Origin of the sequence: Bacillus sp. AF62 (genome assembly GCF_050312695.1) — a bacterium.
Taxonomy (GTDB): Bacteria; Bacillota; Bacilli; order Bacillales; family Bacillaceae_G; genus Bacillus_A; species Bacillus_A cereus.
The window spans coordinates 114,611-169,197 of the sequence record NZ_JBNPJZ010000093.1; the positions used below are offsets into that span (position 1 = coordinate 114,611).

The window sequence follows — 54,587 nt, forward strand, 5'->3', positions numbered from 1 at the left end:
TTATTTTTATCGTTAAAGAAGCCGGTATTTTTTATTGGTTTGCAAGATAGACCGTATTTAATTTTTACTAACAAGGATTTAGATTATGATAATACCCCAAAGGATAAAACGATGACGTATACGCAAGGGTTTGTAAATATGGGGAACCCTGAAGGTCAATATTGGGGTATGGGATTATATAATGATACTGTTTCCGATCGAAATATTCATAATATGTATATAGTAGTATTTCAAACCATTTCGGATTACTTAAGTCGATGATGAAGGAGCCTGTAAAAAAGGCTTCTTATTTTTTAAAAATAAACGTTTGTTTAAGCTGTATGTTCGGTAGAAAGAAACTCATGTAGTTCAAAGGTTAAGAAAGAAAAATAAGAAATTAATCAAACGTTTGTTTAAGCTGTATGTTCGGTAGGAAGAAACCGATGCAGCTCAAAGGTTAAGAAAGAAAAATAGAGAATTAATCAAACGTTTGTTTAAGCTGTATGTTCGGTAGAAAGAAACTCATGTAGTTCAAAGGCTAACAAAGGAAAATAAGAAATTAATCAAACGCTTGTTTAAGATATATGTTTGGTGCAGAATCTAAAAAAATTTATATATTTATTTTTTTCTTAACAAATGGCGGAAAAATAAGAAAAATTCGCAGGATTATTAAAAATTATCACGAAATAAGTAAAAGTTTAGCGAATAATGGTTTGAAATAATAAAACGTTTTCTATATGATAAAGGTAAAGGTTAGTAAAAAAGTAGGTGAATTTATGACAGTAACATTTTATTCATATCCAAAGTGTGGCACATGTCAAAAGGCAAAGAAATGGTTTGAGGCAAACGATGTAGCATATGAGATGATTCATATTGTTGAAAATCCACCATCAAAAGAAGATTTACGTAATTTACATGAAAAAAGTGAATTACCATTAAAAAAATTCTTTAATACAAGTGGAATGCGTTACCGTGAACTTGGTCTGAAAGATAAGTTGAAAGATGCAAGCGAAGACGAAATGTATGAGCTTTTAGCATCTGATGGCATGTTGATCAAACGTCCAATTGTAACAGATGGAACGAATGTAACACTTGGTTTTAACGAAGAGCAGTTTGAAAGTGTGTGGAAAAAGTACCAATAAGGTATTTTTACATAATTAATACATTCACTGGAGGTACAGTCATGAGCATTCCAAATAATTTACGTTACTCTGAAGAACACGAATGGGTAAAAACTGAAGGTAATGAAGTTGTTATCGGTATCACTCACTTTGCACAAGGTGAGCTAGGTGATATCGTATTCGTTGAACTTCCTGAAGTAGGTGCAACAATCGAAGCTGACGAGCCATTCGGAAGCGTAGAATCTGTTAAAACAGTTTCTGAGTTATACGCACCTGTAAGCGGTAAAGTTGTAGCAGTAAACGAAGAATTAAGTGACCAACCAGAACTTGTTAACGAATCTCCATACGAGGGTGCATGGATGGTTAAAGTTGAACTTTCTGATGCAAGCCAAGTTGAGAAGTTATTAACTGCAGAAAAATATGCAGAAATGACAAACCAAGACTAATTATAGTCGACTAAAGGACAGCCTTTGTGCTGTCCTTTTTTATTTTGTGTAAAATAATGAATGTAGAATCATATACTAATTATCGTCTAGGAGAACGTTTTTTGAAAAAACTTTTTCGTTTAATCTTTATGCAGGTCTAGCCGTTTTTGTTTTTCGTTGTCTAGCTCCAGCGACTAGATTGTTCGGTGGCTTCGCTTCTTCCTACAAGTCAAAAAGCGCCTCTACGTCAGAAGCTCCATCCCCCTCACAATCTAAATGAGCCGCTTGTGCTTTTCATTGTCTAGCTCCAACTCCTAGCCCTTCATGTCTAAGAACCTTCCGCACGAGAAGACAAAAAGCGTCTTCTGTACGGAAGAACCTTAGCCAACAGGGCTAAACAGTCGGTTTCGCTTTTCTTTTGCAAAAATAAACAGGAAACAACATGAAAATAACGAATATACTATATACTAAGTTCAAGGTTGTATAGTATATGGTGATCGGGTGATGACATATGATTTATGTGGAAAAAGTCATTATTGTAGAAGGTACATCAGATAGAAGAAAGATTGAATCTATTATTCGTGAACCAGTGGAAATTGTTTGTACAAATGGTACAATTGGTTTGTCGAAAATGGATGAGCTCGTTGATCAGTTTTTTGATAAGGAAGTGTATGTGCTAGTGGATGCTGATGATGCTGGAGAAAAGTTAAGGAAACAATTTCGAAAAGAATTTCCGCAAGCCGAGCATATCTATATTGATCGCTCGTACCGAGAAGTGGCAACTGCGCCATCTACACACTTAGCAAATGTATTATGGGGAGCCGACATTGACGTTTATACAGAATATTTACGGTAAGGAATGATAGAAGTGATCGATTGGACAGGAGCCGAAGCTACAGCCCTAATAGAGAATGAAGAAAAAACAGTGTTATATGTATATACTCCAATGTGTGGAACATGCCAATTAGCAAAAAAGATGTTAACAGTCGTTGAGATGACAATTGAAGGCCTCAAAATTGGGATGTTAGATTTAAATTATGCTCCGCATTTAGCGAAAGAGTATGGGATTGAAAGTGTACCTTGTTTACTTGTTTTTGAAAATGGGACACTGATGAAGAAGATATATGCATTTCATTCGGTTGAATATTTATATACGGAATTAAAGTAGGCGGCAAAATTTTTGCCGCCTCGACATATTTCTTGGGAAATATGTCGAGATGCAGGATGGATACAGTATTTGTCGAGCGAAAATAACAGGATTGCTCTTTATTGAGAGGGAATGGTATGTAATAGAAAGTGATATGAAGGATGTGATTTAGGGTGAAATTATATTCTTTGCTTCAATCATTTGTAAATTACGCTAATGGTCAATATCATTTAGAGCCGCTTTTAAGACGAGAGGAGAAAACTGTTAATTTCCGCTTTAGAGATGAAAGTTGTTCGTTACAAATTTCAAGAGATTATATAGAGCTGCTACAAGAGGAAAGAGGAACGGAACAAATCATTTGCTTAGATGAAAAAGATATAGAGCAATTGGTGAATGGAAATGTACGATTGCAAATGTTAATGAACGATGGGCGTGTACAATATTCGGGAACGTACCAAACGATGTTATTAGTTGAATCAATGTTTCATATATGTAAACCGATGTCAGTAGGTGCTTAAAATTCTGAAGTTTCATTTTTTGCGAAAATTTCTGTTGACATGGTAAGTGTATATTGATACAATTCAAGTCATAAAATATAGACAATTTCATAAATTTCAAATCAGACGAAAATTGAATCTGATTTCTCTTATCAAGAGAGGTGGAGGGACTGTGCCCTGTGAAGCCCGGCAACCGTCAACTTATGTTGAAATGGTGCCAATTCCTGCAAAGCGAATGCTTTGAGAGATGAGAGAGAGGGATAATGTTGTTATATACGCATATAAACCTTTCTGCTTCTCTAAAGCAGAAAGGTTTTTTTATTGTTTGAATGTGGAGGACATTCAAATAATAAAAGTAATGATAACAGTGGACTACACGCATTAAAAATAAAAAATTGCGGAGTCGACCTAAACAAAAAAGGGGTGAACATCATGATTCTATTAGAGAATGTAAGGAAAATATATAAGGCGAAAAGCGGTGATGTCACTGCTGTAGATAACGCCAATTTAAAAATAGAAAAAGGCGAAATATTTGGTGTTATCGGATATAGCGGCGCTGGGAAAAGTTCTTTAATCAGATTGTTTAATCAGTTAGAGAAACCGACTTCTGGCCAAATTACAATTGCGAATCGTGTTATATCAGCAATTACAGGAAGTGAACTTCGTAAGGCAAGGCAAGAAATCGGAATGATTTTTCAGCACTTCAACTTACTTTGGTCACGAACTGTACGTGAAAATATAGAGTTTCCACTTGAAATTGCAGGTGTTGATAAAACGAAGAGAAGAAAACGTGTTGATGAATTAATTCATCTTGTTGGATTAGAAGGAAGAGGAGACGCGTACCCATCTCAGCTGAGCGGGGGACAAAAACAACGCGTTGGGATTGCAAGAGCATTAGCTAACAACCCACAAGTACTTTTATGTGATGAAGCAACGTCAGCTCTTGATCCAGAAACGACAGATCAAATTTTGGATTTACTATTAGACATTAATAAGCGCCTTGGTTTAACAATTGTACTCATTACACATGAGATGCACGTAATTCGAAAGATTTGTAATCGAGTGGCGGTAATGGAGAGAGGAAAGATTGTAGAAACGGGTCCAGTACTTGATTTATTCCGTAATCCGAAGCAAGATATTACGAAACGATTTGTACAGCAGTTAACAGATTCTGAAGATACAAATGAAACGATTGAAAGTTTAATTGAAAAATATCCAGATGGAAAAGTGATTCGTTTGCAGTTTATCGGTGAGGCTGTAGAAAGACCAGTGCTTCAACGATTGATGCAACGCAGTGATATAGAAGTTAGCATTTTGCAAGGAAATATCGCACAAACGAATAACGGTTCTTACGGTAGTTTAGTTGTTCATTTAAATGGTGAGGAAACAGCGATCCAGCAAGCAATAGAAGGAATTCATCAAGATCAAGTAGAGCTGGAGGTGATTGCACATGGATAAGTTACTCGCAAATGTTGATTGGAATCAAATGTTAGAAGCAACTGGTGAAACGTTATATATGACGGCAATCGCAGCTCTTGCGACATTTGTTTTAGGACTAATTTTAGGATTGTTACTCTTCATGACAGCGAAAGATAATTTATGGGAAAATAAATCAATTAATACGGTGATTGGAGCATTCGTAAATATATTCCGTTCTATACCGTTCATCATTTTAATTATTTTATTAATCCCATTCACAAAGATTCTTCTTGGAACAATTCTTGGAGCAAGTGCAGCACTACCGGCTTTAATTATTGGAGCGGCACCATTCTACGCGAGAATGGTTGAAATCGCACTTCGCGAAATTGATAAAGGTGTAATTGAAGCTTCAAAAGCAATGGGAGCAAAAACAAGCACAATTATTTTAAAAGTATTGATTCCAGAATCGTTACCAGCATTAGTATCTGGTATTACGGTTACGACAATTGCTTTAGTAGGCTATACAGCAATGGCGGGAGTTGTTGGTGCTGGTGGTCTTGGAACACTTGCTTACTTAGAAGGATTCCAGAGAGGGAATAACGATGTAACAATCGTTGCGACAATTTGTGTATTACTAGTTGTATTTTTAATTCAGTGGATTGGTGATAGTTTAACGACTCGAATAGATAAACGATAATAAAAAACGGGAGGATGTTTCAAATGAAAAAATTATTACTTACGGCACTTATTTCAACTTCAATTTTTGGTTTAGCTGCTTGTGGCGGGAAAGATAAAGATGAAAAGAAACTTGTTGTTGGTGCTTCTAACGTACCGCACGCTGAAATTTTAGAAAAGGCAAAACCGTTACTTGAGAAAAAAGGAATCGAGTTAGAAATTAAAAAATTCCAAGACTACGTATTACCAAATAAATCGTTAGCGGATAAGGATTTAGATGCAAACTACTTCCAGCACATTCCGTATTTAGAAAAAGAAATTAAAGATAAAAAGTATGACTTTGAAGTAGCAGGAAAAATTCATTTAGAGCCAATTGGTGTATATTCTCAAAAATATAAGAGCTTAAAAGAACTTCCGGACGGAGCAACAATCATTATGAGTAATTCTGTGGCTGACCATGGACGTGGTTTAGCAATTTTACAAAAAGAAGGCATTTTAAAAATTAAAGATGGGGTAGATCCAGTTAAAGCAACTCCAAAAGATATTGCAGATAATCCGAAAAATCTAAAATTCAAAACGGATATCGAGCCTGGTTTATTGCCACAAGTGTATAACAATAAAGAAGGCGATGCTGTTTTAATTAACTCTAACTATGCAATTGATGCAAAGTTAAATCCAGAAAAAGATGCCATTGCAATTGAAGGAAATGATTCACCGTACGCAAACATAGTAGCTGTTCGTAAAGGCGATAAAGATAAGAAAGAGATTAAAGCTCTTGTAGAAGTATTACATTCTAAAGAAATTGAAGACTTCATTAATAAAGAATATAAAGGGGCAGTTGTTCCTGTAAAAGAATAATTGCTGAAAAGGGCTGGTCTGATGCCAGCTCTTTTTCATAACTACATAACTATTGGGGAGAAGGGGACATCATATGAAAAAGATTCTATTGTCAGTTGTTACAGCGCTGTCTGTATTTACATTAGCTGCTTGCGGAGGGAAAGATGAGAATAAGCTTGTTGTTGGAGCTTCTAACGTGCCACACGCTGTTATTTTAGAAAAGGCACAGCCGATATTAGAGAAAAAGGGTATTAAATTAGAAATTAAAAAATTCCAAGATTATGTGTTGCCGAATAAAGCGTTAGCGGATAAGGAAATTGATGCGAACTACTTCCAACACATTCCTTACTTAGATAAAGAAATCCAAGAAAAAGGATATAAAATTGTAAACGCAGGAAAAATCCATTTAGAGCCAATGGGCATTTATTCTAAGAAATATAAAAGCTTAAAAGACTTACCAGATGGCGGGACAGTGATTATGAGTAATAACGTAGCGGAGCGTGGCCGTATGTTAGCATTGTTACAAAAAGGCGGCGTGATTAAACTTAAAGATGGTGTAGATGTGGTTAAGGCGACAGTAAAAGATGTAGTCGAAAATCCGAAAAACTTAAAATTTAAAACAGATGTTGAACCTGGACTTTCACCGAAGTTGTATGAAAATAATGAGGGAGATGCTTTATTCATTAATTCGAACTATGCAATTGATGCAAAATTAAATCCAACGAAGGATGCAATTGCGATTGAAGGAGCAGACTCTCCGTATGCAAACATCATTGCAGTTCGTAAAGGTGATGAGAAGAAAAAAGAAATTAAAGAGCTAGTAGAAGTGTTACATTCAAAAGAAATTCAAGATTTTATTAATAAAGAATATAAAGGTGCTGTACTTCCGGTAAGTGAATAAATATAAGGAAAGGACTGGGAAATTACCAGTCCTTTTTTCTTTATATAAATAAGAAGAAAGGTGTATCATAGAAAGATGTAAAGGAAATACTTATATACATTTGTGAAAAAACGGTTACTTTTTTTCGTCGTTTGCGATATCATTTTATTTGATATAAAATTAGAATGAGAATAAAATGAGAATATGAACGTTTTAGGAATTTTTAAAATGTATATATAGGATTAATGGAGGTATTGAGATGGCTGGTTCTACATTAACGGTTAAAGACTTACACGTATCAATTGACGGCAAAGAAATTTTAAAGGGTGTAAACCTTGAAGTAAAAGGTGGAGAAATCCACGCAATTATGGGACCTAACGGAACAGGTAAATCAACTTTATCTTCTGCAATTATGGGTCACCCAAAGTATGAAGTAACAGAAGGTAGCATCATCATTGACGGTGAAGATGTATTAGAAATGGAAGTAGACGAGCGCGCACAAGCGGGTCTATTCCTAGCAATGCAATATCCAAGTGAAATTAGCGGAGTAACAAACGCTGACTTCTTACGTTCTGCAATTAACGCACGTCGTGAAGAAGGCGATGAAATTTCTCTTATGAAATTTATCCGTACATTAGATAAAAACATGGAATTCCTAGAAATGGATCCAGAAATGGCACAACGTTACTTAAACGAAGGTTTCTCTGGTGGAGAGAAAAAGCGTAACGAAATTCTTCAATTAATGATGATTGAGCCAAAAATCGCAATCTTAGATGAAATCGACTCAGGTCTTGATATCGATGCATTAAAAGTTGTATCTAAAGGTATTAACCAAATGCGCGGCGAAGAGTTCGGTTGCCTAATGATTACGCATTACCAACGCTTATTAAACTACATCACTCCAGACTTCGTTCACGTTATGATGAACGGTCGTATCGTTAAATCTGGTGGCCCTGAGCTTGCACAACGTCTAGAAGCTGAAGGTTACGACTGGATTAAAAAAGAATTAGGTATTGAAGACGAAACAACAGAGCAAGAAGCGTAAGAGAGGAGCATAAACATGACAATCGGTACATTACCTTTCGATCAAGAAACAATCCGTCAACGCGCAAGCGAAGTAAACGAAGCTGCTTGGTTGACTGAGTTCCGCTTACAAGCTCTTGCACAAGCAACAGAACTTCCAATGCCAACGCCTGATAAAACGAAAATTGAAAAATGGGACTTTATCGGAAAAGGCGACGCTGCTAAGCAAGAGCCTGTAAGTTCTTTAACAGAGCTTCCAGAAGCAGTGAAAAACTTAATCGATGAAAATAACAGCGTATTAGTGCAACGTACTGGTACAACTGCGTTCGTTTCTTTAGCAGACGAAGCAAAAGACAAAGGTGTTATTTTCACAGATATCGTAACAGCTGCAACAGAGCATGCTGAATTACTACAAAAGTATTTAATGAAAGACGGAGTGAAAGTAGACGAGCATCGTCTAACTGCACTTCATGCTGCATTAATCAACGGCGGTGCATTCGTATATGTTCCGAAAAACGTTGTTCTTGAAACTCCACTTCAAGCTGTATTCTTAGTAGACGGCGAAGAAGCTAACGTATATAACCACGTATTATTCGTAGCTGATGCGAACAGTACTGCAACTTATGTAGAAAACTATGTTGCAAATGAAAATGCTAAAGGTATTGCAAATATCGTAGCAGAAGTAATTGTGGAACAAGGTGCACAAGTGAAATTCGGTGCGGTTGATCTATTAGCAAAAGACGTAACAACTTACGTTAACCGCCGCGGTGTTGTTGGACGCGACGGCCGCATTGATTGGGCTCTAGGCCTTATGAATGATGGAAACACAATTTCAGAGAACGTTACGAACTTAATGGGCGACGGTTCATATGCTGATACGAAAACAGTAACAATTGGCCGTGGTAACCAAACACAAAACTTTACAACTAAAGTTGTTCACTTCGGTAAACACTCTGAAGGTTGGATTTTAAAACACGGTGTACAAAAAGATAGTGCAACATCTATCTTTAATGGAATTGGTAAGATTGAACACGGTGCATCTAAATCAAATGCACAACAATCTTCTCGCGTTCTTATGCTAGACGAAAAAGCTCGCGGTGATGCGAACCCAATTCTTTTAATTGATGAAGATGATGTTATGGCAGGTCACGCAGCTTCAGTAGGCCGCGTAGATCCGTACCAATTATACTACTTGATGAGCCGTGGTATTCCAAAACGCGAAGCAGAACGTTTAGTCATCCATGGATTCTTAGCACCTGTAGTAAATGAGCTTCCAATTGAAGGAGTAAAAGCACAGCTTGTTGAGGTAATTGAAAGGAAAGTTCGCTAATGAATATTCATGAAATACGCAAACAGTTTCCAATTCTTGATCAAAAAGTGAACGGCAAACAACTTGTTTATTTCGATAGTGCAGCAACTTCTCAAAAACCAATTCAAGTCATTGAAACGTTAGAACGTTACTATAAAGAATATAATTCTAACGTGCATCGCGGTGTTCATACGCTCGGTACGAAAGCTACCGACGCGTATGAAGGTGCACGTGAGAAAGTTCGCAAGTTTATTAACGCGAAATCAATGGAAGAGATTATTTTCACGCGCGGAACGACAACTGCATTAAATACAGTAGCGGCTAGCTATGGCCTTGAAAATGTAAAAGAAGGCGATGAAATCGTTATTTCTTACATGGAACACCATAGTAACATCATTCCGTGGCAACAAGTTGCGAAGAAAACTGGCGCAACTTTGAAATACCTTCCGCTTCAACCAGACGGTACAATTTCTTTAGAAGATGTTCGTCAAACTGTTACACCGAATACAAAAATCGTTTCTATTATGCAAGTATCAAACGTACTTGGAACGATTAACCCTGTAAAAGAAATCGGAGCAATCGCACACGAAAACGGAGCAATTATGGTCGTTGATGGTGCACAAAGTACACCTCACATGAAAGTGGATGTACAAGATTTAAACTGTGATTTCTACGCATTATCTGCTCATAAGATGTGCGGACCTACAGGTATCGGCGTATTATATGGTAAGAAAGAATTGCTAAACAATATGGAGCCAATTGAATTTGGTGGTGAAATGATTGATTTCGTAGATTTACAAGAATCTACTTGGAAAGAGCTTCCGTGGAAGTTTGAAGCGGGTACACCGATTATCGGTAATGCAATCGGACTTGGTGCGGCAATTGATTTCCTAGAAGAAATCGGTCTTGATAATATTGAAAAGCATGAGCATGAATTAGCGCAATACGCTTTAGAAAGACTATCAGAAGTAGATGGCGTTACAATTTATGGTCCAAAGCATCGCGCTGGTCTTGTTACATTTAATATTGAAGACGTACATCCTCACGATGTAGCGACTGTATTAGATGTAGAAGGCATTGCAGTTCGCGCAGGACATCACTGTGCACAACCGCTTATGAAGTGGCTAAAAGCTTCTTCAACAGCACGTGCGAGCTTCTATTTATATAATACAAAAGAAGAAATTGATACATTTGTTGAATCGCTAATCAAGACAAAGGAGTATTTCACAAATGTCATTTAATAATTTAGATACGTTATATCGTCAAGTTATTATGGATCATTACAAAAATCCTCGTAACCATGGCGTGTTAGAAGATAGTGTTACCGTTAACTTGAACAATCCAACTTGCGGCGATCGTATTCAACTTACGATGAAAGTAGAAGAAGGTATTGTGCAAGAGGCGAAGTTTGAAGGCGAAGGATGTTCAATCTCAATGTCTTCAGCTTCAATGATGACACAAGCAGTAAAAGGTAAGAAAATTGAAGAGGCACTTCAGCTTTCTAAAATTTTCTCTGACATGATGCTAGGAAAAGAGTACGATGACAGCATCGATTTAGGAGATATTGAAGCATTACAAGGCGTATGCAAGTTCCCTGCACGTATTAAATGTGCAACATTAGCGTGGAAAGCGTTAGAAAAGGGCTTAAACGAAGATAAGTAATGTTAAAGGTTCCTAAAAATGAGGTTATCTAAGGAGGGACACACCAACATGGCGAAGCAACTGCCAGATATCGGCGATTACAAATATGGTTTCAAAGACAAAGACGTTTCGATTTTCCGTGCTGGACGCGGTTTAACAAAAGAGATCGTTGAAGAGATTTCACGTATGAAAGAAGAACCACAGTGGATGTTAGACTTCCGTTTAAAATCACTGGATAAGTTCTATGAAATGCCAATGCCACAATGGGGCGGCGACTTAAACGACTTAGATTTCGATGAAATTACGTACTACGTAAAACCATCTGAGAAATCTGAGAAGTCTTGGGATGAAGTACCTGATGAAATTAAAGCAACATTTGATAAATTAGGTATTCCAGAAGCTGAGCAAAAATATTTAGCTGGTGTATCTGCACAGTACGAATCTGAAGTTGTATACCACAACATGAAAGAAGACCTAGAAGCTCTAGGAATCGTCTTCAAAGATACAGATAGCGCATTAAAAGAGAACGAAGATATTTTCCGTGAGCATTTCGGAAAAGTAATTCCACCAACAGACAACAAATTCTCTGCATTAAACTCTGCAGTTTGGTCTGGTGGATCATTCATCTACGTTCCAAAAGGTATTAAAGTTGATACACCACTTCAAGCGTATTTCCGTATTAACTCTGAAAATATGGGACAATTCGAGCGTACGCTTATCATCGTAGACGAAGGCGCACACGTACACTACGTAGAAGGTTGTACAGCACCTGTTTACACTACTAACTCACTTCACAGTGCGGTAGTAGAAATCATCATTAAAAAAGATGCGTATTGCCGTTATACAACAATCCAAAACTGGGCGAACAACGTATACAACCTAGTTACAAAACGTGCGGTTTGTGAAGAAAACGCAACGATGGAATGGATTGATGGTAACATCGGTTCTAAATTAACGATGAAATACCCAGCAGTTATCTTAAAAGGCGAAGGCGCTCGTGGTTTAACATTATCAATCGCGATTGCTGGTAAAGGCCAACACCAAGATGCTGGTGCGAAAATGATTCACTTAGCACCAAACACGTCTTCAACAATCGTTTCTAAATCGATTGCGAAGCATGGTGGTAAAGTAACTTACCGTGGTATCGTACACTTCGGACCAAAAGCGAAAAACTCTCGCTCTAACATCGAGTGTGACACGTTAATCATGGATAACCAATCTACATCTGATACAATTCCTTACAACGAAATCAAAAACGATTACGTTTCACTTGAGCACGAAGCGAAAGTATCGAAAGTATCAGAAGAACAATTATTCTACCTAATGAGCCGCGGTATTTCTGAGCAAGAAGCTACAGAAATGATCGTAATGGGCTTCATCGAGCCATTCACTCGCGAACTTCCAATGGAATACGCAGTTGAAATGAACCGTCTAATCAAGTTTGAGATGGAAGGTTCTATTGGTTAATAGATAAAGTAGAAGCGCCCTGCTGTGCAGGGCGCTTTTTTGTTTTGCGGATTTGTCTTGGCTTGGGAGAGGATACCCGGGTGGGTGTTCAGCTAAATATATCAACGATTTTTCAAATATATCGATCATAAATGGGAATATATCAACGTTTCGACAAGGAATATCGATTTGTCGACAAGATAAGACAAAAGAAAATCCTCACATACCCCAAACATTTTATAAGAACAGAGAACGACTAGGTTTAAGACAAAGATACTGACAAATCCACTTGAACAACCACTCACTGAATTCTCTATTAAACTTTTTGACAAATCCACCCCTCCCTCCACTATCTGGAATTCTTTCCTGCATTAGCAAAAGTTTCTCATATGAAAAGGACAATCTTTTGCTTTTTCTCACAATGCGAGTACAATGTAAAATAGCAAGAAAAGACGAAAAGTATTTACAGGATTATTGTGTGCGCATAGCGTAAATGGCAGTAAGGAACTGAGAGGAGGTTTTTTCTCTGAATACAAATAAAGAAACAATCATCCACCTTTATCATACAAACGATATACATAGTCATTTTGAAAATTGGCCGCAAATTTCTCGGTTTGTTCTAGGGGAGAAAAAGCGAAGACAGGAAGCGGGAGAGACTGTTTTGACGGTTGATATCGGTGATCATGTGGATCGTTTTCATAGTATTTCGGAAGCGACAAATGGCCTTGGGAATACGAAGCTTTTAAATGAGGCGTTATATGATTATGTAACGATCGGAAATAATGAAGGCATTACGTTAGCGAAGGAGCATTTGAATCGTCTATATGATGATGCTGGATTTGAGGTGCTCGTTGCGAATTTATTTGAAAAAGAAGGGGTACGTCCAGCGTGGGCGAAGCCTTATAAATTACATACGACGACAGATGGGATTATCATTGCTTTTATCGGATTAACGGTAGCTTATCCAGAGTTTTATCATATGCTCGATTGGCATATTGAAGATCCGCTTATCCATTTAGAGTCTATTTTAGAAGAAGTGAAAGATGAGGCGCATATTACCGTTGTCCTATCTCACCTTGGAAAAAGTATGGATGAGTATATGGCAGAGCATTATGATATAGATGTTATTTTAGGTGCACATACGCATCATTTATTTGAGCGTGGTGTTCTACTGAACAATACTTTACTTTGCTGTTGTGAAAAGTGGGGACGTTACGTTGGCCACGTTCAGCTTACTGTGGATAAAGAGACGAAGAAGCTGTTGAAAAAAGACGGTAGAGCGATTAAGACGGAACGGTTAGGTGCTTATAGCGAGCCGTTATCCACAATTGAAATACTGCAGGAAGAAAGTAAGCATATAATGGCAGAGCCTGTCGTTCATTTAAAAGAGTCATTACCGGTTGATTGGTTTCAGGAGACGCCGTTTTCTCATATGTTAGCAAGTGCGCTGAAAACATGGTGCGATGCAGAGATTGGCATGGTGAACGCCGGTGTACTTCTTGAAGGACTAGAAGAGGGTGTTGTAACGCGCGGAGATATTCACAGAATTTGTCCACATCCAATTAATCCGTGTGCTTTGAAAGTTCCAGGAAAGATATTAAGAGAAGTTATTTTGAAAGCACGTAAACCGAACATGGAGAATCTTGAGGTGAAAGGATTCGGATTTCGGGGGAAAGTGATGGGGAAAATGATTTATGCTGGTGTAGAAGTCATTCCAGATACGATTCCTGGCAATAAAATTTTATTAGAAGATGTATTGATTAACGGCGAATCGCTGGAGTTAGACCGTATATATACGGTAGGAACAATCGATATGTTTACGTTTGGATACTTATACCCAGAGCTATCCACACTTTCTAGCAAACAATATTATATGCCAGAACTACTTAGAGATGTGTTAACGGATATGTTAATAACTCATACAACTTCCGTTAAACTATAGGCTAGTTAACTTGTAACACTCATTTTTCTCTTGTCATACAGATAAGAAAGAGAGGAGTGTGAACTATGGTTAATGTGGAGCCAATTATAATTGATAATTATACGTTTATTGCGGTTAGCGTGAAACTTCCAAAGACGAATTTGCTAGCTGTAATGAGCGATAAAGGATATATTATGTGTGGTGCATTAGATGTAGGTCTTTTAAATGAGAAATTAGGTGATCGAGGAATTATTGCTGGCCGTGCGGTTGGTGTAAGAACGATTGAACAACTTCTTGAAGCGCCACTAGAATCGGTAACGACTGGAGCTGAAGCGTTAGGCATTCCAGTAGGAACGATTGGAAAAGAAGCATTATTAAAAATGAGATAAGCATATATCGTCCCTCCTTCTTGCATAGAAATGATATAAGAAGGAGGTTTTTTTATGAGTATATTTCGCTCGAAAAACTCGCGGTTTCGAAGGGGACCTATTGCCTTTCGGTATATACTGCTTATGTCGTTTATTCTTTTTATTATATTACTTACGCAAGGGTTGTGGATTGTGAATAATAGTATTCAGCCGACCTTAATTAAATATGGGGAAGTAGAGACACATAAAATGGCGACAGCAATTATGACGAAGGCGGTAAAGGATAGAATTAATGAAGGATTCGATGTCGATTCATTAATGAAAGTACAGAATGATAAAAACGGAAAAGTATCCACAATTAATTTAAATACGAAGCAAGTAAATGAAATCGTAACGTCAACGACCACGTACATAGAAAAATATTTGCAACAAGTAGAACAAGGGAAGTTGAAGGAGCTAGGTATTTCTGAAAAAAATGGGGCGACTATGGCAGTTCCTTTTGGACGTGTAACTGATAATGCACTTCTTGGTAATATAGGACCAGATATTCCGATTCATTTCACGCCAATTGGGCATGTGAATACAGATATTAAACAAAAAATTGAGCCGCATGGAATTAATACTACAGCGATTCAAATTGTTATGGAAATGGAAGTAACATTGCAAGTAATTATTCCATTTCATACGAAAGAGATAACTGTGAAACAAAATGTTCCGATTGCGACGCGTATCGTTCAAGGGGAAGTGCCTACGTATTATGGAAGCGGAAGTGTTGCTGTACCTGATAAAAAGAAAACAGATAGTTAGTTGCATATAAAGTGAAACTCGGCTGAGCCGGGCTGTTACTGGATAAAAAATAACCGTAGCAATGCAGCTACGGTTATCTTTTTGTATTTGCTCGTTCTTTGCGTTCCCAAAGGCTTAAATGCATGTATGGATCGAAGGCCCATTCTGTATAGCCATTGTCTTTATATATGCCAAAATGTAAGTGGGGTGGGAATTTTCCGGCTGTACCAGGAGGTCCATAACCAGTGCTACCAACAAATCCAATTACTTTTCCTGGCTCAACAATTTGTCCAAGCTGTATTTCTTTTGAGAACCCGCCTAAATGAGCGTAATAATGGTAATTGTTATGAAGGTCACGAATACCAATGCGCCATCCACCAAGGCGGTTCCAGCCTTTTGTTTCAATAATGCCATAGCAAGTCGATCTTACTGGCACGCCATATCCGGCGAAAATATCGGTTCCTTCATGAATTCGTCTTCCGCCAAAACTTCTTCCAGCGCCGAAAGTACTACGGTAGCTATGGTCACTACGAATCGGAAGAGGAAAAGCATTTCCTTCTAAATTAATACGTCCATAATGTTTATAAATTTGGGCGTACTCGCTAATTAAATCAACTGTTTTTGCACGTCTATAATATTCCCAAAGCATAATTTTAATACGGTCTTCTGACGTTCCTTGTTTCCTTAAAATAGTCGCTGCGGTATGCAGAAGATCACGGTCGCTATTTGCATTTGCAAATCCATCTTTGTCACCATCTAAACCTATTCCGCCAAATAGAGAAATTGTATGGGGGAGAGTATCGTTACTATTAACAGGTCCAGCCCATATTTCTGGTTTGAAATAAAGGGAAATGATGGCATCTGGTTTTTTTGGAATATCTTTTCTTACGCTCCGTATATTTCTTTCATATTGATCCATTGCAGCTAAGTAATACCATGGAATGCCTGAAGATTGCTCGGTTTCTTTATATAGTGCCATGCGCTTTTCGTATATGCTTTGCTGATTATCTTCACCGTAAGCGATGTTTTGGTGGAGAAGAAAACAAATAGAAAGCAAAAGAGAAATTTTTCGAAGCATGAAATAGACTCCTTTCACAACATCACTCTTTTTAGTGTGGGATATACGGAGTATTTCATTATAGGGAACGATTGGAAAAAATCTTAGAATCTTCATTTGAGCAAATCGCTTTCATACGTTAGAATAGATATGTTACATTGAAAGAAGCGAACACGGTAAACTATTTCATATTGTGCGGAGTTGATAACCATGACAAAACAAACAGAATATAAGCGCAAGCCCGAATGGTTGAAAATTAAGTTAAACACGAATGAAAACTATACAGGCTTAAAGAAAATGATGCGTTCTAAGAATCTTCATACCGTTTGTGAAGAGGCAAAATGTCCGAATATTCATGAATGCTGGGCTGTAAGAAAAACAGCAACATTTATGATTTTAGGTGCGGTTTGTACACGTGCTTGTCGTTTTTGTGCGGTTAAAACAGGCTTACCAACTGAGCTTGATTTACAAGAACCAGAACGCGTAGCAGATTCAGTAGTACAAATGGGCTTAAAGCACGTTGTTATAACAGCGGTTGCACGTGATGATTTAAAGGACGGCGGAGCAGCTGTTTTTGCTGAAACAGTACGAGCACTACGTCGTAAAAACCCATTCACGTCTATCGAAGTATTACCATCTGATATGGCTGGGGTAGAAGAAAACTTAAAAATGTTAATGGATGCAAAACCAGATATTTTAAACCATAACATTGAAACAGTACGTCGATTATCTGACCGAGTTCGCGCTAGAGCAAAGTATGACCGTTCATTAGAGTTTTTACGTCGAGCAAAAGAAATGCAGCCTGATATTCCAACTAAATCGAGCATTATGGTCGGCTTAGGTGAAACAAGAGAAGATTTAATTGAAGCAATGGATGACTTACGTGCAAACAATGTGGATATTTTAACTCTTGGACAATATTTACAACCATCTAAGAAGCATTTACCAGTTATTAAATATTATCCACCAGCAGAATTTGCAGAGCTTAAAGAAATTGCACTTAGCAAAGGATTTAGCCACTGTGAAGCTGGCCCACTTGTGCGTTCTTCTTACCATGCGGACGAGCAAGTACGTTCTGCAAAAGAAAAAACAGCAGAAGCTAAATAATGAAAAAAGAGAGCTAACAATCAGCTCTCTTTTTGTTTGTACTCTAAAACGGTATTTGTACATGTTAATAAAATCTTTTTTAATTCTTCTGTGGATAATTCAATTGTAAATTCAGGTACACCAGGTGTAATTAAAATTTTATCGTACGTATAAATAGCGTTATCCACAATAATTGTTACATCGTGTGAATATCCGAAAGGAGCCACACATCCCGGCGTACAACCAGTTTTGTCTCGCAGTTCATCAGGAGAACAGAGAGATAAGCGTTCTCCTGTTAGTTCTTTCATCTCTCCCTGGTTGAGCCTTGTGCCCTCTAACGTAAAAAATACGTAATAATCTCCAGACTTTGATTTTAAAAATAAGCTTTTACTTGGAGTGCCTTGTAAGCCAAGTCTCTCGCGTACGATCCGATCCGTCTCATAATCGAGTACTGGTTCGTGTTCGAATTTTTCATAAGAAACATTTGTTTTATGTAGTAAAGCAAGTACGTCTTCGTACATATGAAATGATACCCCTTTCTATTGTTAGAACAGTCTCTTCTCGTGGCGTCAACTGAATGTTTTGGAAAGGGATATTACTTGGACGATGCTTCCCATAAGCGTGTTATGATACATTGTTCGTCGATTGTAATTTCGTAAATATCAGGATTCGTTAAAGTTCTCCATTCATTAAAGCCAATCGTATGATCAAAATGCTTTAAAATGAGCGTAAGTAAATTGCCATGTGTAACAAGTAGTGTTGTCGTATGGTTTAATTGTAAAACGTCTTGAATAAGCGATATGGCACGGTCTGTTGCTTGTTTTGTTGACTCTCCGCCTGAAAAGGCAATATCTATATTCGTAAAAGTGGATTCTAGTTTTTGCATCCAATCATCCATTGGAACGTTGCTCAATATGCGTTCAGTTAATCGTTCATCTTCTTGGATAGATAAGTTAGCTTGGAGTGCATAGGGCCGAATGGAATCGATAGCTCGGACAAATGGGCTTGAAATAATATGATCGATTTGTAGAGTATTTTCTAAGAGGAATGTAGCAAGGGTATTTGCTTGGTCTTTTCCATCGGTCGTTAATTCAGCATCACATTCCTGCCCAGTTGCTGAACAATGTCGTATTAAAATAATTTTCTTCATAATTCATCCCCATCTTTCAAGTTGACGCTATATACTTCGACAAATGTGGAAATAATTCCTTTTTATTGGAAACAGCATATGGATTTAAATATGTGGAAAAGTAATGTGGATAATAAAAAATTGAGGTGCAATGATGAAAAAAATGATATGTATCGTATTCATTATTTGTTTTCTTGCGCAATTGTCCACAACATATGCAGAATCCAACCGAAAACTAAATTATCCAAGCAATCAAAATAAGTCATTTGTGAGTGAGGATGTTTTTTATAAACAGCTAGATAAGAAAATCTATAAAGAGTACAAAAATGCAGCATATAGTGTTCGTAAAAAAATTTCATTTAAAGAAGTGGCTGATGAGGAATTTTCTTTCCTGCAAAAAACAGCTGTCGGTTGTCGAAGTAGAGTGGTGCTTCAAGATTTTTTTGTTCACCCTGATCGCCAAGTTTATTTTTTCGCTTCTTTTACTCAAAATGAAGTAGAAGCGTTTCATAAGTACATCGTTATAGATGCAGAAACAAAGAGGGAGCTGCAAGAGGGCAAAAGTTATCATCCATATAAAAAATAAACCACCAATTTTGGTGGTTTATTTTTTACTCCGGTACACTCATTAATTTCTCTTTCATTTTGCGAATAAGAACGACAGCGCCAATTGTACACAGAAGTGTAATTCCTTCGGCAACGAAGATGTTGATTGTTTTTGTTTGGTAAAGTGCCGCGAAAAAGTCTACAAATGCGTGGAATAGTATAGCGTATACTAGGAAGATGTATTTCTTCTGTTTTACTGCGTATAAAACAAGCATTGTAAAGGCGATTTGAAGCACGAGTGCCATAATTCTTTCTAAGCTACCAAGGAAGTATAAGTAGGCAGGTTGCTGAATTAACATGTCCTGTAAAATACTGAGCTCGGGTTTTTGTTCAATCAGTCGAGAGAAGCTACCATCGTTAATAGAATTAGCAAAAATTAATGCTTGTAATGCAGAAAAACCGCCAATTAAAATAGATTCAATTCCGCCGTGACCAATTCCATAAGCGAAGCCATCTTTATATTCTAGATATTTTTTTAGTAAGAAGAAGAAGGCAACGAAGCGTCCTAATTCTTCAAAAATACCAGCAGTCAATCCGCCATAAATTGCGAAGACAAACGGATTTTCTAAAAATGGAGCGATTGTTGGATTACCGCGCATAAATAGGTGGAATGGTGTTTCAAGAATTTGGGTGAATCCGATAAAGATAAGAACACCAACGCCGACTACTTTCCAATTAATATTATATTTTTTACGGAAATAAACGAGTACGATAATTGGGACCAGAATCGAGACAATGAGTTGAAAAATGATGCTGGCAATTACAGTATTTGAAACCATACTTTCACCGCTTTCTAATATATGTACATATCTATTATGCATGAAATAGAGGAGAGATGAAACTTTTAGAAAGAAAATGAATTTACTTATTGACTCTAACGTTGCGTCATACTTTATCGTATGTACTAAGGGGGAGATACAAATGACAATGAGAGTAAAAGAAGTAGCTGATTTAGTTGGAATTAGTGTGCGCACACTGCATCATTACGATGAAATTGGGTTGTTAACCCCAGACGAGACGACAGAGTCTGGATATCGTCTGTATTCCAATGAGAATTTAGAGACATTGCAGCAAATTTTGTTTTTTAAAGAACTAGGCTTCCCTTTGAAAAAAATTAAAGAGATTATCATGAGTCCATCATTTGATCGCGAAGAGGCACTACAGCTTCATAAGAAAATGCTTCTTGAAAAGCGTGCCAGATTAGATAAGGTGATTGCGACGATTGATAAAACAATTCAGCATACAAAAGGAGAGATTGAAATGACGAACAAAGAGAAGTTTGAAGGATTCGATTTCAGCCATAACCCATATGAAGAAGAAGCACGTGAAAAATGGGGAAACGCAGCTGTAGATAAAGCGAACGAATATGCAAAAGGTATGTCAAAAGAGAACCAAGAGGAGTTTAATGCTATTTATAGAAATTTAGCAACGCTTAGACACGATGCACCAGATTCTAAAGAGGCGCAGGCAGCTATCAAAGTATGGTACGATTACTTGCAAAACTTTAGTCACTATTCATTAGACGCTTTTAAGGGACTCGGTCAAATGTACGTCGCTGATGAGCGCTTCACGAAAAATATCGATAAGTTTGGCGAGGGGTTAGCGCAGTTTATGTGTGATGCGATGGAGATTTATGCGGATCGTAATAAAAAATAAAAAGTAAAACAGGTGGAGGTTCTCTCCACCTGTTTTACTTTTTAATCATATTATTTAAAGTCTGATCCCCCGTATTGTTCAAATGAGGATTTTTACTCATTTCACGTTTTAGCATATCGAGGCTTTGCGTATATTCTGTATCATTTAATGCGCCAGATTGAAGACCTTGAATTTGGGAAATCAACTTTTGGTCTGTTGATACATATGCTTTATAATAGCGAGGGGCGATGGACAAAGCAGCTCTATATACTTGATCCGCTACGAGTTTTGGATCGGTTGTGTTTGCACGATATACAACGAACACTTCATCATCGGTAACGAGTGTAGCAGCGTTTGTAACGTCAGGAAGTTTGACTGTCATGCTTGTAATCATTTCAGCGACTTTCTCGCGATTAATGGCCCCTACTTGTTTGTTAGATACTTCATGCTTTTGTTTAGAAGAATAACCGACTCTTGTGAGTCTTGTATTTGTATTTTCCGTATGATACATGTCGTTTTTATTGGAAACAAGAACACGGCTTCCTTCTTCACGTTCCATTTCAGCTTTGTTCGCTGATTGGCAGCCTGCAAATAAGGAAAGAGTGAGAAGGGAAAGTAAAATTTGTTTTTTCACGATGTATCACCTCCTTCTCCATAGCATGTACTAATTTGCAATTTTTTGTATTTGAAATTGTTGGTTGTTATGCTTTGTGATACGATAAAAAGAAGAATGCTTAGAGAGGAAGTTAATGATGGAGCAAAAGCAAGAGCAAGAGATTCATGCTACGGTGAGCATTAATAATGTTCAGTACGAAGTAATTAAAAACTTTCGTGACGGTTTTAGTGAAGAAGCATTTAAAGAGCGCTATGCAGAAATTTTAAATAAATATGATTATATCGTTGGAGACTGGGGATATGAGCAACTTAGACTGCGAGGATTCTTTGATGATAGTAACCAACGTGCGACATATGATACGAAAATTAGTACGTTAACGGAGTATTTATACGAGTACTGTAACTTCGGTTGTGCACACTTCGTATTACGAAAAGTGAAGAAATAAAAAAATCCTCTTACAATTGTAAGAGGATTTTTTTACATATTCTCGCTTATAAACAAATCGAGATATGATCGCCTTCAGAAAGTATTGTATTTGGCTTCATTTGTTGTCCGTTCAATTGAATATCCCCATTTTTAATTTTATCTACAATGAGTGTACGGCTCCAGTCAGAAATATATGTGGATAAGGCTTTATCAATGCGGTGGGAACCGAAAATGAGGTCTAATACGATCGTGATTTCAGCTACTCCACTTTCTTTATGTTGCGTAATAGAAATAGTAGTACTTGTTTCCGTTTGATCTTGCTGAGTCATATCGATCGTTTCAACGTGATCAGTAAATGATTTATAAATACGCAGTTTTTGATTCCACGTATGATCTTTCGGACATTTATAAATGGCAAAGCGGTATATATTTTTTCCATTGGCGTTATGCCTACGAATATTCGTATCAGTAAATAGGGTAGTACGTCCGCAATTTTTACAATATTTTTCGATTGTGTGTTGCTGATTTTCATATAAACTCCAAGAAAGTTGTACTTTCTGCATTTTCCTTCACCTCTTATAGTAGTGGCAAAGAAACGTAATACAGCTATTTGGATGTCTTGTAGTATGAAGGCATGAGAAAAAGACAAAAATAAAAGGAGGTTCCCCAAAGAGGAACCTTCGTAAACATCATACTACAGATGCAATACGTTCCTTTGTAATGGGAATGGGCAGACTACTCCCTTGAAAAAGCACGGTGCTTTTTTGAGAGTAATGCTATCCAATTGCTGGTCCATTACAAAGTAGTTGTTGGCATACGTAGATAACGTCCTTTCTATCCAAATAGATTTATTTTTAATTATAACATAAAAGATTGAAAATTCGAAACTCTTATAACGGAAAAACACCAGCTAAAATAGCTGGTGCATACGATAAATTATATAAGTTCAAATAAAAATGAGCGTAATTCTTCTGCAATTTCTTCAGTCATAGAAAATGCGTGCTCTAAGTAGCCTGGTTCGTTTAAATCGTCAGCACCGATAATTGCAAATTTATTACTTTGCATATCAAGTACAATTGTTTTACCGTAATGACGATCGGAGTATAAAAGCGCTAAATCATGACGCTCATTTTCTCCCATAAAGCTAACGAAACGAGTTTTTGTAGCGACAGTGTCGTCGTACAGAAAGAAACGTTCTTCCATACACATGGCTCCTTTATTAAATATCTAAGTTTAAGTGTGGTTTATGATCTAAATGGTGATGCGTTTTAATGAATCGTACTGTTCTTGTTTTGTAACGCATTACGATAGAGTATGTTTCAGCTAAATCGCCGCCAAGGAATTTAACACCGTCTAATAACTCACCAGCAGATACACCAGTTGCTGAGAAGATTGCATCATCCCCAGATACTAAGTCATCTAACATAAGAAGTTGACGAGGGTCTTCTAATCCCATTTCACGACAACGAGCTTCTTCTTCTTCGTTCATTGGAACTAAGCGAGCTTGCATTTCACCTTCAAGGCACTTTAATGCTGCTGCAGAAATAACACCTTCTGGAGCTCCGCCAATACCTACGAATAAGTCGATACCCGTTCCAGGTAGTGCTGTTGCGATTGACGCACCAACATCACCGTCACCAAATAATTTTACGCGTGCACCTTTTGCACGAACACGGTCAATAATATCTTGATGACGTTCACGTTCTTGAACGATAACCGTTAGGTCACGAATCTTTTTATTGTTAGCTTCTGCTACAATTTCAATTGTTTTTTCAATTGGATCATCTAAGCTAATTTTACCAGCTGCTTTTGGACCAACCGCGATTTTTTCCATGTACATATCAGGAGCATGAAGAAGGTTCCCTTTGTCTGCGATTGCAATAACTGCCATTGCATTTGCAAGACCTTTTGCAACGATGTTTGTACCTTCTAATGGATCAACGGCGATGTCTACTTCCGGACCGTTACCTGTTCCTAGTTCTTCACCAATATACAACATCGGTGCTTCATCAAGTTCTCCTTCACCAATTACAACTGTACCTGCCATGTTTACTGAATCGAACATATCACGCATTGCTGTAGTTGCTGCATCATCTGCTTCATTTTTCTTTCCGCGGCCCATCCACTGTGCGGATGCTAAGGCTGCTGCTTCTGTTACACGGACAATTTCTAGTGCGAGTTCACGTTCCAAGATTCCATTCCTCCAATTTCAAAAATCATACAAATATAACTATAACAAATAACGGAGAAAAGGTGAATTCGAAAAATTGTCGATTTTTTCAGAAGAAAGCGTTACAATTAAAATGTAAATGCTTTAATTTCCAGGTAGGTGACATTCATGTATTTTGTAGACAGAAAGAAAATAGAACAAATGCTAGTATGTTTAGAACGAGCAACAAGTACATTTCAAGAGAAAAAGATATATGAAACCGAGTTTGAATTTTACGCATTAGAGCGCATAGCCCATCTTATTATTGATACTGTATTAGATGTAGGAAATGCGATGATCGATGGATTTATTATGCGCGATCCAGGAAGCTATGAAGATATTATTGATATTTTAATGGACGAGCGAGTGATAAGTGAAGAAGATGGCCAAGGGATGAAAGAAATTATCCTTCTTCGAAAAATGCTTACGCAAGATTATATTCAAATGAATCATGATGAATTATATAAGACGATTCAAAAACATATTGCAGTGGTGGAAAAGTACCCAGCAAATATTCGCAGTTATTTAGAAAAGGAATTAGGACCTGTATCTGCATTTGTACCAGAATAATTATGCTTATAAGATCCCCAGAGAATACCTTTTGGGGATCTTATATTGTATGTGAGAAAGAAAAGGGAGAAGGGTGAAGTATGGGGGAAGCACGTACTACGAAAGACGAGATTGTACAATTGTTGAAAGTAAAGGGAGAGCACACAGTAGCTGAACTAGCTGACGTTTTAGAGATTACAGAAATGGCAATCAGAAGACATTTAAGTAATCTTGAGAAAGACGGACTCATTTATTCTAAGATGGTAAGGCAACATGTCGGAAGACCAACTTATTTGTATGGATTAAGTGAAAAGGGAGAAGATACATTCCCGAAAGAGTATAAGCAATTTGCGATTGATATGCTAGAAGATTTAGCTCGAATGGGCGATGAAAAAATACTTCGTTACGTTTTAAAAGAGAGAACGAAGCGAATGGAAGAACAGTTGCAAAAGAGAGTAAGTAATCAAAAGAATTTAGCATATAAAGTGCAAGAGATAGCAGCTATGCAAGAGAAAAATGGTTATATGGTTCAAATAAAGAGAGATGGAGAGAACTCTTTCGTAATTGAAAAACAAAACTGTCCGTTAAAAGAAATTGCAGAGAGATTCCCGCAAGTATGTGAAGATGAAAAAGAGATGTATAAGCGTTTATTTACGAACGCAGATGTGAAAACGCTAGCAAACATGTGCGAGGGCGATTGTAGTTGTTCTTACCAAATAAAAGAGAAAAAATGAACGTTATGGGGCGCTTTAAGGTAAAGCGTTTTTTTCTTTGGAAAAAGCGGGTAATATAAGAGTGGTATGATAGGTGAGAACGTTAGCATAGAAGGAGAGACATAATGATGTATAAAGGTTACTTAATTGACTTAGACGGTACGATGTATCGCGGAGAAGAACAAATTGAAGAAGCGAGCGACTTCGTAAAAGCTTTAGGAGAGCGCGGCATTCCTTATTTATTCGTTACGAATAACTCAACGCGTAAACCAGAACAAGTGGCAGAAAAACTTGTTCGTTTCGATATTCCAGCGAAAGCAGAGCAAGTATTCACAACGAGTATGGCGACTGCGAACTTCATTTATGAACGTAAACAAGATGCAACTGTATATATGATTGGTGAAGAAGGCTTACACGATGCACTTGTGGAAAAAGGATTTGAACTTGTGGATGAAAATCCTGATTTCGTTGTTGTTGGTTTAGATCGTGACATCACATATGAAAAGTTAGCAAAAGCGTGTCTTGCTGTGCGTAACGGTGCAACGTTTATTTCCACAAATGGGGACATTGCCATCCCAACTGAGCGCGGGTTATTACCAGGTAACGGTTCATTAACATCGGTTGTAGCAGTATCGACAGGTGTGGATCCAATCTTTATCGGAAAACCAGAATCAATCATTATGGAACAAGCTTTAAAAGTTCTTGGTATAGGAAAAGATGAAGCATTAATGGTTGGGGATAACTATGATACAGACATTTTAGCAGGAGTAAATGCTGGTATGCATACGCTTCTTGTCCACACTGGAGTCACAACTGTGGAGAAGTTAACAGAATACGAAGTTCAACCGACGCAAGTTGTGCATAACTTGACGGAGTGGATTGAGAAGATGTAATGAAAAAAGCTGTTCCAAACTTTGGAACAGCTTTTTTTATTTCGTTGTGACTAGTGTCGATTTTTGTCGGTAAGTCGATATAATCTGAGTTACGCCGATATATTTAGAAAATCGCTGATATAATCTGAGTTGCGCTGATATATTAAAAAAATCGCTGATATAATTTTATTAGAATGCACGATTCACAACGTCTTTTACTTCTTCAAGATATTGTTTACGCACATCATTATCCACAGAAGGGACACTTGTATAGAATGTATGCTCAAGTGTTTCAATACCTGTGAATTCAAAAATACCAACATCCGCTGTTTTCTTCATTGCATCAAACATGCCGCCTGCTGTGTATGCCTCTTTCGTATTGCCCATTGTAGATAATAACAATCCTTTTTTACCGCTTAATAACTTTTCAATGCCGTTTTCAACGTAAGCATAAGCAAATCCATGGCTAAACACACGGTCAACGTATCCTTTTAAAATAGCAGGAAGTCCCGCCCACCACACTGGATAAATGAATGTAATGCTATCAGCCCAAGAGATATGCTCTTGTTCTTCTTTAATATCTTCGGGTGTGTTTCCTTGAGAAAATGAGATGAAATCGGAAGCGCCTAATACTGGATTGAAGTTTAATTCGTATAGATCGCGAACGCGTACTTCATGACCTTTTTCTTCTAATTCACGTTTTACCGTTTCTAAAATCGCATGGTTGAAGCTTTCTGTATTTGGGTGTGCATAAACGATTACATGTTTCATTGTTCTTCCTCCTATTTGTGGATATGTGAATAGCTATTTGTATATCTGTAACTATTATGGTTACTGCTTTTATAGAAGTCAAGTAATACATATGTATGTATAAAAAGACGCTCGAAAATCGCCTTTTTATACCCCGCTCATACAAAGTACAAAGAAGACGAATAAAATGATAACAATACCAATGCCAAAGTTAAATACGAGAGTACTATCCATATATGTAGCCTCCTTGTTTGAAAGTAAAAAGCACTCTAGTTAAGAGTGCTTTTTTTATTTTGAATCTACTTTATAACTTTTAGAAAGTGATTCATGCGTGTAATGATTTACATTATTTTATGTATTTATACTTTGAAAATGAGTAAGTCCTTGTTGGATATAGAAAAAAAGACACTCGTTCGAGTGTCTTTTAAGATGACAAAATGTGCCAATTGCTTGAGGTTGATAAGACGCTAATTTCCGTGTTAACGCCTTTTCTTTAATCAAGAAGTGTAGCAACAGCGATTCAAATAAATTGTACCATCTGTTTAATCGCGGTGCGTATGCAATTGTGCATATTATGATCATGAGGTAGGTAATGAACTGTGAATAATTTGAAGTGATTTATTTACGATTTCTTCTGCGGCATATATGCCGATTGCGTCTGTTTTTAAAATATGGGGTTGTAAGTTATCATGCATTGCCCCTAACTCACCATGAAGTGGTGCGAAGGCATGGTTCGCCTTTTCAAGCATGCATAAATCAAGTAAAGAATCCCCAGCTGTAATAATCGTATCTATTTGCAAAATTTCTTTTATATATTGCACGGCGTCCCATTTATTAATTGGTTTTGGTACAAAGTATAGCTTTCTACCTTGAAGTGAATGATTCCAGCCTTGTTTGTCTAACCAGGAAGTGAAGGATGATAATTCATCATAAGGAATGTTCTCCCGTTTAATAATGCAATAATGGAATAGATCATCAGCTGTTTTTTGTGATATAACCCAATCTTTATGAGCTATTTGTCCAAATTCCTTTAGTATGTCGTTTCTCTCTATACATTCAACCGATAGTCTTTCTTTTACTGTCCTGTTCCAAGTACCATCTTGTTTCCCGTTATGAAGGATATTGCCGCCGTTACTTGTAATGGCGTATTCGGGAATGATTTCGTTTTGGAATAAAGCAATACGCTGAAACTGCTCAATAGTTCTTGTTGTAACTGGGATGAAATGTGAGTGCAGTTGTAATTTTTTTAGTAGTGAAATGGTTTTATGTGATATGAAAGAAATTTCTTTTCCATCTAAAGTTTCAATGAGTTGAATTGATTCATCTTCTATAGGGGCACGAAACGATTTCCGGGAATAAATAAGCGTTTGATCAAGATCACTGGCGAAAATCATATTGTTTCCTTCCTAAGAGGCTTAATGAGCCCGCAACATGAATAAGCCATATTCTCATAGATTTCAATAGGGACATTCTTTTCTTTAGCGAGAAGTAAAATATGCTTTAAATCGGGATTGTTTTGCTGGCGTATTAAAATTTTCCACGGTATTCTCCGGAGTAATACGCGAGTTGTTTCACCGACTCCTGGCTTAATTAAGTTAATATCGTCAATTTTAAAGTGATTTTGGATAGACTGTATATCTTTTAATCCTTGCCAAGATGGATCAGTGTAAGTTGAAGTAATATAACGTAATTGATTATCTATATGAGAATGAACAGAAGGGAATAAATCTGTTACCTCATCAACGAAGAAATTTGATAAGTCTTCTTGTTCTAGCTCTTTATAATATTTAACACCATGAAAATCATTTGGACCGATATAGGTGTCATTTAGTACAGTGCGGCTAATTAGTCCAGAGACTGTTGCATTTAAGCAAGCGCTAGGAATAAGAAAATCTTCACGTGTACCGTAAATTGAAGTACAGTAACCGGGATCAGCAAGCACAGCCATACAATGAGAAATGTGTGTATTATTTCGTTCGTTAAATGTGTGTACTGCATATTCTAATTCTTTTTTTATTGCACCTTTCCCAGTCCATCCATCAATGAATTGAATTGTTTCTTTAGGGTGATGTTCTAAAATATAATGGAGTGCATTTTCATCAATACCGCGTCCGCGAACAATTGAAATACAATAGTGAGGTACATCAAGGTTGTATTGATAGCGTATGTAGCGTTTGATAAGAATGCCAATAGGTGTACCAGCACGAGCTAATGAAACGAGGACAAGGTTAGTTCCTTTAGTTTGTATAATCTGTTCGGCGACAACTCCAACAGCGATGGCTAGTTTGTGTTTGTATTGTTGCAGGGAAGAAAAGAATAAATCCATATACGCTTTAGATGGTTTATATTCCATTGGTAACATTTCGGAATAATGTGTGCCAGCTTGAATTGCTTGTTCTCTAGTTTCCGTGGAACTTTCTTTCATTAAATCACTAATATCTTTTAATAGAAAAATAGCATCATTTGGATTGTAACTACTAATATGAGAATTTACTTTTACCATAATTATCAACCTTCCTTTTCTATACTATTTGAAAATGAGACGATATGAATAAAGGGAATAACTGTTTGTAACTGCTGTAGAAGAGGAAACAGGGCTTTTTCTCCTAAATCACGCTCAATAAAAACAAATACTTCATCGTAATCATGAGGTGAAATATTATAAAAGTAATTTGTAATAGTAGAATCTTCAGGACTTGGATATGAGAAATGATTATGAATGGCATAGTTCACATCATTTGAAACAGGATGGATAGGGCTTCTTGTTGTAGATTGATATAAAATATTTTCACCCATTTCAGCAGCAATTTTCATTGGGATATACATAAATTCACCCGTTCCGAGACAGAGTGTTCGTTTTCCAACTCTTTCTCTTTTTAAAGCTTTTCCTGCTTCTTGAGCGAAAGAATGAATGTGCTTTTGTTCATATGCTGAAATGCTAAATCGCCCAGTATATTTTATATAATTTGATGTATAGGGTGATTTTGGGCAGGTAAGGGTATGTTTTTTGAAATCAGGTTTTGTTTCTTTAATTTGAATATCTGTTTTTGCAATATTTAATGGTTGGCCAGTTGTATGAATACTGCCTTCTAATAAAGAAATAACATGAATCTTAATTTGAAGTTCTTCTTCTAATTGTTTAAATTGTTTTCTATCAGTATGAGAACGCCAGTCTAATAAAGAAGCAATTATATATTCTTCTCGTGGGAATTTATTTTGAATAGATCTAATAATATTTAATGCTGTTTTTCCTGTTGTCATCTCATCATCTACGAGAACAATTGGATTGTTGTTTTGAAAAAAGCTTTCATCTACATAACAACGGTGCGATGTTGCATGAGAATGTTCTTCCTCAAATGTAATGACAGATTCTAGGTGGGGTATCGATTCCCTAGTTGTATGCACATACTTTGCATTTTGAAAGCATTGAAACATAGAATGACCAAGTGCTGTCGCTGTTTCAGCGAATCCGATGAACAAAACTTCTTCTTGCAGAGGATATTGATAACGAAATACTTCCTCTGGGATTTCATCAATTTCTAATGAAATGAGATTTAAAATTTCTTTTTGAAATGGATGAGAAATATTATGTAGTATTTCCATATATCTTGCAGCGAGAGCAACTCCACTTGATAGGGAGACTGCAGGTTTAATAGGAAGATGCTTTCCAAGGATTGTACTCACAAATAAAAAACTACGTTTCTTATTTATTCTCGCAGCCATTTGAAAAAGCTTGTCTAGCGCTAAATTATATGGATTATCACGTACTTCTACATGGACTTGTATATTATTTAAAACGTTATACGTGTTGCTTTGCGTTTGTAATAAGGATATCGGTGAATTGTTTGTTTTCATGTAGCACCCCGTAAATATTAGATTTTAAAATGGTTTTGCGAGCCCAGCCATAATGAGGTTTTACTTCATTCATTTTGTTAGAAAAACTGCTTTTTAGCACTCCATTATACGTATCTGCATTTTGTAAAATTGATCTCGCATCTAAATAATCTTCCATTGTGACAATGTGCATTGCCTGTACAACTTTAATATGAGATGGGTGAATAACTGTCTTTCCGATTAATCCATTTGCATGGTCGAGTGATACCTCTTGGATGAGCCCTTCTTCATAATCATTAGAAAAATATTCCCATACACATCCTGAAATAATATATTCATTTGTTGCCCTTGAGAAAACGTTAATAATGTCCGAAATACAATCACGAACAACAGTAATATGATAGATAGGTGTGTATTTATTACGCCGAATACTAAATATACTTGAAAAGTCAGTAGCACCAATACGTACATTTAAGATGTGATCACGATAGGAATCTAGTAAATCCTTTATTTGTAATAATGATTCTATCCGTGTTTCTTTATACATAATTTCTGGTGATTCTAAAATCGGCATGCCATATAGCGATAATGAGTATACCTCGTTTATATATGCAAGCTGATTGATATAAGCCTTTCCATTAATCGGTGTGAATTTTGGAAAGACAAAACCACATAAACAATGAACAGCACTACCTAATTCAGTAACAATTGTCTTCATTTGACTTGGCTGTCGAACTCTAATAAAAAGAAGTGGGATGTCTGCTTGATTTAGTATGTTGGCACTGACTAAGTTAGCGATTTGCTGTATTTGAACGACGATGTTTTGCTCTGCAAGTTTTACTTCTTCATCGCTGATAGCGTCCTCTAGACAAAGAATAATTGAGGTAGCATCCACATGTTTCTTTCTAATTATATCTTCCGCAATCGTTTCTTTCGTGCCAGGAGTATATAGTGTAGCGCCTAGTGCGTAAGCTAGTTGTTCTTTCCCTATATTTTTTGAAAAACTAAGAGGTTCTTTATAGAAAAAATTTTGCCGTTCTTCTAAGGAGAGGTAAGAAAAGTAATTCACATTGTCACCACCTTATTCGTAATGATTCTGTTTAATCGTAACATAATAAGAAAAATCTTCCATTAAAATGAAGCGATAAATAAAAAAAACATATTGAGAAAGATGAATTATAAGATGAATATCGAATATTGTTAATAGAAATATAATAGGGGGAAAGAGAAAGTGGATATACATAAGTTAACAGAGGAAGAAGCAAATGAGATAAATACGTGGACGTACGAGGAACCATATAGTTTATATAGTTTTTCAGGCGAGAAAGAAGTAATAGAAGAGCTATTAGATGGAACGTATTATGGCTGTTGTGATGATCAAGGAGAGTTCATCGGCTATTTTTGTTTTGGAGAAAATGCACAAGTACCAGGTGGCAGAGATGCTAATGTATATGGTGGAGAAGAAGCGATTGATATCGGACTTGGTATGAAGCCGGCGTTAACTGGGAAAGGAATGGGGAAATAATTTTTCCAAGCTGGAATAGCGTTTGCCACGAAAGAGTTTAACGCAAACATGTTTCGATTAAGTGTAGCAACATTTAATACAAGAGCGATTACGTTATATAAAAATATCGGATTTAAGCAAGGGCTTATTTTTTTGAGCCGCGGAAGAGAATTTATGCTTATGGAATACGAAAGACCGTCAGCATGAAACTGACGGCCTAGAAAACATTATTATTCTGAGTGCTCAGCTCGGTGCGCTAAACGACTTGATGCAGCGGCAGCGATTCCGCCAACGATATCATCAAGGAACGTGTGCACCTTTCCAGTTGATTTATCATTTAAGTATTCTAAAATACCAGGTTTTAATTTATCAATATATCCAAAGTTTGTGAAACCGATAGAGCCGTACACGTTCACGATAGAAAGTGCGATAACTTCATCAATTCCGTATAAGCCTTCATCACGTTTTACAATATCTTGTAACGGTTCACTTAGCATTCCCTTTTCAGCAAGGACATCAAGTTCGATACCTGTAATCAGTGCGTTTTGTACTTCACGTTTTGATAGTACACGTTCTACATTGTAACGGCATTCTGACATCTCTAAATTTGGATGGTATTTTTTTTGAAGAAAATGAACAAGTTCAGCAATATCGTCAATTGTTACACCGCGTTCTTGTAATAGTTGTAATGCTCTTTCTTGTAGTTGATTTGATTCTTTCATGTTTATCACCTTTTTTTCTTTTTAGTATTTGTATACGTTTCGTTGCTTTATCATGTGCATAGGAATGAAAGGCGAGCACAAGCTCATATATATAAAGAAAAACCATAGGTGGCGACTGCGATGATTCAGCATATTTATGAGCATTATCACATGCATGTTAAAGAATTAATCCCCCTTGGCCCCTATAAAAGCTTTTGGATTCGCAACAAAATTTATGTACTTGTTCCAATTGGAGAAATGGAGGAAGAAGTACTTGTAGAGATGAAAAAGCTCAGTGATTATATGAACCAGCAAGGGGATATAACTGTAGCGACTTTCGTTCCGACTATACACGGCTACTATGTAAGTGAGATAGAAGAACAAAATTATTGCTTATTAAAAGGTATGCGCACGTTAGAACGACATGCTATGTCATTAGGAAATGAACTTTCTATATTCCATAAACGAGGTGCATTCTTTCCAGAAGAAATCGAGCAATTAAGCCGCATTGGTGAATGGAAAGCGTTATGGGAAAAGAGACTCGATCAGTTAGAAAAGTTTTGGCAATCGCAAGTGATGAACCACCCTACAGACGTATTCGATCAATTGTTTATTGAATCCTTCCCGTATTACTTAGGAGTTGCAGAAAATGCCATTCAATATGTTGTTGATACAGAAATGGATGATACGCCGCAACTAACGGATGCAGCGACAATTTGCCAAGAACGATTCACACCTTTATTATGGCATCAAACGAAGCGTCTCAAACTTCCTTTTGATTGGGTGTATGATCACCCAACTCGAGATATAGCAGAATGGATTCGCTATATGATGATTGAAAAAAAGAAAGACTGGGATCAAACAATCGTTCAATTTGTTACAGATTATGAACGAAATTACTCGCTGTCCTCATTTGGTTGGCGCTTATTATTTGCAAGGCTCCTGTTCCCGCTTCACTATTTTGAAACGGTCGAACGATATTACCAAACTGGAAACGAAGAACAAAAAAGCATATATAGAGATCGCTTAGAAGCCATTTTACACGATGTGAACCGCTCAGAGCAATTTATGAAGCATTTTTATGGCTCACTTCGTTTACCAGTAGATAAGCTCGGGATTAGAAAATTAGATTGGCTATCTTAAAAATATAAAAAAGAGACCGAGTGAGGTCTCTTTTTTATATACCACAATTTTATGTAATACATTATGCCCCTACCTGCTGATCTGTACATATATTTAAAACGAATTGATGCCTTTCGAGCTTTTCATTTACTTTACCTAATAATTCTTGCTGGATTTCTTTAAATAAAAATTGATAGCTTGTATTCCATGTTGGTATAACGGATGAAAGGCCTACTAAATACTCTTTTTTCTTTTCTAGTTCTTGAATTGTTACAAAAGTGTTCCCCATTTTTGGCATTTGTCGTCCCCCTATGTTTTTTTACTGTATATGTGTGAACGATTCACTATATAGTATTAATTATCGCATTTTTTGAGAGGGATTTCCAATTTTGTTTTATGATGTTAACGGATAAATGTGATTTGAATAAAAAAAGGAGACCAAATTTGGTCTCCTTTTAGAAGGCGATTCTGAACGAGCCGCTTCCGCTTTTAGATTAATATCTAGCTCCAGCGGCTAGAACAGTCGGCCATTTCGCGCCTTCCTGTGAGGCAAAAAGCGCCTCTTCGTCAGGAGCTCCAATGACCTCCTGTTCTGAACGAGCCGCTTCCGCTTTTAATTAAAATACTTGTTCTACTTCGATAACGCCTGGTACTTCTTCAAGTAACGCGCGCTCGATACCAGCTTTTAGTGTGATTGTAGAACTTGGGCAGCTTCCGCATGCACCCATAAGGCGTAGTTTTACGATACCTTCTTCAATGTCTACTAATTCAACGTCTCCGCCATCGCGAAGTAAGAATGGACGTAATTTATCTAATACTTCTAATACTTGTTCTTGCATATGTGGGTTTTCCATTTTTATCGACTCCTTTCATCAGTTTTATTATAATCAAGATAGAGGGGAAAATCTATTTTTTCTCTTCTTGTTTTATTGTCGAAATATTGTATCGTGTTTTTTCAGTATAGGGGTATGGGATAAGATTGTAAAATGATGTGCTTATGTAATAAGACATCTGAATATACTGTTGGAACAAGAAGTGGGGGAGAAGAAATGGTTAATGTTCAAGTGTATGGGACGAAAGTAATTTGTGCGAGCTGCGTCGGAATGCCATCTTCAACAGAAACGTTTGAATGGTTACAAGCGGCAATTGGTCGTAAATATGAAGGACAAGAAAATAAATTTAATTTCGAGTATATTGATTTCCAAGAAGAACAAGAAGATGCAGATAAAAAAGCATTCGCAGAGCGCGTAGTGGAAGAAGACTTATTTTATCCGGTCGTTCTTGTAAATGGAGAAATTGTTGGAGAAGGAAATCCTCGTTTGAAGGATGTTTATGAAGAAATCGAGAAATATTTATAAAACAAGAAGTCTTTGCGAATTTGCAAAGGCTTTTTTTTATTGGAGGGATAGATATGAAAAATGGAGTGAAGCATGCGTTACCAACGGAAGTACAACAGTTAATGGAGCGGTACACAGTAGAATTAAAAGAAATTTTTTTAGAAGAAAAAATAGTAGGGGTATATATTTACGGCTCCATCGCACTTGGTGCATTTTATGCAGAAACGAGCGATGTTGATTTTGTTACAGTGATAAGTGATTCCGTGAATGAAGCCGAAAAACAGCAGCTTGTGGAACTACATAAGAAACTTAGTGATAATACGCTAGGTAAAAGAATGGACGGTATGTATATTCCGCTTGCTGACTTAGGGAAATACAATGATGAAATGAACGAGTACGTGTATTGTGCAGATGGTAAAGCTAATGTTGGTCATTGGGACATTAATGCGGTCACATGGTGGACGTTGAAAAATCAAGGCATTACAGTTACAGGAAAAGAAGCAGAAGATCTTCCGCTGCAAATACAATGGAATGATGTAGTAAATACGATGAAATACAACGTAGAACAGTACTGGAGTGAAAAGGTGAAGAAGCCATATTTATTTTTTATAGAAGAGTGGGTAGAATCAGCTGTCGTTACGATGGGACGCATTTTATATACACTAGATTATAAAACAATCGTTTCAAAAGATAGAGGATTGCAATATTTGTCAGAACGTTCAGCGGAAGAATGGGAGCTCTTATTAAAAGAAGTAGCTAGAATACGGCACAATCCAAAAGAAAAGCGAATGCTCTCAAGGTGGAGAAGAGCAGATATGACGAAGAGGTACTTACTGCATTTAATTGAGACGTGTAGAGAGAAATGGTAGGGAAGAAAATGGACAATACAGTGGGGTGTATTGTCTTTTTTTATGTTTAATTTGGTATATAATGGTTTAAAAGGTTTAATTATACTGGAGGGGATAGGATGAATATAGAATTAGCTACATATGAAGAAAAGAATGAACAAATGAGTATGCGCCAAGTAATTAGCATTCTAGTAATTATTTTTGGGGTCATGCATGGAATTGGTTTTTTGAACCTTTTATATGATTCTTCCTTATATCCATGGTATGTAGATCATCTTATTCCACCTTTCACGTTTTGTATGATTATCGTAATGTATGCACCGGCAAGAAATTGCTGCTTACATTTAATAAAATCATTACAATTCAATAATTTTAAACACTATGTAATGATAGTAATGACAGCGATTGTAATGCTTATATATCTTGCAATATTAAATTTAGTTTTACCACATGGGATTGGTGTGGACGAGTCTAGTATAGTAATAAAGCCTACTAAAAGTGAAATCATTTTATACGTAGTTGTGCTCACCATTTTTGCACCGATTTGGGAAGAACTTTTATTTCGGGGGATGTTTTTTACGAAATTATCCCAGCGCTTTTCTGCACTTACTAGTGCCGTTATAAGTGCTTTCATATTTACTTTTGGCCATCCCCTTACAGTAGGTAGTATTTTATATATTTTTGGTATGGGTATATGTTTAGCATACACATATAAGAAAACGAAGAATTTACTCGTTCCAATTGGGATTCATTTATTAAATAATTCGTTTTATTTATTATTGAATTTTCAACTATAAAAAGACGCCTTTTTGAAAAGGGCGTCTTTCGTATTTTGTAGTAAGTAGAAAGGGCTTTACACTCATTGTGTAGAGGCAAGGTAATACAAAATATAAATAGTTTCATGTGAAACATTTTTATTATCAAATATACAAAATGATTAACTTAGTGTATTAAACGTATCATTCATAAGTATTCTAATATATTTAAAAGTAAAATGAAATAAGAAACGGATAATTGTCGGAATATATTCGATTTCCGTTCATTTTTATGAAATATGTGTACTTTTTGTTAGATTCCTTCATTTTGTGCATATACAATAAATGTATATAGAAATAAGAAAAGGATGATGTACGTGAAGGACACTGTTTTACAAGAAACGATTTCTCCACAAGAATTACATAAAGTTGTTCAAAAGAATACAGCTTATTATGATTTTAAGTGGGGTAAAGTAGAAAACCCAGCGCAAGGGAATACATGGAATTGGGTAGCCTTTTTCTTCCCAACCTTTTGGTTAGCTTATCGCAAAATGTATAAGTTATTTATTATATTTGCGTTATTGGCTATACCTAGTATAGTTATAACCCCTTTTATAGATATTCCAGAGGGGATTTATGTAACATTTAGTTTAGCTCTTCAATTAGGAATGATGATATTTACTGGATGGCAAGGAAACCGTTTATATTATAAGCATGCTGTTCGTGTTTTTCGTAAGGGAGAAGATGCGTCTGATCATGAGAAGGCGTATTTCTTACAATCAAAGGGCGGCGTTAGTGTAGCTGGTATGATTGGTTTACAGATTATAGTCGGGATTGTGTTTGGGTTAGCTGCGTTCGGGCTGTCTTTTTTACCAACTGAGCCGAATATTAAAAACGTTGTTCGTTCAACTGGTGAAGGGGTTACTTTAGAGATTATGACTGATAATCCAACCTGGAAGTTTGTGAAGAAAGAAAAAGATTATGATGTAGTAGAGTTTACTGGCTATGATTATACAGAGAAGAAAAACGTGAAAATTAAATTTGCTGTTTATTTCGATGAAGATTATTTCGAGTGGCAAGAGGTATATGAAAATAATAAGAAGTTAAGTGAAGAAGAAGTAGAAGAATATCAAATTTATATTGAAGAAAATAATTGGGGTTTCTAGAGGGAACTCGTTCATTTTGAAAAGAAGAATCTTGTGAAGGTTCTTCTTTTATTTATTAGGGGGAGAGAAATGATTTCAGCATTAATAGAAGCTCTAATAGGATCTATTAGTTTAAGTACGGGTTTACACACGAAAAAGATTGATGCTAACATACGTTACTTGCAGCAGTATTAATGGTTTCGAATGATATATGAAGACGAGAAGTATCGAAAGTTATTTATTACGAACTACAAAGTTCGCTCACATTTACAAAGTAAGTTAAGAGTTCGATTGCTCGTAAAAAATAAAAATGCACAACGAAGATTTTTAAAATTAGTAGAAGAACAAATAGAAAAAAGGCATACAAATTGAAATTTTGTAAAATACAATAAAAAATGAGAATTTGAGGTAGGCTTGTCAATAACGTGAGACTATGGCACTATAAAGAAATGCTATACAAATTTTATTTATCGAGATGTAAACATCAATTTTGATTTTTACGTATAAATAATGAACGGAGGAAATGAATTTATGGCTACGTTACCAAATTGTCCAAAATGTAATTCAGAATATACGTATGAGGATGGTGTTCTTTTCGTATGTCCAGAATGTGCTCATGAGTGGGGCCAAGACGCAGAAGCTGAAAATAATGATGGTGCAAAAGTTGTAAAAGATGCGAACGGAAACGTTCTTCAAGATGGCGATGCAGTTACTGTTATTAAAGACTTAAAAGTAAAAGGAACTTCTTCAGTTGTGAAGATCGGTACGAAAGTAAAAAGTATCCGTCTAGTTGATGGCGATCACGATATCGATTGTAAAATCGACGGTTTCGGAGCTATGAAGTTAAAATCACAGTTCGTTAAGAAGGTGTAAGACAATAAAAAGAGGGGGCGAATAGCCTCCTCTTTTTATTATGTCACTTTTTGTCGGTAAATCGATATTTCGTACAAAATCGTTGATATATTCTGAGTTATGATAGATATATTTGAAAAATCGTTGATATATTGCAAGTTATGATAGATATATTGAAAAAATCGTTAATATAATTTCATTCATCGTGAACTACGCACGATTCACCGTGCACCATAGTCAATTTCTTTCAATTGACATCGCTTATTAAAGAACGTTTTATATCCAAGCTGTAAAAAGATAATGACAGCAAAGGCAGTACTTCCAGAAATACCGAGTATGATGGCGATTTGATATTGAATGGCTGTGAATGGTGATACACCGGATAATATTTGACCAGTCATCATGCCTGGTAAGCTTATAATTCCCATTCCGACCATAGAATTAATTGTTGGTAAAATAGCAGAGTCAAAAGCATCTCGAATGAGCGGAGCAGCTGCTTCTTTCGGTGTTGCGCCGAGCATAAGTGCACCTTCAATTTGACCTCTTTGCGATTTCATATTGTTTAAGAACGTATTTGCGCCGAGAGAAACACCAGTCATGGCATTCCCAACTAACATTCCTGTAATAGGGACGATATATTGCGGAGCATACCAAGGGTCATGACCGATAATAACGAAGATAAATAGTAGAAGTGGCCCAATTGATCCGGCGACCATGGAAAGGGCGGCTACTCGTTTTAATTCTTTAGACATCGGGATGTTAACTCGTTTATAAATATTAAAAATTGCAAAGGTAGTAATAGAAGTAATGAGAGCAATTGTATAAAATGGATTACTGTTTTCAAATACGTATGTAAGGACATATGCAACAAGTACGAGCTGAATGGTCATACGGAATGTTGCGAGCGCGATTTGTTTTTCGCGAGGTATTCCTTTTAATTTTACAAGTCCAATTAAAATAAGAATAAAAATATAGGCAGCTGCAAGTTGCCAAATTTGGAGTTCAATAACGCCCTTCAACAGAGAGCACTTCCTTTCTAGTTGCACCGTTTGCTTTACTAATCTCAATAATGTCGTCTGCAATTTCTTCTGGAAGTTGTTGTGAGTGTGTGATGAAGATAATTGTTTTTTTCTTTTTTCGTGCTAGTTCAGTAAATTGTTTCATAACGCGGCGTTCTGTATCACTGTCTAATGCTGAAGTTGGTTCATCTAATAAATAGACAGGCGGATCCATAAGTACGATACGTGCAAAGGCAAGTCTTTGTTTTTCACCGCCGGATAATGAGGAGGCGCTATCTTTTAATTGCTTGTCTAAGCTAACGGTTTGTAGTGTGCTCCGCAGGGCATCATCATTTGGAAATGGTTTTTCAGAAAGACGAAGTCCCATTAATAGATTTTCTTTAACGGTTCCATCAAAAAGAGGTGGAGTTTGCCCAAGCATAACTACGTCACGACGTAATTGAATAGGCGGATAATCAGAAATTAACTTTCCGTTATATTCAATTGTGCCGGATGTTGGAGATTGTAAATCGTTTAACATGCGAAGCAATGTGCTTTTTCCGCTTCCGCTTTCACCGATAATGCAAGTGATCTTTTCTTTTTGAATCTGTAAATAAGGAATGTGTAGTATATCTTTATATATAACGTCTTTTAATATAAACATAAATCGCTCCTTTCTGATTCTAGTTATATCGTATCAAAAAAGAGGGGGAAATGGTTATAACGAACAACGTTTTTTCTTCGTCTTGAGTTTTATTAATAAGTTAAGTAAACGATCTAATTCTTGGCTGAAAGAAATCACTTTATCATGAGTGAATCCGTATCGTTCAACGAGATAGATTAACTCTTTCTTTTTCGCTTCTATTCGATTGTTTAGTTTCGATAAGTTCATAAGTGGAATGTAATGCCTCCTACAAAAGTATTTATAACATAAAAAATAAGACCGAATGAATTCGGTCTTCAAGGAAATAATAAAACAACTTACAAATAGCATACACTGTTTATCAATAGTTTTTAATATAAAAATGAAAAATAAATCATTATACATATTGAGAAAGATGTGTCTGATAATTTTTAAAAACTGATGCAAAGAAGCTGCCTACATAGTAGACAGCCTGTAAAGTATTAACCTTTATGATATTTGTACATCCAAAGAAGGCCGGATTTTAATAATCTTGGTACACGTCCCATTAACGGTTGATTTGCGAGTAAACCGAATCCATGCTTCTTACCAAGAGATCCTAGAACACCTTTTAATTTAATAACAGGTAGTTCATCAGGGAGTGGTTCATTATTCCAACGTTTTAATAATATTTGGACAATTTGTTCTCCTTGACCTTCAGCAAGTTGGGCAGATGGTGCATGTGGAAGTGCTGCGCAATCTCCTACAACGTAAACGTGCTCATTGTTTGGAATATTGTGATATTTCGTTAAGACAACCCGTCCGCTACCATCTTGTTCAACTGGAAGGTTTCGAACAACTTCATTTGCTTGAATACCAGCTGTCCAGACGATTGCATCACATTCAAGTGGTTCATCGTGGTTATACACAATATTTGGTTCCACTTTTGTAATGTTAGAGTTTCTTATAATATTAACTTTATGTTTTACGAACCATTCTTCTACGTATCTACTTAATTTCTCTGGATACGGGAATAAAATTCTATCTTTTCGATCAAATAAATAGATTTTTAAATCAGAACGGCTTTCGCGAAGTTCACTTGCAACTTCCACACCACTTAAGCCAGCACCAACGACAGCTACTGTTGCATTTGGTTCTAGACTATTTAATTGTTCATATGTTTTACGTGTTTGTTCAATTGATTGTAGACTATGTGTATATTCCTTCGCCCCAGGAACGTTATGATATTTATCTTCACAGCCAAGTCCGATAATTAAATCATCATATTGGATTGCTTCGCCGCCATCGAGATGAACCGCTTTTTCTTCGAGGTCAATATTTGTTATTGTGCCGTATTGAATATTGAGGCGTGGGTGTTCAGGAAACGGTATACGAATATGCGTTTCTGAAATAGTACCCGCAACTAATGCATAATATTCAGTTTTGAAGCAATGATATGGTACTTTGTCGATTAATGTCACTTGTACATCATCTGGAAGTTGGTTGCTTGGAAGTAGCCTTTGTAGAATTCTCATTCCACCGTAGCCGCCACCTAGTATTACGAGGTGTTTCATGATGGATTACCCCTTTTCTGTTGAAATATCCCCTAATCATAAAATTTTATATTAATAAAATATTTTGACTTTACTCAATCAAATTATATCGAATTTGTGAACAAATAACAATGCATGAATGAATACTCTGTTGTACAATAAGAAGAAAAGTAAAGTAAACTGTTTTGCCTTTTTAGTTACTATTTCATTGCAAGTAGCATGTTATATAAAATAAAATCATCTACTTTGAAGTGAAATAGTGAAGTAACTAAATAGTTTAGGATGTATAACGAAAACAACAAGAGACAGCTTAGTTTTCTTCTTATAGATGAAGTCAGAAGGTAATTTGTTTTGTAGTACAGGGGGGAGAATTTTGATTAAACCATTAATTGAATTTTGTGTAGGTAACCTTGCAAGTGGTTCACAAGCAGCTCTAGAAAAATTAGAAAAAGATCCGAATTTAGATGTAATGGAGTACGGGTGTCTAGGGTATTGTGGTATTTGTTTTGAAGGACCGTTTGCACTTGTAAATGGTGAAGTTGTACAAGGTGCAACAGTAGAAGAGCTTGTTAATAATGTATATGAGTATTTGGATGAAAATCCAATGTTTTAAGGTGTTGCGAATGAGCAACGCCTTTTTCATTTTATTTTAGATAAAACGTTATTTTGGAGGGTAGTTTAATACTATAGATAAATAAAAAAAGGCCCTTTTTAGAAGGGCTTTTTTCTTACACAATGTGTGTAAGAGTGGCTCATCGCCAAACGTTGTCAAATATGAGAAACGGGGGACATTCATATTGTGTTCTAAAAGCATGCATTCTATACTTAAAATAACAAATTATTTTTGGAGTGAATACAAATGAGCCAATTTTCTTTTACAAAAATGCATGGTCTTGGCAATAGTTATATATATGTAAATATGTTTGAAGAGCAAATTCCTGAAGAAGATTTAGCTCTTGTGGCGGAAAAGGTTTCAAATATTAATACTGGTATTGGAGCAGACGGAATGATTTTAATTTGTCCGTCTGATGTAGCTCCGGTGAAAATGCGTATGTTTAATAATGACGGATCAGAAGGAAAGAGCTGTGGTAATGGTTTGCGCTGCGTAGCGAAATATGCGTATGAGCATAAACTAGTAGAGGAAACAGTTTTCACAATTGAAACGTTAGCTGGCATTGTAACGGCTGAAGTAACAGTAGAAGATGGTTTCGTGACATTAGCGAAAATCGATATGGGAGCACCGCGTCTAACACGTGCAGAAATACCGATGCTCGGTGAAGGTGAAACACCATTTATTCGTGAAAACTTCTTATATAATAATCATCGTTATGCATTTACGGCTGTTTCAATGGGGAACCCGCACGCGGTTATTTTTGTTGAGGATGTAGAGAAGGCACCTCTTACAACACTTGGTCCAGTTCTTGAGACACATGAAATGTTCCCAGAGCGAGTGAATGTTGAATTTATCGAGATTTTAAACGATGAAGAAATGAATTTCCGCGTTTGGGAACGTGGTTCTGGTGTAACGCAAGCTTGCGGAACAGGGGCATGCGCTGCCGTTGTAGCTGCTATTTTGAATGGCAAGATGGAACGTGGTAAAGAAATTACAGTCCATTTAGCTGGCGGCGATTTAATGATTGCGTGGACAGAAGAAGGAAACGTGTTAATGAAAGGACCTGCGGAAGTAATTTGCCGCGGAGTGTATGAGTACAAGATAGAAGCGTAAAGATGTATAATAGAATGAGAACAGAAAGGATGGTGTATTTCATGATTGAAGTAACAGAACAAGCAGCTTTTCAAATTAAAGATATGTTAAAAGATGCTGAAGATGGAGAGAAGTACGTGCGCCTTGCTGTACATGGCGGCGGATGTACCGGCCTTTCTTACGGCTTAGGATTTGAAGTAGAACCAAAAGAAGACGACACAGTTCTTGAGTTTTTCGGTGTTGAATTTGTTATCGATACAGAAAGTGCTCCAATTGTTAAAGGAGTAAAAATTGATTATAAACAATCTATGCTTGGTGGCGGATTCACAATCGACAATCCAAACGCAATCGCATCATGCGGATGTGGATCATCTTTCCGTACAGCGACGAATGCTGGTAAGCCAGAAGAGTGCTAAGGTTTTAGCCGAAATAGAAAAAGACCTTTTTAGCGATGGAATAAAATCGTTAAGGAGGTCTTTTCTTTTGCCGTAAAAGCCCGATTACCAAGGCTAATCAATATTTCACTTTATTTTTGCATAGATGCAAGTATCAGTTAGTTGTTTGCCGTCAGCTGAAAAATCTTCATTACGTAATATCCCTTCAAGTTCAAAGCCTAGTTTTTCAGGGAGTGCACGACTTTTCGTGTTATTACATTCACATCGTATTTCAATCCTTCTAAATTTGAATAACTGAAATCCAAGGTTTGTTAACGCACTTACTGTTTCTGTCATATATCCACTGCCACTAAATTGCGTGTTAATCCAGTATCCAATTTCACATTTAGAAACCTTCCAATCAATTCGATGAAGGCTAGCTGTTCCAACAAAATCATTCGTCTCTTTATGATAGATAAGATAGCGAAAGGTTTCTCTTTTCAAAAAATCTATATGTGCATTTCTCAGAAGAATTTCCGTTTCTTCAACAGTAGGAATGGACTGAAATAAAGACAACCATTGCTTTAATTCATTAATGGAATCTTTAATAGCTTGTTGTACTATATCCCCTTCACCAGCTTGAAGTGGTGCTCGAAGAATGAGTCTGTCTGTTTCTATTTGTAACGGAACATCTAATAAAATAGAGTTCATATCATTTCTCCTCTCGAAAACTTTAAATTAGGACAGAATGAAACTTATATCATAAAAAACTTTCACCCAAAAGAAATAATTCTGGAGGACGAGAGTTGCAATTTATAATAAATGAATTGAAAAATACTTTATCTCACTAATAGAAAATCACGTCACAGCATCACTATTAGTTATTATAGAACTGTGCGAAGTACAGGAATATAGTAAGGCTTATCTCTCATAAAGGAACCTCTCAAAAACGAGTAAACAATAAATATATATTCAATTCATCATTTAGAAATCCCTTTTCACATATTGAAAACTAAACTATCATTTGGTACAGCAGCATTAGGCTGTTAAACTAATGCATATGTTAATTGAATAAGGAATTATTATTTTTTAACCTGCTTTAAATTGAACGCATAATTCACGATTGATTATCTAAACGCAATCGCATCATGCAGATTTGGATCATCTTTCCATACAGCGACGAATGCTGGTAGGCCAGAAGAGTGCTAAGTTTTTAGCCAAAATAGGAAAGACCTTTTTAACGATAGAATAAAATCGTTAGAAAGGTCTTTTCTTTTGGCGTTAAAACAGAAAATACATGCAAAGTGACTTTTAAATTAAATTTTAATATTATAATATATGTAATTAATGATAAGTATTGTTAATTCGAGTTGAATATTGTTCGTTTCGGACAATATTATGCAACAAAAATGTAAATGAATAGAAGAAATATACTATTTATTAGTTATATTTAATGTTAATATTTGTAACGAAGATAATTGGTGAGGGCTGATTAAAGTTTCACTTTATATAAAAAAGGTGCATGAGAGAGAAGGCTATAGCAAATTGTATAGAACTGAATAGTTCCGTATTAATTAAAATACGTTGATTACTAGATATTAAAAAATACCGGGGGGGATTAGAGTGAAGTCATTTAAGAGAGTACTTATAGTAGGGATGGCGTTGACTACAGTATCGATTTTGGGAGCTTGTTCTAGCGATACAGACGTATTAACAAAAGTAGGAGCAAAGCAACCAGCGAAGGCGGAAGGTGACGTACTAAAAGATCAGAAGAAAACACCTATGACTACGAGTAAACGTGAAAGTATTAAAAATGAGGACGCTTCATCATCACAGAAGCGTTATATTTCTCATGATGAATCTCAAAAAATTGAGGAAGGTATGACGTATACGGATATTCTTAATACGATTGACTACGGTGGTGAGAACATAAAATATTATAATAACAATGAAAAACGCGTATTTTATACTGAAAAAGATACGGATGGTACATATGAAATTATGGTTGAATTAAATACATATGGTTACGTTGTTAATATTGAACGTACTGCTATAAAGGATACAGATAAAGATAAAGGTAAGGAGAATCGGGTATCTACGAAACGTATTGAAGAGCCTGTAAAGGAATATGAAGAAAAAAACGATCGTGTACCGTGGTATAAAGATGTAAATAACAATTCGGCAGCAGTAAGTTACAATCAATATTTGAAAATAAAAAAAGGTATGCCCGCGAATCAGGTAAAAGCTACAATTGGACAGCCACATGTGATTGAGAAATATAAATCTTATTCGGTATATGACTATACTGGTTATGGTGGAGAAGGATCATTACGTGTAATCTTTGAACCGAATGGAACTGTTACGGATGTAGTGGAAGACGGTTTACCACGATAATAAATTAGTTACGGGAAGAGTTGTAGTAAAGTTGTCTTTGATTTTATAAAGTTTTTGGGAGCACCCCCAAATATAGATGAAAAAATAATTCTCTTAGCCATGTTATAGTATTAGTATTTACCGAAGTTTCTTCCAAATTCAATAGCGTTATTGTGGATGTTGTTGTCGTATTATTTTTGTTGATATATACCGCAGTAGGGCAGCAATTGTAATTGGACGTAAAAGGACGCGGAGGAGTAGCAGTTTCCTTTTTGAAAAAAGGAGGGAAATATGGTGGAGGATATTCTTGAATTCATAAGGAGATACGTAATTAAACCTATTATTAATTTAGTAAGATATCTTGTAATAGAGATTATAATTGAGGGCATAATAGAAGGCGTAATAAACGGTATAAGGAAATTACGTGATAAGTGGCGAAATTGGCGTGAAAGACGTTATTGGCGGTAGTGTAGCTGATGAGAGTGTGAAACAAAAACGTTATACAGAAGTTATGAAGAAGTTTAATGAAATGATAGCAAACCACCCGCATTTAGAATCTGTACTCGTTCCAATTGGTGATGGAATGACAATTTCTAAAGTGAAGAAATAATTATTATCTTACAAAAGTGTAATGTTCATGTCATGTTTTTGAATTTCTTCTTTAAGCTCTGGGCTTTAAGATAAGAATATAAGAAAAAACATATGAGGTGAAGGAAATGAAAAGATACATTGCACTATTTAGTATTTTAGTTGTATTCGCAAGCTTGTTAGTTGGTTGTGATTTAAACCGTATGGGTAAAGATGAGTACTACGTTCAAATTACAGTAGATGGAAAAGAAGTTCATAGTAAAGCTGATAATGGTCAAAAATTTAAAGATTATGAATATAAGTTGACTGGCTTTGATAAAGACGGTAAAGAGAAAGAATTAGAATTTACAGCTCAAAAAAATCTTCGTAAAGAAGCATTCCTACGCGTATATCACTCAGATAAAAAAGGTGTATCAGCTTGGGAAGAAGTAAAGAAAGACGAGCTTCCAGCGAAAGTGAAAGAAAAATTAGGCGTGAAATAAGACAGATAGAAAAGGAATTGACGAACAGGGTCAATTCTATAATTATAGTATCAACGGTTTGTGATAAGTGGGTAACGATTTGGTAACGATTATACCAAATCGTTCTCCATAAAAGCAACTACTTCCGCTTGTTTAGAAGGGTATAAATGACTATAAGTATTTAAGGTGGTTGCTACATCCGAATGTCCTAAGCGTTGGGCTACCACAAGTGGACTAACGCCTTTGTTTATTAAATATGAGGCATGAGAATGTCTAAATTCATGCATTACAATCTCTTTAACCATAGAAATTTTTAGGTATTTATTGAATTTTTTATGTAACGAAGTGGTTGCTAAACTTGTATAAAACTCCCCGAAAACCACATAATCGTTTTTTACTGGTACTGTTAATGCCGCATCTTCTTTTATAGTTTGTAAGAAATGCATTACAAAGTTAGGTAACATAATGATTCGATTGGAAGATTTGGTTTTTGGTACTGTAATCTGACGATTGTATTCGGTTTTGTTAATATCAATTGTTCTTTCTTCAAAATTAACATCTGCCCAAGTTAAAGCTAATAATTCACCTTTTCTAGCCCCGCTATAATAAAGAGTTGAAAAAAATGCTTTATACAGGGGCTCATCCACGAAGCTTATAAATTGTTTGAACTCTTCGAATTCCCAAAAGTTAATTCTTTTTTTTGACTCTTTTTGAAAATTCCCAGCGATCCTTGCCGGATTTGTGGTTAAGCCGTGAAATTTTATTCCGAAATTAAAGATTGCTGAGAGTGTGGTGTGGAATTTTTTTAAATATTCCGCAGAATATTCATTAATCATTTTGTTTTGATAATCCATAACATGTCTAGCTGTAATGCAATCAATTTTCACCTTACCGAATTCTTTAAGTAAATGATTATAGATAGCATTTTTTATAGTATTTATTGAAGACTGCTTTCGTCTCTGACTATACCAATTAAAATAGCTATCAGCCACTTGAGCAAATGTTAAACTAGAGTTTGTTTCTTTTTCAATTAACATTTTAGCTTCCGCTTCACGGGCTTCTTTTTTTGTTTTAAATCCCCGACGTTTTACTTGTTTTTGAGTGCCATCAAACTGACGGACTCTGACAACGAAGAAATATGTTCCTCTTTCTTTGTCTTTGTAGACGACCATAGGAATCCCTCCTGTATATATAAAGAGTGATAATTCAATCAATTAAGTCGAGTATAACTTGTTTGTTATCAAAAAAAAAGACATTCAATAGAAATTGAACGTCTTTCTTTGACTTGAGTCACTTAAAATTTTAAATATATTATCCTGTATAGAAAAATTCTATAAATGTATGTATTACAGCATAAAGTGTATGAAATTTTTTGAGAAACTTTTTTCGGTTTTCGGAAATTTCAGATTTGTTTGGCGAAGAACAGTAAAATTGGTTGGTATTGTAATCAACCAATTAAAATAAAATATAAAATGAATGAGTATTCAATAGTTCAGTGTATTTTATTGTATTTGAACTTGAGAAATGTTTAGAATGGGTGTTCGCAAGGGATTGCTCGTGGTAAAATATTGTCGGAAGAGATACAATTTTAATTTGCAGAATAATAAAAATATTATGTGTTGAACATAAAAAACTCGCAGAGCGTGTGTAAGAGGTACTTCCCACGAAACCTTTCACATTGTTAACCTAAAGCTCCCTTAGGATAAACATTTGCATCTTACGAGTTCCTCGTCAGTGTAACATATACCCTTTGATTTTAGAATGTGTCCTGGGTTGAGAAAATTAAGGCTCGTGTGCTTTATGTTCGAGGAAGGAGGAAAACATTTGCAAAAAGTGATGAATCAGTTGCTTGCAAAAATTAATTCAGCAGGATTTTCTAGAAGACAATTTGCTCTAAAGTTAGGTGTCTGTCGAGAAACTTTTCGTAAGGGAATTGCAGGCGAAAGCGAAATGGATGTAGAAGTGTTTTTCAAAGCCACGAAATTTTTATATGATAATGAGGAAATGAAACGAAAGATTACACGGGAGTATTTTTTGAGTTGTATGCAGCCATCTAATACTATTGTCGGATTAATTTATAGCCAGGTGCAAGGCGAATACAGCTTAATGAGTGCAATTCTAGATAAACACAAAGGAAATACGAGTTTATCGATTTATTTTACAATCTATAAATTGTTTAACAAGCGTAATAAGAATGAATTGAGAGGACAGGCGCTTTACAAAATAATTAGAGCCACTCACTTTTCTACTAATCCACATGTTCAAGTTATGGTTAATATTTTGTATATGTTAGCTTTAGCAGATAGACCTAATAACAATGCAATCATTCAGTATATAGATGAGGTTGAAGCAAATTTGAATCTTCTTGAAGAGGGTTGTATCAAAGATTATCTTCGTATGTTTGCTAATGAGAGGATTGCATATATGCATTTATGGAGAATTGAATTAGAACAGAGTAGAAAAATTTTTAATGTTATCATAAATTCTGAAGTAGATGTGCCTATGATTAAATGTACAGCTATTTGCGGGCTTGGGGAAGGGTATCAAATAGACTGCCCTGAGACAGCTGAGGCACTTTTAGTTCAGGCCACGGAATCACTGAAAGAGATTAATGTTACCCAAAAAGCTCAAAAGTCGATAGCGTTGCATACAACGTTAGCTCATGTGCGTATACATAATAATATCAATGTGGATAAAATTGATGTAGAGTTACTTCATCCAAATGAAAGAGCGACATATGAGTGTCTTTTCGGGAATCGAGAGCTTGGGTTATTAATATTTGAGGAGTTAAAGAAAAAAGGCTTTTCACCATTTCAACTTATATCATATTCAATATGTATCGGCGACATGGAGGGTATTGAACAAGCATTATTAGAGTTCGAATTGGCAGGGTTGAGTTTTTACGGACGAATGTATAAAATAATATTGAATAGGGAAGGGGTAATGTTGACGTGAGAAGGGTGATATCTATATTTCTGCTAGCAGTAGGAGTAATAGGGATGAACGAGGCCATAATACATGTTGAGAAAATGGAGCAACAACCGAAATTAAAACAAGAATTTAGAATGACTATACAAGACCCTGGCGGGAGTTAGGGAAGTATAGTTACTATAAATAAAGAAGTCGCTACTTTGTAGCGACTTTTGTGCGTTTAAGGAGTGACAATTTTTTGGGAAGGGGTCTGTAAAAAGTTGTCGCCTAGTATTTACCATAACAAGGAGGAATTTTGATGTTAAAAGCAAACGGGGTAGCATTAGAGACAAAAGCTATGATTTATAAGTTATTAGAGCCTAAAAAAGTAAGCTGTGATGTGGAGTATGTAATAAATGAACTCCATAAGATAGGGTTATGTACAAAGGAGGAATTTAATCAAATTACAAATATTCTGCAACAAAAAAAGGAATAGCAAATGCTGTTCCTTTTTATTAATTCAACATACGGTTTATAACAATATTGAAAAAGTCTCTTATCTTTTCAGTTTCTTCCGTAGTTAATGTTCTTCCCCCGTAGTTGAGATTACCGTTCTCTAAAATATCTTGTAAGTTATCTTTTGTCCCATCTGGATTATCTGTTCGCCCTAAGATGAAATCAGTCGTAGAGTTGAATAAATCGGCAATTTTGCATAGCATTTCGGGATTTGGTTTCCTATAGTTTATTTCATATCCGTTGTAAGTCGAAATAGATGTCTTTAATTGAGTTGCTACATATTCAGTAGTCCATCCATATCTTTTGCGTAGAAATTTTAGATTTGCGCCTATATCCATGTGTAGTATTCTCCTCCAATCGTGTAACTTAACGTTCTTACTTTTACACTTATATTACTATTAATAGCTTACAATAAACTTACAATAAAATCTACGCAAGATGCGTATTAAAAAGTTGTTGATTAATTTACGCTAAACGCATAAAATTAAATTAGAGTCATAGAAGATAGGAGTAAACAATGAAAAGAGACTGGCTTGTGAAAATTAGAAAACAGAACAAATTAACGCAAGTTAATTTGGCTAAAAATTTAAACATAAGTCCCTCATATTATGGCGATATTGAAACAGGGAGAAGAACACCTAGCTCATTGATAGCATTGAAAATTGCAACATTTTTAGAGTTTCCAATGGAGTGGTTTATTCTACCTACGTATCTGCATAATGTGGAAAAAGGGTTATTAAAATTAGCTATGCAGATGGATGTTCCTACGGAAGAAATTTTTTTGGAGATGATTACGCGTTTAGAGGAAAAATAAATAATAATAAATCTGATTAGCAAATTGGTTAAGGAGCGATACTCATGAACAAAAATCTATTCATTGCTCGAAAAGAGCGGCGCATGACGCAAGAAGCGGTGGGTAAAGTGGTGAACATGCATCAGCAAACGTATTACTTAAAAGAATCTGGAAAACGTGACTTCACCCTAAAAGAGGCTCAAAAACTAGCAAAATATTTCAAAACAACAGTGGACGAGCTGTTTGAGAAATAGAGGGAGGGAAAACAAGTGAAAAACGATAAACGACCAACGAAGTGAGAGAAGATACATATTAACTCGTATAAGTTAAATCCAGAAAATTGGTTGATCTATAATAAAGCGGATGGACGACTACATTTGGTTCATCGTCATATGAACTCAAGACGAGTCATTCCAAGTGCGTAAAGATAAGATTCCTAATCGTCAATTTTGGAGAGACAATTATTCATACAAGGAGAGAAACCAACATGACCAAATCAGTTCTAACAAAGGATTTACATAAGAAACAAATACTCGATGAATTCTTACAGCATTGCGAAAAGAAGCAAGTTGAAGCATTACAAAATCATAATCCGTATCAGTTTTGCACATGGATCAAAGAAGCCAGATTAGCCCGAAGGGAATTGGCGGCACTCTATCTTGCTAAAGAGAAACATAATGAGGAACATACACGTATAAGAGGAATTGTTCACCGTTTGAGAAGTGTAGGTGTGAATGCGGATGTTGTGGGGAGGGTGCATTATATTACGCTTTCAGAGGAGGTTAGCTGAATGCTAGAAAATCCAAACACCATAGGCAACTCACACGATTCCCCTAGACAAGACTTTGAACACTATTGTAGCGATTGTGATGGTGAATTGTATTTCGGCATGACATATTACGAATTTGAAGGGAACCTTATTTGCGAAGATTGTCATGGGAAGTTTTTAGAGCGACACGGCACACGTTTTGTCGCAGGGGAATAAAAAAGAACTCACGGCAATGAGTTCCTTAGAAAAAACAAATTTGAAGCCAGTATAACACAGAGAGCGAGTGAAAGAAACATGCAGGCGAAAGTATTAGCAAATACATTACATATGGATCGCAAGGCTTGGTTAGAAGCACGTAAGCAAGGATTAGGCGGTTCAGATGTGGCAGCCATTGCTGGCTTAAGTAAATGGAAGTCGCAAGTACAGGTGTTTCTTGAGAAAACACAAGCTATCGAGCAAGAGGATGTACAAAGTGAAGCTGCGTATTTTGGAAATGTACTCGAGGAAGTAGTCGCACAAGAGTTTGCTAAGCGTACAGGACTAAAGGTACAGCGTCGAAATGCCATCTTACAACACCCGGAGTATCCATGGATGCTTGCAAACGTGGATAGGCTCATCGTGGGAGAAAGAATTGGATTAGAATGCAAAACAGCATCTGAATATTTGAAAAAGGACTGGGAAGGTGAAGAAATACCGGTCGCTTACCTTCTCCAGTGTCAGCATTATATGGCTGTGACAGGCTATGAAGCATGGTGGATTGCCGTATTAATTGGTGGTAATACATTTGTGTATAAGAAGATTGAGCGTGATGAGGATATTATTCAGTATCTCATCAACATGGAACGTGACTTTTGGTTCAATCATGTTGAAAAAGATGAACCGCCTATGTTCGATGGTTCAGAGGCATCTACGCAGCTACTCAAGCAAATGTATCCAGAATCCATTGAGGGTAGTTCTATCGGTCTAGGAAAGCAAGAAGAGCTACTCATTAAAGCGAGAGATCAAGTGGAAAGAGAAATCAACGTGTTAAAAGAACAAAAGGCAGAGTATGAGAACAAGCTAAAAGCGAAATTAGGTTCTCATGAAAAAGCGACAACGGAGAATTACACCATTCATTGGAAGTCCTATAAGAGTAATCGTTTTGATAGCAAACGATTCAAAACAGATCATCCTGATTTATATAAAAAATACGCAAAAGAAACTATATCAAGAAAATTTATTGTGAAATGAAAATGAGGAGTGATTGAAAAATGGCGACAAATGAACAATTGAAAAAGCAGTTAGCGAATCAGAATGAAAACGCACCAGCTACTCCTGAACAGCTGGTGGAAGGATACATGAGAAAAATGGCTCCACGATTTGCGGAAGTATTACCAAAACATATGAGTATAGATCGTATGAGTCGAATCGCCCTCACAACCATTCGTACAACGCCAAAACTTCTTGAATGCAATGTACATTCCCTTATGGGAGCTGTGATGCAAGCGGTACAGCTAGGACTGGAACCAGGATTATTAGGACACTGTTATATCTTACCGTATAAGCGTGAAGCGACATTTATTATTGGGTATAAGGGGATGGTTGACCTCGCAAGACGGTCTGGTCATATTCAAAGTATTTATGCCCATGCTGTACATGAAAATGACGAATTCGAGTATGAGTTGGGGCTGCATCCTAAATTGGAGCATAAGCCATCACATGGAGA

69 protein-coding genes, 3 pseudogenes and 1 riboswitch (1 of these 73 cut by a window edge) are annotated in these 54,587 nt (G+C 36.2%); of the genes and pseudogenes, 49 read left to right on the top strand and 23 right to left on the bottom strand.

Annotated elements, in window-relative coordinates; translation table 11 throughout:
- From ACQRBL_RS25240 to yunB, 18 genes are all read left to right on the top strand, one after another.
- Positions 1-261, top strand: the final stretch of a protein-coding gene (locus tag ACQRBL_RS25240; RefSeq protein ID WP_000826910.1) for a hypothetical protein. 267 nt of this gene lie to the left of the window's left edge; 261 of the gene's 528 nt are visible here — the last part of the coding sequence; the start codon falls outside the window, past its left edge; its stop codon occupies positions 259-261.
- A gap of 494 nt (positions 262-755) precedes the next feature.
- Positions 756-1,121: an arsenate reductase family protein gene (locus ACQRBL_RS25245; protein ID WP_000218968.1), complete on the top strand. Its 366-nt coding sequence runs from the start codon at positions 756-758 to the stop codon at positions 1,119-1,121.
- A gap of 41 nt (positions 1,122-1,162) precedes the next feature.
- A complete protein-coding gene (gene gcvH, locus ACQRBL_RS25250) occupies positions 1,163-1,546 on the top strand; it encodes a glycine cleavage system protein GcvH (RefSeq protein ID WP_000026896.1) in 384 nt (127 codons plus the stop codon).
- Between the two features lie 490 nt (positions 1,547-2,036).
- Positions 2,037-2,381, top strand: coding sequence for a toprim domain-containing protein (locus ACQRBL_RS25255; RefSeq protein ID WP_000640870.1), 345 nt, complete (start codon positions 2,037-2,039; stop codon positions 2,379-2,381).
- Positions 2,382-2,384: 3 nt separating this feature from the next.
- Entirely contained in the window at positions 2,385-2,693 is a 309-nt protein-coding gene (locus ACQRBL_RS25260; RefSeq protein ID WP_002025020.1) for a thioredoxin family protein, read from the top strand.
- A gap of 152 nt (positions 2,694-2,845) precedes the next feature.
- Positions 2,846-3,190, top strand: coding sequence for a hypothetical protein (locus tag ACQRBL_RS25265; protein WP_000781229.1), 345 nt, complete (start codon positions 2,846-2,848; stop codon positions 3,188-3,190).
- A 125-nt stretch (positions 3,191-3,315) separates the two neighbouring features.
- Positions 3,316-3,423: riboswitch (SAM riboswitch) on the top strand.
- Between the two features lie 178 nt (positions 3,424-3,601).
- Positions 3,602-4,627, top strand: a complete 1,026-nt coding sequence (locus ACQRBL_RS25270; protein WP_411996041.1) for a methionine ABC transporter ATP-binding protein — start codon at positions 3,602-3,604, stop codon at positions 4,625-4,627.
- Positions 4,620-5,285 carry a methionine ABC transporter permease gene (locus tag ACQRBL_RS25275; RefSeq protein ID WP_000359401.1) on the top strand — a complete coding sequence of 222 codons (666 nt, stop codon included), beginning with the start codon at positions 4,620-4,622 and terminating at the stop codon, positions 5,283-5,285. The genes ACQRBL_RS25270 and ACQRBL_RS25275 overlap by 8 nt, the downstream gene beginning before the upstream one ends.
- A gap of 23 nt (positions 5,286-5,308) precedes the next feature.
- Positions 5,309-6,121, top strand: a complete 813-nt coding sequence (gene metQ / locus ACQRBL_RS25280; RefSeq protein ID WP_000735081.1) for a methionine ABC transporter substrate-binding lipoprotein MetQ — start codon at positions 5,309-5,311, stop codon at positions 6,119-6,121.
- 73 nt (positions 6,122-6,194) lie between these two features.
- On the top strand, positions 6,195-7,001 hold the full coding sequence (metQ, locus tag ACQRBL_RS25285; RefSeq protein WP_000722397.1) for a methionine ABC transporter substrate-binding lipoprotein MetQ: 807 nt from the start codon (positions 6,195-6,197) through the stop codon (positions 6,999-7,001).
- A gap of 238 nt (positions 7,002-7,239) precedes the next feature.
- Complete coding sequence (sufC, locus tag ACQRBL_RS25290) at positions 7,240-8,025, top strand: Fe-S cluster assembly ATPase SufC (RefSeq protein ID WP_000929163.1); 786 nt, start codon at positions 7,240-7,242, stop codon at positions 8,023-8,025.
- 15 nt (positions 8,026-8,040) lie between these two features.
- Complete coding sequence (gene sufD / locus ACQRBL_RS25295; protein WP_000152173.1) at positions 8,041-9,333, top strand: Fe-S cluster assembly protein SufD; 1,293 nt, start codon at positions 8,041-8,043, stop codon at positions 9,331-9,333.
- Positions 9,333-10,553, top strand: a complete 1,221-nt coding sequence (gene sufS, locus ACQRBL_RS25300) for a cysteine desulfurase SufS (protein ID WP_001020767.1) — start codon at positions 9,333-9,335, stop codon at positions 10,551-10,553. Before sufD ends, sufS begins: the two co-directional genes overlap by 1 nt.
- Positions 10,543-10,974 carry a Fe-S cluster assembly sulfur transfer protein SufU gene (gene sufU / locus ACQRBL_RS25305; protein ID WP_000009523.1) on the top strand — a complete coding sequence of 144 codons (432 nt, stop codon included), beginning with the start codon at positions 10,543-10,545 and terminating at the stop codon, positions 10,972-10,974. Before sufS ends, sufU begins: the two co-directional genes overlap by 11 nt.
- Before the next feature lie 48 nt (positions 10,975-11,022).
- Positions 11,023-12,420: a Fe-S cluster assembly protein SufB gene (gene sufB / locus ACQRBL_RS25310; RefSeq protein WP_001118824.1), complete on the top strand. Its 1,398-nt coding sequence runs from the start codon at positions 11,023-11,025 to the stop codon at positions 12,418-12,420.
- A 529-nt stretch (positions 12,421-12,949) separates the two neighbouring features.
- Positions 12,950-14,341 (top strand): bifunctional metallophosphatase/5'-nucleotidase, encoded by a 1,392-nt coding sequence (locus tag ACQRBL_RS25315; protein ID WP_097920019.1) that lies wholly within the window; start codon positions 12,950-12,952, stop codon positions 14,339-14,341.
- 65 nt (positions 14,342-14,406) lie between these two features.
- Positions 14,407-14,709, top strand: coding sequence for a YunC family protein (locus ACQRBL_RS25320; RefSeq protein ID WP_000248467.1), 303 nt, complete (start codon positions 14,407-14,409; stop codon positions 14,707-14,709).
- A gap of 54 nt (positions 14,710-14,763) precedes the next feature.
- A complete protein-coding gene (gene yunB, locus ACQRBL_RS25325) occupies positions 14,764-15,495 on the top strand; it encodes a sporulation protein YunB (protein WP_063537942.1) in 732 nt (243 codons plus the stop codon).
- Positions 15,496-15,568: 73 nt separating this feature from the next.
- Here yunB and ACQRBL_RS25330 read toward each other — a convergent pair whose 3' ends face one another.
- On the bottom strand, positions 15,569-16,552 hold the full coding sequence (locus ACQRBL_RS25330; protein ID WP_000944681.1) for a M23 family metallopeptidase: 984 nt from the start codon (positions 16,550-16,552) through the stop codon (positions 15,569-15,571).
- Positions 16,553-16,741: 189 nt separating this feature from the next.
- Between ACQRBL_RS25330 and lipA the strand changes: the two genes are divergently transcribed.
- Positions 16,742-17,638: a lipoyl synthase gene (lipA, locus tag ACQRBL_RS25335; RefSeq protein WP_411996042.1), complete on the top strand. Its 897-nt coding sequence runs from the start codon at positions 16,742-16,744 to the stop codon at positions 17,636-17,638.
- Between the two features lie 20 nt (positions 17,639-17,658).
- Here lipA and ACQRBL_RS25340 read toward each other — a convergent pair whose 3' ends face one another.
- Positions 17,659-18,138, bottom strand: coding sequence for a YbaK/EbsC family protein (locus tag ACQRBL_RS25340; RefSeq protein ID WP_411996043.1), 480 nt, complete (start codon positions 18,136-18,138; stop codon positions 17,659-17,661).
- A gap of 74 nt (positions 18,139-18,212) precedes the next feature.
- On the bottom strand, positions 18,213-18,767 hold the full coding sequence (locus tag ACQRBL_RS25345) for a histidine phosphatase family protein (RefSeq protein ID WP_000720575.1): 555 nt from the start codon (positions 18,765-18,767) through the stop codon (positions 18,213-18,215).
- Positions 18,768-18,900: 133 nt separating this feature from the next.
- Here ACQRBL_RS25345 and ACQRBL_RS25350 point away from each other — a divergent pair, with 133 nt between their 5' ends.
- On the top strand, positions 18,901-19,332 hold the full coding sequence (locus ACQRBL_RS25350) for a hypothetical protein (protein WP_023523343.1): 432 nt from the start codon (positions 18,901-18,903) through the stop codon (positions 19,330-19,332).
- A 25-nt stretch (positions 19,333-19,357) separates the two neighbouring features.
- Here the strand turns inward: ACQRBL_RS25350 and ACQRBL_RS25355 are convergent, their stop codons facing one another.
- Positions 19,358-20,173, bottom strand: coding sequence for a YhfC family intramembrane metalloprotease (locus tag ACQRBL_RS25355; protein ID WP_002094186.1), 816 nt, complete (start codon positions 20,171-20,173; stop codon positions 19,358-19,360).
- A 100-nt stretch (positions 20,174-20,273) separates the two neighbouring features.
- On the opposite strand from ACQRBL_RS25355, the gene ACQRBL_RS25360 reads away from it, so the two are divergent.
- Entirely contained in the window at positions 20,274-21,008 is a 735-nt protein-coding gene (locus tag ACQRBL_RS25360) for a MerR family transcriptional regulator (RefSeq protein WP_098376892.1), read from the top strand.
- A 34-nt stretch (positions 21,009-21,042) separates the two neighbouring features.
- Here ACQRBL_RS25360 and ACQRBL_RS25365 read toward each other — a convergent pair whose 3' ends face one another.
- Positions 21,043-21,621 (bottom strand): YhcN/YlaJ family sporulation lipoprotein, encoded by a 579-nt coding sequence (locus tag ACQRBL_RS25365; protein ID WP_411996044.1) that lies wholly within the window; start codon positions 21,619-21,621, stop codon positions 21,043-21,045.
- Positions 21,622-21,736: 115 nt separating this feature from the next.
- Here ACQRBL_RS25365 and ACQRBL_RS25370 point away from each other — a divergent pair, with 115 nt between their 5' ends.
- Positions 21,737-22,048 (top strand): YutD family protein, encoded by a 312-nt coding sequence (locus ACQRBL_RS25370; protein ID WP_000970508.1) that lies wholly within the window; start codon positions 21,737-21,739, stop codon positions 22,046-22,048.
- A 46-nt stretch (positions 22,049-22,094) separates the two neighbouring features.
- On the opposite strand, the gene ACQRBL_RS25375 is transcribed toward ACQRBL_RS25370, so the two are convergent.
- The 3 genes from ACQRBL_RS25375 to glpX all read right to left on the bottom strand — a co-directional run bounded on the left by ACQRBL_RS25375 (position 22,095) and on the right by glpX (position 24,220).
- On the bottom strand, positions 22,095-22,592 hold the full coding sequence (locus ACQRBL_RS25375; protein ID WP_098376891.1) for a cytoplasmic protein: 498 nt from the start codon (positions 22,590-22,592) through the stop codon (positions 22,095-22,097).
- Positions 22,593-22,965: 373 nt separating this feature from the next.
- Positions 22,966-23,232, bottom strand: a complete 267-nt coding sequence (locus ACQRBL_RS25380) for a DUF3055 domain-containing protein (RefSeq protein WP_000392611.1) — start codon at positions 23,230-23,232, stop codon at positions 22,966-22,968.
- A gap of 16 nt (positions 23,233-23,248) precedes the next feature.
- Positions 23,249-24,220 (bottom strand): class II fructose-bisphosphatase, encoded by a 972-nt coding sequence (glpX, locus tag ACQRBL_RS25385; protein ID WP_000439090.1) that lies wholly within the window; start codon positions 24,218-24,220, stop codon positions 23,249-23,251.
- 147 nt (positions 24,221-24,367) lie between these two features.
- On the opposite strand from glpX, the gene ACQRBL_RS25390 reads away from it, so the two are divergent.
- The 3 genes from ACQRBL_RS25390 (at position 24,368) to ACQRBL_RS25400 (ending at position 26,393) form a co-directional block, all read left to right on the top strand.
- The gene (locus ACQRBL_RS25390; protein WP_000274010.1) at positions 24,368-24,808 is read left to right on the top strand and encodes a DUF86 domain-containing protein; all 441 of its coding nucleotides are present in this window, start codon (positions 24,368-24,370) and stop codon (positions 24,806-24,808) included.
- Between the two features lie 80 nt (positions 24,809-24,888).
- Complete coding sequence (locus tag ACQRBL_RS25395) at positions 24,889-25,521, top strand: helix-turn-helix transcriptional regulator (protein WP_000503347.1); 633 nt, start codon at positions 24,889-24,891, stop codon at positions 25,519-25,521.
- Between the two features lie 107 nt (positions 25,522-25,628).
- On the top strand, positions 25,629-26,393 hold the full coding sequence (locus tag ACQRBL_RS25400) for a TIGR01457 family HAD-type hydrolase (RefSeq protein WP_000276470.1): 765 nt from the start codon (positions 25,629-25,631) through the stop codon (positions 26,391-26,393).
- A 168-nt stretch (positions 26,394-26,561) separates the two neighbouring features.
- Here ACQRBL_RS25400 and ACQRBL_RS25405 read toward each other — a convergent pair whose 3' ends face one another.
- From ACQRBL_RS25405 to ACQRBL_RS25425, 5 genes are all read right to left on the bottom strand, one after another.
- Entirely contained in the window at positions 26,562-27,143 is a 582-nt protein-coding gene (locus ACQRBL_RS25405; protein ID WP_023523340.1) for an NAD(P)H-dependent oxidoreductase, read from the bottom strand.
- A gap of 557 nt (positions 27,144-27,700) precedes the next feature.
- Positions 27,701-28,516, bottom strand: coding sequence for an HAD family hydrolase (locus ACQRBL_RS25410; protein WP_000575380.1), 816 nt, complete (start codon positions 28,514-28,516; stop codon positions 27,701-27,703).
- Entirely contained in the window at positions 28,513-29,625 is a 1,113-nt protein-coding gene (locus tag ACQRBL_RS25415; RefSeq protein ID WP_000241506.1) for a cysteine protease StiP family protein, read from the bottom strand. Before ACQRBL_RS25415 ends, ACQRBL_RS25410 begins: the two co-directional genes overlap by 4 nt.
- Before the next feature lie 5 nt (positions 29,626-29,630).
- A complete protein-coding gene (locus tag ACQRBL_RS25420) occupies positions 29,631-30,977 on the bottom strand; it encodes a phosphoribosyltransferase family protein (protein WP_023523339.1) in 1,347 nt (448 codons plus the stop codon).
- Entirely contained in the window at positions 30,922-32,025 is a 1,104-nt protein-coding gene (locus ACQRBL_RS25425) for an HpcH/HpaI aldolase/citrate lyase family protein (protein ID WP_411996045.1), read from the bottom strand. Before ACQRBL_RS25425 ends, ACQRBL_RS25420 begins: the two co-directional genes overlap by 56 nt.
- A gap of 162 nt (positions 32,026-32,187) precedes the next feature.
- On the opposite strand from ACQRBL_RS25425, the pseudogene ACQRBL_RS25430 reads away from it, so the two are divergent.
- A pseudogene (locus tag ACQRBL_RS25430) lies at positions 32,188-32,667 on the top strand (GNAT family N-acetyltransferase).
- A gap of 23 nt (positions 32,668-32,690) precedes the next feature.
- Here ACQRBL_RS25430 and ACQRBL_RS25435 read toward each other — a convergent pair.
- Entirely contained in the window at positions 32,691-33,182 is a 492-nt protein-coding gene (locus ACQRBL_RS25435) for a phosphatidylglycerophosphatase A family protein (protein ID WP_000665103.1), read from the bottom strand.
- 120 nt (positions 33,183-33,302) lie between these two features.
- Here ACQRBL_RS25435 and yutH point away from each other — a divergent pair, with 120 nt between their 5' ends.
- A complete protein-coding gene (gene yutH / locus ACQRBL_RS25440; protein ID WP_000614216.1) occupies positions 33,303-34,304 on the top strand; it encodes a spore coat putative kinase YutH in 1,002 nt (333 codons plus the stop codon).
- Between the two features lie 61 nt (positions 34,305-34,365).
- Here the strand turns inward: yutH and ACQRBL_RS25445 are convergent, their stop codons facing one another.
- Positions 34,366-34,581: a carbonic anhydrase gene (locus ACQRBL_RS25445; protein ID WP_411996046.1), complete on the bottom strand. Its 216-nt coding sequence runs from the start codon at positions 34,579-34,581 to the stop codon at positions 34,366-34,368.
- 319 nt (positions 34,582-34,900) lie between these two features.
- A complete protein-coding gene (locus tag ACQRBL_RS25450) occupies positions 34,901-35,137 on the bottom strand; it encodes a NifU family protein (RefSeq protein WP_000431159.1) in 237 nt (78 codons plus the stop codon).
- 195 nt (positions 35,138-35,332) lie between these two features.
- Here ACQRBL_RS25450 and ACQRBL_RS25455 point away from each other — a divergent pair, with 195 nt between their 5' ends.
- The 6 genes and pseudogenes from ACQRBL_RS25455 to phnA all read left to right on the top strand — a co-directional run bounded on the left by ACQRBL_RS25455 (position 35,333) and on the right by phnA (position 39,241).
- A complete protein-coding gene (locus ACQRBL_RS25455; RefSeq protein WP_000248588.1) occupies positions 35,333-35,641 on the top strand; it encodes a YuzD family protein in 309 nt (102 codons plus the stop codon).
- Positions 35,642-35,694: 53 nt separating this feature from the next.
- Positions 35,695-36,489 (top strand): nucleotidyltransferase domain-containing protein, encoded by a 795-nt coding sequence (locus ACQRBL_RS25460; RefSeq protein WP_411996047.1) that lies wholly within the window; start codon positions 35,695-35,697, stop codon positions 36,487-36,489.
- A gap of 98 nt (positions 36,490-36,587) precedes the next feature.
- Positions 36,588-37,265, top strand: a complete 678-nt coding sequence (locus ACQRBL_RS25465) for a CPBP family intramembrane glutamic endopeptidase (RefSeq protein WP_001019404.1) — start codon at positions 36,588-36,590, stop codon at positions 37,263-37,265.
- 326 nt (positions 37,266-37,591) lie between these two features.
- Positions 37,592-38,389 (top strand): DUF2628 domain-containing protein, encoded by a 798-nt coding sequence (locus tag ACQRBL_RS25470; protein ID WP_141538289.1) that lies wholly within the window; start codon positions 37,592-37,594, stop codon positions 38,387-38,389.
- A gap of 69 nt (positions 38,390-38,458) precedes the next feature.
- Positions 38,459-38,740: pseudogene (locus ACQRBL_RS25475) on the top strand (hypothetical protein).
- Between the two features lie 159 nt (positions 38,741-38,899).
- A complete protein-coding gene (phnA, locus tag ACQRBL_RS25480) occupies positions 38,900-39,241 on the top strand; it encodes an alkylphosphonate utilization operon protein PhnA (protein WP_023523332.1) in 342 nt (113 codons plus the stop codon).
- Between the two features lie 200 nt (positions 39,242-39,441).
- Here the strand turns inward: phnA and ACQRBL_RS25485 are convergent, their stop codons facing one another.
- From ACQRBL_RS25485 to ACQRBL_RS25500, 4 genes are all read right to left on the bottom strand, one after another.
- Positions 39,442-40,239, bottom strand: coding sequence for an ABC transporter permease (locus ACQRBL_RS25485; protein WP_000679254.1), 798 nt, complete (start codon positions 40,237-40,239; stop codon positions 39,442-39,444).
- Positions 40,223-40,882, bottom strand: coding sequence for an ABC transporter ATP-binding protein (locus ACQRBL_RS25490; RefSeq protein ID WP_411996048.1), 660 nt, complete (start codon positions 40,880-40,882; stop codon positions 40,223-40,225). The genes ACQRBL_RS25485 and ACQRBL_RS25490 overlap by 17 nt, the downstream gene beginning before the upstream one ends.
- 54 nt (positions 40,883-40,936) lie before the next feature.
- The gene (locus ACQRBL_RS25495; protein WP_001054089.1) at positions 40,937-41,110 is read right to left on the bottom strand and encodes an aspartyl-phosphate phosphatase Spo0E family protein; all 174 of its coding nucleotides are present in this window, start codon (positions 41,108-41,110) and stop codon (positions 40,937-40,939) included.
- A 233-nt stretch (positions 41,111-41,343) separates the two neighbouring features.
- Positions 41,344-42,414: an NAD(P)/FAD-dependent oxidoreductase gene (locus ACQRBL_RS25500; protein WP_000682065.1), complete on the bottom strand. Its 1,071-nt coding sequence runs from the start codon at positions 42,412-42,414 to the stop codon at positions 41,344-41,346.
- A gap of 352 nt (positions 42,415-42,766) precedes the next feature.
- On the opposite strand from ACQRBL_RS25500, the gene ACQRBL_RS25505 reads away from it, so the two are divergent.
- The 3 genes from ACQRBL_RS25505 (at position 42,767) to ACQRBL_RS25515 (ending at position 44,514) form a co-directional block, all read left to right on the top strand.
- Positions 42,767-43,006 (top strand): YuzB family protein, encoded by a 240-nt coding sequence (locus ACQRBL_RS25505; RefSeq protein WP_000595026.1) that lies wholly within the window; start codon positions 42,767-42,769, stop codon positions 43,004-43,006.
- A 246-nt stretch (positions 43,007-43,252) separates the two neighbouring features.
- Positions 43,253-44,119: a diaminopimelate epimerase gene (gene dapF, locus ACQRBL_RS25510; RefSeq protein ID WP_000077392.1), complete on the top strand. Its 867-nt coding sequence runs from the start codon at positions 43,253-43,255 to the stop codon at positions 44,117-44,119.
- Between the two features lie 41 nt (positions 44,120-44,160).
- Positions 44,161-44,514 (top strand): HesB/IscA family protein, encoded by a 354-nt coding sequence (locus ACQRBL_RS25515; protein WP_000573830.1) that lies wholly within the window; start codon positions 44,161-44,163, stop codon positions 44,512-44,514.
- Positions 44,515-44,619: 105 nt separating this feature from the next.
- On the opposite strand, the gene ACQRBL_RS25520 is transcribed toward ACQRBL_RS25515, so the two are convergent.
- Entirely contained in the window at positions 44,620-45,183 is a 564-nt protein-coding gene (locus ACQRBL_RS25520) for a GNAT family N-acetyltransferase (protein WP_023523330.1), read from the bottom strand.
- A 405-nt stretch (positions 45,184-45,588) separates the two neighbouring features.
- Here ACQRBL_RS25520 and ACQRBL_RS25525 point away from each other — a divergent pair.
- The 4 genes and pseudogenes from ACQRBL_RS25525 to ACQRBL_RS25540 all read left to right on the top strand — a co-directional run.
- Positions 45,589-45,681, top strand: a pseudogene (locus ACQRBL_RS25525) (iron-sulfur cluster assembly accessory protein); the annotation flags it as partial.
- A 414-nt stretch (positions 45,682-46,095) separates the two neighbouring features.
- The gene (locus tag ACQRBL_RS25530) at positions 46,096-46,866 is read left to right on the top strand and encodes a hypothetical protein (protein ID WP_023523329.1); all 771 of its coding nucleotides are present in this window, start codon (positions 46,096-46,098) and stop codon (positions 46,864-46,866) included.
- 403 nt (positions 46,867-47,269) lie between these two features.
- The gene (locus ACQRBL_RS25535; protein WP_003272374.1) at positions 47,270-47,455 is read left to right on the top strand and encodes a methyltransferase; all 186 of its coding nucleotides are present in this window, start codon (positions 47,270-47,272) and stop codon (positions 47,453-47,455) included.
- 106 nt (positions 47,456-47,561) lie between these two features.
- Positions 47,562-47,915 carry a YxeA family protein gene (locus ACQRBL_RS25540; protein WP_000833148.1) on the top strand — a complete coding sequence of 118 codons (354 nt, stop codon included), beginning with the start codon at positions 47,562-47,564 and terminating at the stop codon, positions 47,913-47,915.
- An 89-nt stretch (positions 47,916-48,004) separates the two neighbouring features.
- On the opposite strand, the gene ACQRBL_RS25545 is transcribed toward ACQRBL_RS25540, so the two are convergent.
- Positions 48,005-49,066: a site-specific integrase gene (locus tag ACQRBL_RS25545; RefSeq protein ID WP_023523328.1), complete on the bottom strand. Its 1,062-nt coding sequence runs from the start codon at positions 49,064-49,066 to the stop codon at positions 48,005-48,007.
- Between the two features lie 661 nt (positions 49,067-49,727).
- Between ACQRBL_RS25545 and ACQRBL_RS25550 the strand changes: the two genes are divergently transcribed.
- Both ACQRBL_RS25550 and ACQRBL_RS25555 read left to right on the top strand, forming a co-directional pair.
- The gene (locus tag ACQRBL_RS25550) at positions 49,728-50,849 is read left to right on the top strand and encodes an AimR family lysis-lysogeny pheromone receptor (RefSeq protein ID WP_411996054.1); all 1,122 of its coding nucleotides are present in this window, start codon (positions 49,728-49,730) and stop codon (positions 50,847-50,849) included.
- Between the two features lie 274 nt (positions 50,850-51,123).
- Positions 51,124-51,300: a hypothetical protein gene (locus tag ACQRBL_RS25555; protein WP_023523326.1), complete on the top strand. Its 177-nt coding sequence runs from the start codon at positions 51,124-51,126 to the stop codon at positions 51,298-51,300.
- Positions 51,301-51,319: 19 nt separating this feature from the next.
- Here ACQRBL_RS25555 and ACQRBL_RS25560 read toward each other — a convergent pair whose 3' ends face one another.
- Entirely contained in the window at positions 51,320-51,658 is a 339-nt protein-coding gene (locus tag ACQRBL_RS25560) for a helix-turn-helix domain-containing protein (RefSeq protein WP_023523325.1), read from the bottom strand.
- A gap of 179 nt (positions 51,659-51,837) precedes the next feature.
- On the opposite strand from ACQRBL_RS25560, the gene ACQRBL_RS25565 reads away from it, so the two are divergent.
- The 7 genes from ACQRBL_RS25565 to ACQRBL_RS25595 form a co-directional block, all read left to right on the top strand.
- Complete coding sequence (locus ACQRBL_RS25565) at positions 51,838-52,134, top strand: helix-turn-helix transcriptional regulator (protein WP_411996049.1); 297 nt, start codon at positions 51,838-51,840, stop codon at positions 52,132-52,134.
- Between the two features lie 44 nt (positions 52,135-52,178).
- Positions 52,179-52,367: a helix-turn-helix transcriptional regulator gene (locus ACQRBL_RS25570; RefSeq protein ID WP_023523323.1), complete on the top strand. Its 189-nt coding sequence runs from the start codon at positions 52,179-52,181 to the stop codon at positions 52,365-52,367.
- 51 nt (positions 52,368-52,418) lie between these two features.
- The gene (locus ACQRBL_RS25575; RefSeq protein WP_372584500.1) at positions 52,419-52,538 is read left to right on the top strand and encodes a DUF6906 family protein; all 120 of its coding nucleotides are present in this window, start codon (positions 52,419-52,421) and stop codon (positions 52,536-52,538) included.
- A gap of 62 nt (positions 52,539-52,600) precedes the next feature.
- Entirely contained in the window at positions 52,601-52,903 is a 303-nt protein-coding gene (locus tag ACQRBL_RS25580) for a hypothetical protein (RefSeq protein ID WP_023523322.1), read from the top strand.
- Complete coding sequence (locus ACQRBL_RS25585; RefSeq protein WP_023523321.1) at positions 52,904-53,098, top strand: hypothetical protein; 195 nt, start codon at positions 52,904-52,906, stop codon at positions 53,096-53,098.
- Positions 53,099-53,176: 78 nt separating this feature from the next.
- Positions 53,177-54,112, top strand: a complete 936-nt coding sequence (locus ACQRBL_RS25590) for a YqaJ viral recombinase family protein (RefSeq protein ID WP_023523320.1) — start codon at positions 53,177-53,179, stop codon at positions 54,110-54,112.
- 20 nt (positions 54,113-54,132) lie between these two features.
- On the top strand, positions 54,133-54,587 hold a 455-nt coding region (locus ACQRBL_RS25595; RefSeq protein WP_427735826.1), incomplete at its 3' end, for a recombinase RecT.

Bases quoted from the DNA above. Each gene is read 5' to 3' on its own strand.
- ACQRBL_RS25245 (WP_000218968.1), top strand. From the start codon at position 756: ATGACAGTAACATTTTATTCATATCCAAAGTGTGGCACATGTCAAAAG.
- gcvH (WP_000026896.1), top strand. From the start codon at position 1,163: ATGAGCATTCCAAATAATTTACGTTACTCTGAAGAACACGAATGGGTA.
- ACQRBL_RS25255 (WP_000640870.1), top strand. From the start codon at position 2,037: ATGATTTATGTGGAAAAAGTCATTATTGTAGAAGGTACATCAGATAGA.
- ACQRBL_RS25260 (WP_002025020.1), top strand. From the start codon at position 2,385: ATGATAGAAGTGATCGATTGGACAGGAGCCGAAGCTACAGCCCTAATA.
- ACQRBL_RS25270 (WP_411996041.1), top strand. From the start codon at position 3,602: ATGATTCTATTAGAGAATGTAAGGAAAATATATAAGGCGAAAAGCGGT.
- ACQRBL_RS25275 (WP_000359401.1), top strand. From the start codon at position 4,620: ATGGATAAGTTACTCGCAAATGTTGATTGGAATCAAATGTTAGAAGCA.
- metQ (WP_000735081.1), top strand. From the start codon at position 5,309: ATGAAAAAATTATTACTTACGGCACTTATTTCAACTTCAATTTTTGGT.
- metQ (WP_000722397.1), top strand. From the start codon at position 6,195: ATGAAAAAGATTCTATTGTCAGTTGTTACAGCGCTGTCTGTATTTACA.
- sufC (WP_000929163.1), top strand. From the start codon at position 7,240: ATGGCTGGTTCTACATTAACGGTTAAAGACTTACACGTATCAATTGAC.
- sufD (WP_000152173.1), top strand. From the start codon at position 8,041: ATGACAATCGGTACATTACCTTTCGATCAAGAAACAATCCGTCAACGC.
- sufS (WP_001020767.1), top strand. From the start codon at position 9,333: ATGAATATTCATGAAATACGCAAACAGTTTCCAATTCTTGATCAAAAA.
- sufU (WP_000009523.1), top strand. From the start codon at position 10,543: ATGTCATTTAATAATTTAGATACGTTATATCGTCAAGTTATTATGGAT.
- sufB (WP_001118824.1), top strand. From the start codon at position 11,023: ATGGCGAAGCAACTGCCAGATATCGGCGATTACAAATATGGTTTCAAA.
- ACQRBL_RS25320 (WP_000248467.1), top strand. From the start codon at position 14,407: ATGGTTAATGTGGAGCCAATTATAATTGATAATTATACGTTTATTGCG.
- yunB (WP_063537942.1), top strand. From the start codon at position 14,764: ATGAGTATATTTCGCTCGAAAAACTCGCGGTTTCGAAGGGGACCTATT.
- ACQRBL_RS25330 (WP_000944681.1), bottom strand. From the start codon at position 16,552: ATGCTTCGAAAAATTTCTCTTTTGCTTTCTATTTGTTTTCTTCTCCAC.
- lipA (WP_411996042.1), top strand. From the start codon at position 16,742: ATGACAAAACAAACAGAATATAAGCGCAAGCCCGAATGGTTGAAAATT.
- ACQRBL_RS25340 (WP_411996043.1), bottom strand. From the start codon at position 18,138: ATGTACGAAGACGTACTTGCTTTACTACATAAAACAAATGTTTCTTAT.
- ACQRBL_RS25345 (WP_000720575.1), bottom strand. From the start codon at position 18,767: ATGAAGAAAATTATTTTAATACGACATTGTTCAGCAACTGGGCAGGAA.
- ACQRBL_RS25350 (WP_023523343.1), top strand. From the start codon at position 18,901: ATGAAAAAAATGATATGTATCGTATTCATTATTTGTTTTCTTGCGCAA.
- ACQRBL_RS25355 (WP_002094186.1), bottom strand. From the start codon at position 20,173: ATGCATAATAGATATGTACATATATTAGAAAGCGGTGAAAGTATGGTT.
- ACQRBL_RS25360 (WP_098376892.1), top strand. From the start codon at position 20,274: ATGACAATGAGAGTAAAAGAAGTAGCTGATTTAGTTGGAATTAGTGTG.
- ACQRBL_RS25370 (WP_000970508.1), top strand. From the start codon at position 21,737: ATGATGGAGCAAAAGCAAGAGCAAGAGATTCATGCTACGGTGAGCATT.
- ACQRBL_RS25375 (WP_098376891.1), bottom strand. From the start codon at position 22,592: ATGCAGAAAGTACAACTTTCTTGGAGTTTATATGAAAATCAGCAACAC.
- ACQRBL_RS25380 (WP_000392611.1), bottom strand. From the start codon at position 23,232: ATGGAAGAACGTTTCTTTCTGTACGACGACACTGTCGCTACAAAAACT.
- ACQRBL_RS25390 (WP_000274010.1), top strand. From the start codon at position 24,368: ATGTATTTTGTAGACAGAAAGAAAATAGAACAAATGCTAGTATGTTTA.
- ACQRBL_RS25395 (WP_000503347.1), top strand. From the start codon at position 24,889: ATGGGGGAAGCACGTACTACGAAAGACGAGATTGTACAATTGTTGAAA.
- ACQRBL_RS25400 (WP_000276470.1), top strand. From the start codon at position 25,629: ATGTATAAAGGTTACTTAATTGACTTAGACGGTACGATGTATCGCGGA.
- ACQRBL_RS25405 (WP_023523340.1), bottom strand. From the start codon at position 27,143: ATGAAACATGTAATCGTTTATGCACACCCAAATACAGAAAGCTTCAAC.
- ACQRBL_RS25410 (WP_000575380.1), bottom strand. From the start codon at position 28,516: ATGATTTTCGCCAGTGATCTTGATCAAACGCTTATTTATTCCCGGAAA.
- ACQRBL_RS25415 (WP_000241506.1), bottom strand. From the start codon at position 29,625: ATGGTAAAAGTAAATTCTCATATTAGTAGTTACAATCCAAATGATGCT.
- ACQRBL_RS25420 (WP_023523339.1), bottom strand. From the start codon at position 30,977: ATGAAAACAAACAATTCACCGATATCCTTATTACAAACGCAAAGCAAC.
- ACQRBL_RS25435 (WP_000665103.1), bottom strand. From the start codon at position 33,182: ATGAAAGAATCAAATCAACTACAAGAAAGAGCATTACAACTATTACAA.
- yutH (WP_000614216.1), top strand. From the start codon at position 33,303: ATGATTCAGCATATTTATGAGCATTATCACATGCATGTTAAAGAATTA.
- ACQRBL_RS25445 (WP_411996046.1), bottom strand. From the start codon at position 34,581: ATGCCAAAAATGGGGAACACTTTTGTAACAATTCAAGAACTAGAAAAG.
- ACQRBL_RS25450 (WP_000431159.1), bottom strand. From the start codon at position 35,137: ATGGAAAACCCACATATGCAAGAACAAGTATTAGAAGTATTAGATAAA.
- ACQRBL_RS25455 (WP_000248588.1), top strand. From the start codon at position 35,333: ATGGTTAATGTTCAAGTGTATGGGACGAAAGTAATTTGTGCGAGCTGC.
- ACQRBL_RS25460 (WP_411996047.1), top strand. From the start codon at position 35,695: ATGAAAAATGGAGTGAAGCATGCGTTACCAACGGAAGTACAACAGTTA.
- ACQRBL_RS25465 (WP_001019404.1), top strand. From the start codon at position 36,588: ATGAATATAGAATTAGCTACATATGAAGAAAAGAATGAACAAATGAGT.
- ACQRBL_RS25470 (WP_141538289.1), top strand. From the start codon at position 37,592: ATGATGTACGTGAAGGACACTGTTTTACAAGAAACGATTTCTCCACAA.
- phnA (WP_023523332.1), top strand. From the start codon at position 38,900: ATGGCTACGTTACCAAATTGTCCAAAATGTAATTCAGAATATACGTAT.
- ACQRBL_RS25490 (WP_411996048.1), bottom strand. From the start codon at position 40,882: ATGTTTATATTAAAAGACGTTATATATAAAGATATACTACACATTCCT.
- ACQRBL_RS25495 (WP_001054089.1), bottom strand. From the start codon at position 41,110: ATGAACTTATCGAAACTAAACAATCGAATAGAAGCGAAAAAGAAAGAG.
- ACQRBL_RS25500 (WP_000682065.1), bottom strand. From the start codon at position 42,414: ATGAAACACCTCGTAATACTAGGTGGCGGCTACGGTGGAATGAGAATT.
- dapF (WP_000077392.1), top strand. From the start codon at position 43,253: ATGAGCCAATTTTCTTTTACAAAAATGCATGGTCTTGGCAATAGTTAT.
- ACQRBL_RS25515 (WP_000573830.1), top strand. From the start codon at position 44,161: ATGATTGAAGTAACAGAACAAGCAGCTTTTCAAATTAAAGATATGTTA.
- ACQRBL_RS25520 (WP_023523330.1), bottom strand. From the start codon at position 45,183: ATGAACTCTATTTTATTAGATGTTCCGTTACAAATAGAAACAGACAGA.
- ACQRBL_RS25540 (WP_000833148.1), top strand. From the start codon at position 47,562: ATGAAAAGATACATTGCACTATTTAGTATTTTAGTTGTATTCGCAAGC.
- ACQRBL_RS25545 (WP_023523328.1), bottom strand. From the start codon at position 49,066: ATGGTCGTCTACAAAGACAAAGAAAGAGGAACATATTTCTTCGTTGTC.
- ACQRBL_RS25555 (WP_023523326.1), top strand. From the start codon at position 51,124: ATGTTAAAAGCAAACGGGGTAGCATTAGAGACAAAAGCTATGATTTAT.
- ACQRBL_RS25560 (WP_023523325.1), bottom strand. From the start codon at position 51,658: ATGGATATAGGCGCAAATCTAAAATTTCTACGCAAAAGATATGGATGG.
- ACQRBL_RS25565 (WP_411996049.1), top strand. From the start codon at position 51,838: ATGAAAAGAGACTGGCTTGTGAAAATTAGAAAACAGAACAAATTAACG.
- ACQRBL_RS25570 (WP_023523323.1), top strand. From the start codon at position 52,179: ATGAACAAAAATCTATTCATTGCTCGAAAAGAGCGGCGCATGACGCAA.
- ACQRBL_RS25580 (WP_023523322.1), top strand. From the start codon at position 52,601: ATGACCAAATCAGTTCTAACAAAGGATTTACATAAGAAACAAATACTC.
- ACQRBL_RS25585 (WP_023523321.1), top strand. From the start codon at position 52,904: ATGCTAGAAAATCCAAACACCATAGGCAACTCACACGATTCCCCTAGA.
- ACQRBL_RS25590 (WP_023523320.1), top strand. From the start codon at position 53,177: ATGCAGGCGAAAGTATTAGCAAATACATTACATATGGATCGCAAGGCT.